This window comes from Pseudomonas sp. GD03858 (assembly GCF_029840925.1).
In the GTDB taxonomy this organism is placed as follows: domain Bacteria; phylum Pseudomonadota; class Gammaproteobacteria; order Pseudomonadales; family Pseudomonadaceae; genus Aquipseudomonas.
The window spans coordinates 1-43,039 of sequence record NZ_JAOCDM010000038.1 but is presented as its reverse complement, the minus strand read 5'-3'; the positions used below and the strand labels follow the sequence as shown (position 1 = coordinate 43,039).

At 66.7% G+C, this 43,039-nt stretch carries 40 protein-coding genes and 1 pseudogene; 20 read left to right on the top strand and 21 right to left on the bottom strand.

The features are described 5' to 3' along the window. A partial coding sequence (locus N5D48_RS12555) for a hypothetical protein (RefSeq protein ID WP_110992927.1) occupies positions 1 to 292 on the bottom strand: 292 nt, incomplete at its 3' end. 68 nt (positions 293 to 360) lie between these two features. Between N5D48_RS12555 and pbpC the strand changes: the two genes are divergently transcribed. From pbpC to N5D48_RS12540, 3 genes are all read left to right on the top strand, one after another. Beyond that, positions 361 to 2,709: a peptidoglycan glycosyltransferase PbpC gene (gene pbpC / locus N5D48_RS12550; protein WP_279884582.1), complete on the top strand. Its 2,349-nt coding sequence runs from the start codon at positions 361 to 363 to the stop codon at positions 2,707 to 2,709. 824 nt (positions 2,710 to 3,533) lie between these two features. Then, positions 3,534 to 5,081: a collagen-like triple helix repeat-containing protein gene (locus N5D48_RS12545; protein WP_279884581.1), complete on the top strand. Its 1,548-nt coding sequence runs from the start codon at positions 3,534 to 3,536 to the stop codon at positions 5,079 to 5,081. 91 nt (positions 5,082 to 5,172) lie between these two features. Continuing rightward, complete coding sequence (locus tag N5D48_RS12540) at positions 5,173 to 6,843, top strand: POTRA domain-containing protein (protein ID WP_279884579.1); 1,671 nt, start codon at positions 5,173 to 5,175, stop codon at positions 6,841 to 6,843. A 192-nt stretch (positions 6,844 to 7,035) separates the two neighbouring features. On the opposite strand, the gene N5D48_RS12535 is transcribed toward N5D48_RS12540, so the two are convergent. Together N5D48_RS12535 and N5D48_RS12530 are read right to left on the bottom strand one after the other, a co-directional pair. After that, positions 7,036 to 7,443 (bottom strand): response regulator, encoded by a 408-nt coding sequence (locus N5D48_RS12535; RefSeq protein ID WP_279884577.1) that lies wholly within the window; start codon positions 7,441 to 7,443, stop codon positions 7,036 to 7,038. A 47-nt stretch (positions 7,444 to 7,490) separates the two neighbouring features. After that, a complete protein-coding gene (locus tag N5D48_RS12530; RefSeq protein ID WP_279884575.1) occupies positions 7,491 to 7,673 on the bottom strand; it encodes a Flp family type IVb pilin in 183 nt (60 codons plus the stop codon). 288 nt (positions 7,674 to 7,961) lie between these two features. Between N5D48_RS12530 and cpaB the strand changes: the two genes are divergently transcribed. Genes cpaB through N5D48_RS12490 form a run of 8 tightly spaced genes read left to right on the top strand, consistent with a single transcriptional unit; the run spans position 7,962 to position 15,460 of the window. Further along, positions 7,962 to 8,909: a Flp pilus assembly protein CpaB gene (gene cpaB, locus N5D48_RS12525; protein WP_279884573.1), complete on the top strand. Its 948-nt coding sequence runs from the start codon at positions 7,962 to 7,964 to the stop codon at positions 8,907 to 8,909. Positions 8,910 to 8,919: 10 nt separating this feature from the next. Next, entirely contained in the window at positions 8,920 to 10,218 is a 1,299-nt protein-coding gene (locus tag N5D48_RS12520) for a type II and III secretion system protein family protein (RefSeq protein WP_279884571.1), read from the top strand. Next, complete coding sequence (locus tag N5D48_RS12515; protein WP_279884569.1) at positions 10,215 to 11,405, top strand: pilus assembly protein; 1,191 nt, start codon at positions 10,215 to 10,217, stop codon at positions 11,403 to 11,405. Before N5D48_RS12520 ends, N5D48_RS12515 begins: the two co-directional genes overlap by 4 nt. Beyond that, on the top strand, positions 11,402 to 12,658 hold the full coding sequence (locus tag N5D48_RS12510) for a CpaF family protein (RefSeq protein ID WP_279884567.1): 1,257 nt from the start codon (positions 11,402 to 11,404) through the stop codon (positions 12,656 to 12,658). Before N5D48_RS12515 ends, N5D48_RS12510 begins: the two co-directional genes overlap by 4 nt. Then, on the top strand, positions 12,655 to 13,536 hold the full coding sequence (locus N5D48_RS12505) for a type II secretion system F family protein (protein ID WP_279884565.1): 882 nt from the start codon (positions 12,655 to 12,657) through the stop codon (positions 13,534 to 13,536). Before N5D48_RS12510 ends, N5D48_RS12505 begins: the two co-directional genes overlap by 4 nt. 2 nt (positions 13,537 to 13,538) lie before the next feature. Next, positions 13,539 to 14,426 carry a type II secretion system F family protein gene (locus N5D48_RS12500; RefSeq protein ID WP_279884563.1) on the top strand — a complete coding sequence of 296 codons (888 nt, stop codon included), beginning with the start codon at positions 13,539 to 13,541 and terminating at the stop codon, positions 14,424 to 14,426. A gap of 59 nt (positions 14,427 to 14,485) precedes the next feature. Continuing rightward, complete coding sequence (locus N5D48_RS12495) at positions 14,486 to 15,187, top strand: tetratricopeptide repeat protein (protein ID WP_279884561.1); 702 nt, start codon at positions 14,486 to 14,488, stop codon at positions 15,185 to 15,187. Positions 15,188 to 15,199: 12 nt separating this feature from the next. Next, positions 15,200 to 15,460 carry a DUF3613 domain-containing protein gene (locus tag N5D48_RS12490; RefSeq protein ID WP_279884559.1) on the top strand — a complete coding sequence of 87 codons (261 nt, stop codon included), beginning with the start codon at positions 15,200 to 15,202 and terminating at the stop codon, positions 15,458 to 15,460. A gap of 172 nt (positions 15,461 to 15,632) precedes the next feature. Here N5D48_RS12490 and N5D48_RS12485 read toward each other — a convergent pair whose 3' ends face one another. Together N5D48_RS12485 and N5D48_RS12480 are read right to left on the bottom strand one after the other, a co-directional pair. Further along, positions 15,633 to 16,409 carry a response regulator transcription factor gene (locus tag N5D48_RS12485; protein ID WP_279884557.1) on the bottom strand — a complete coding sequence of 259 codons (777 nt, stop codon included), beginning with the start codon at positions 16,407 to 16,409 and terminating at the stop codon, positions 15,633 to 15,635. A gap of 119 nt (positions 16,410 to 16,528) precedes the next feature. Next, entirely contained in the window at positions 16,529 to 16,999 is a 471-nt protein-coding gene (locus tag N5D48_RS12480; protein ID WP_279884554.1) for an A24 family peptidase, read from the bottom strand. A 75-nt stretch (positions 17,000 to 17,074) separates the two neighbouring features. On the opposite strand from N5D48_RS12480, the gene N5D48_RS12475 reads away from it, so the two are divergent. Further along, complete coding sequence (locus tag N5D48_RS12475) at positions 17,075 to 17,518, top strand: TadE/TadG family type IV pilus assembly protein (protein ID WP_279884552.1); 444 nt, start codon at positions 17,075 to 17,077, stop codon at positions 17,516 to 17,518. Beyond that, positions 17,515 to 20,145 (top strand): PAS domain-containing sensor histidine kinase, encoded by a 2,631-nt coding sequence (locus N5D48_RS12470; RefSeq protein ID WP_279884549.1) that lies wholly within the window; start codon positions 17,515 to 17,517, stop codon positions 20,143 to 20,145. Before N5D48_RS12475 ends, N5D48_RS12470 begins: the two co-directional genes overlap by 4 nt. Here the strand turns inward: N5D48_RS12470 and N5D48_RS12465 are convergent. The 7 genes from N5D48_RS12465 to N5D48_RS12435 form a co-directional block, all read right to left on the bottom strand. Next, complete coding sequence (locus N5D48_RS12465; protein WP_279884547.1) at positions 20,130 to 22,079, bottom strand: pilus assembly protein TadG-related protein; 1,950 nt, start codon at positions 22,077 to 22,079, stop codon at positions 20,130 to 20,132. The two genes, N5D48_RS12470 and N5D48_RS12465, sit on opposite strands and share 16 nt — an antisense overlap. 269 nt (positions 22,080 to 22,348) lie before the next feature. Then, positions 22,349 to 22,909: a DUF4136 domain-containing protein gene (locus N5D48_RS12460; protein WP_279884545.1), complete on the bottom strand. Its 561-nt coding sequence runs from the start codon at positions 22,907 to 22,909 to the stop codon at positions 22,349 to 22,351. A 19-nt stretch (positions 22,910 to 22,928) separates the two neighbouring features. After that, positions 22,929 to 23,561, bottom strand: coding sequence for a DUF4136 domain-containing protein (locus tag N5D48_RS12455; RefSeq protein ID WP_279884543.1), 633 nt, complete (start codon positions 23,559 to 23,561; stop codon positions 22,929 to 22,931). 20 nt (positions 23,562 to 23,581) lie between these two features. Then, positions 23,582 to 24,331, bottom strand: coding sequence for a methyltransferase domain-containing protein (locus N5D48_RS12450; protein ID WP_279884541.1), 750 nt, complete (start codon positions 24,329 to 24,331; stop codon positions 23,582 to 23,584). Then, the gene (locus N5D48_RS12445) at positions 24,328 to 24,633 is read right to left on the bottom strand and encodes a MazG-like family protein (protein ID WP_279884540.1); all 306 of its coding nucleotides are present in this window, start codon (positions 24,631 to 24,633) and stop codon (positions 24,328 to 24,330) included. Before N5D48_RS12445 ends, N5D48_RS12450 begins: the two co-directional genes overlap by 4 nt. Positions 24,634 to 24,696: 63 nt before the next feature. Beyond that, positions 24,697 to 25,548, bottom strand: coding sequence for a MaoC/PaaZ C-terminal domain-containing protein (locus N5D48_RS12440; RefSeq protein WP_279884538.1), 852 nt, complete (start codon positions 25,546 to 25,548; stop codon positions 24,697 to 24,699). A 2-nt stretch (positions 25,549 to 25,550) separates the two neighbouring features. Beyond that, positions 25,551 to 26,903 (bottom strand): 3-oxoacyl-ACP reductase, encoded by a 1,353-nt coding sequence (locus N5D48_RS12435; RefSeq protein ID WP_279884536.1) that lies wholly within the window; start codon positions 26,901 to 26,903, stop codon positions 25,551 to 25,553. Between the two features lie 115 nt (positions 26,904 to 27,018). Here N5D48_RS12435 and N5D48_RS12430 point away from each other — a divergent pair, with 115 nt between their 5' ends. Together N5D48_RS12430 and N5D48_RS12425 are read left to right on the top strand one after the other, a co-directional pair. Next, a complete protein-coding gene (locus N5D48_RS12430; RefSeq protein WP_279884534.1) occupies positions 27,019 to 28,296 on the top strand; it encodes an acetyl-CoA C-acetyltransferase in 1,278 nt (425 codons plus the stop codon). Positions 28,297 to 28,427: 131 nt separating this feature from the next. After that, positions 28,428 to 29,204 carry a helix-turn-helix transcriptional regulator gene (locus N5D48_RS12425; protein WP_279884531.1) on the top strand — a complete coding sequence of 259 codons (777 nt, stop codon included), beginning with the start codon at positions 28,428 to 28,430 and terminating at the stop codon, positions 29,202 to 29,204. A 15-nt stretch (positions 29,205 to 29,219) separates the two neighbouring features. On the opposite strand, the gene cueR is transcribed toward N5D48_RS12425, so the two are convergent. The 3 genes from cueR to N5D48_RS12410 are packed head-to-tail and all read right to left on the bottom strand — an operon-like array spanning position 29,220 to position 32,452. Then, a complete protein-coding gene (gene cueR / locus N5D48_RS12420; protein ID WP_279884528.1) occupies positions 29,220 to 29,624 on the bottom strand; it encodes a Cu(I)-responsive transcriptional regulator in 405 nt (134 codons plus the stop codon). Further along, positions 29,621 to 32,020 (bottom strand): heavy metal translocating P-type ATPase, encoded by a 2,400-nt coding sequence (locus N5D48_RS12415; RefSeq protein ID WP_279884526.1) that lies wholly within the window; start codon positions 32,018 to 32,020, stop codon positions 29,621 to 29,623. The genes cueR and N5D48_RS12415 overlap by 4 nt, the downstream gene beginning before the upstream one ends. A gap of 54 nt (positions 32,021 to 32,074) precedes the next feature. Then, positions 32,075 to 32,452 carry a hypothetical protein gene (locus N5D48_RS12410; RefSeq protein ID WP_279884524.1) on the bottom strand — a complete coding sequence of 126 codons (378 nt, stop codon included), beginning with the start codon at positions 32,450 to 32,452 and terminating at the stop codon, positions 32,075 to 32,077. A gap of 146 nt (positions 32,453 to 32,598) precedes the next feature. On the opposite strand from N5D48_RS12410, the gene N5D48_RS12405 reads away from it, so the two are divergent. Both N5D48_RS12405 and N5D48_RS12400 read left to right on the top strand, forming a co-directional pair. Further along, positions 32,599 to 32,796 carry a cation transporter gene (locus tag N5D48_RS12405; protein WP_279884522.1) on the top strand — a complete coding sequence of 66 codons (198 nt, stop codon included), beginning with the start codon at positions 32,599 to 32,601 and terminating at the stop codon, positions 32,794 to 32,796. 215 nt (positions 32,797 to 33,011) lie between these two features. Continuing rightward, on the top strand, positions 33,012 to 34,193 hold the full coding sequence (locus N5D48_RS12400; RefSeq protein WP_279884520.1) for a multidrug effflux MFS transporter: 1,182 nt from the start codon (positions 33,012 to 33,014) through the stop codon (positions 34,191 to 34,193). Here the strand turns inward: N5D48_RS12400 and N5D48_RS12395 are convergent. Next, the gene (locus N5D48_RS12395; protein WP_279884518.1) at positions 34,144 to 34,341 is read right to left on the bottom strand and encodes a hypothetical protein; all 198 of its coding nucleotides are present in this window, start codon (positions 34,339 to 34,341) and stop codon (positions 34,144 to 34,146) included. The two genes, N5D48_RS12400 and N5D48_RS12395, sit on opposite strands and share 50 nt — an antisense overlap. Before the next feature lie 395 nt (positions 34,342 to 34,736). Here N5D48_RS12395 and N5D48_RS12390 point away from each other — a divergent pair, with 395 nt between their 5' ends. Then, entirely contained in the window at positions 34,737 to 35,447 is a 711-nt protein-coding gene (locus N5D48_RS12390; protein WP_279884515.1) for a helix-turn-helix transcriptional regulator, read from the top strand. On the opposite strand, the gene N5D48_RS12385 is transcribed toward N5D48_RS12390, so the two are convergent. The 5 genes and pseudogenes from N5D48_RS12385 to N5D48_RS12365 all read right to left on the bottom strand — a co-directional run bounded on the left by N5D48_RS12385 (position 35,444) and on the right by N5D48_RS12365 (position 39,874). Next, the gene (locus tag N5D48_RS12385) at positions 35,444 to 36,394 is read right to left on the bottom strand and encodes an adenosine deaminase (RefSeq protein ID WP_279884512.1); all 951 of its coding nucleotides are present in this window, start codon (positions 36,392 to 36,394) and stop codon (positions 35,444 to 35,446) included. The two genes, N5D48_RS12390 and N5D48_RS12385, sit on opposite strands and share 4 nt — an antisense overlap. A gap of 86 nt (positions 36,395 to 36,480) precedes the next feature. Next, positions 36,481 to 37,167, bottom strand: a pseudogene (locus tag N5D48_RS12380) (SDR family oxidoreductase). A gap of 447 nt (positions 37,168 to 37,614) precedes the next feature. After that, positions 37,615 to 38,199: an IMPACT family protein gene (locus N5D48_RS12375; RefSeq protein WP_279884508.1), complete on the bottom strand. Its 585-nt coding sequence runs from the start codon at positions 38,197 to 38,199 to the stop codon at positions 37,615 to 37,617. Between the two features lie 9 nt (positions 38,200 to 38,208). Then, the gene (locus N5D48_RS12370) at positions 38,209 to 38,871 is read right to left on the bottom strand and encodes a TetR/AcrR family transcriptional regulator (RefSeq protein WP_279884505.1); all 663 of its coding nucleotides are present in this window, start codon (positions 38,869 to 38,871) and stop codon (positions 38,209 to 38,211) included. A gap of 85 nt (positions 38,872 to 38,956) precedes the next feature. Further along, positions 38,957 to 39,874 carry a LysR family transcriptional regulator gene (locus tag N5D48_RS12365; protein WP_279884503.1) on the bottom strand — a complete coding sequence of 306 codons (918 nt, stop codon included), beginning with the start codon at positions 39,872 to 39,874 and terminating at the stop codon, positions 38,957 to 38,959. Positions 39,875 to 39,993: 119 nt separating this feature from the next. Here N5D48_RS12365 and N5D48_RS12360 point away from each other — a divergent pair, with 119 nt between their 5' ends. Together N5D48_RS12360 and N5D48_RS12355 are read left to right on the top strand one after the other, a co-directional pair. Beyond that, positions 39,994 to 41,340 carry an aspartate aminotransferase family protein gene (locus N5D48_RS12360; RefSeq protein ID WP_279884501.1) on the top strand — a complete coding sequence of 449 codons (1,347 nt, stop codon included), beginning with the start codon at positions 39,994 to 39,996 and terminating at the stop codon, positions 41,338 to 41,340. Positions 41,341 to 41,410: 70 nt separating this feature from the next. Further along, positions 41,411 to 42,904, top strand: coding sequence for a CoA-acylating methylmalonate-semialdehyde dehydrogenase (locus tag N5D48_RS12355; RefSeq protein ID WP_279884499.1), 1,494 nt, complete (start codon positions 41,411 to 41,413; stop codon positions 42,902 to 42,904). Positions 42,905 to 43,039 lie beyond the last annotated feature (135 nt).

The window sequence follows — 43,039 nt, the reverse complement described above, 5'->3', positions numbered from 1 at the left end:
AGTGCACCACCCAACTCAACACCCACAACCCCAGCAACGCCCAGATGATCCCGAGGATGATCGACGCCCGCATGAACGCGCGCACCGCCGAGTACAGCAACATCAGGCCAACGATCAGCGCCAGGATGCTGACCAGCGAGGTATCCATGCCCAGCGTGCGCGCCAGGCCATCGATGAAATTGCCACCGGCGTTGGCCAGCAGGTTGAACAACCCGCCCAGGCCGTCGACGATGAAACGGATCACCGAACCCAGTACCTGGCCCAGCCACTCGAAAAAACCTTCTACATGCATAGTCGCTTCCTGATCAACGAATCGGCGATTCCCAGCCTTTGGCCATGCTCCGGCCCGGTCGGTTCCCGATGCCAAGCTTAGCGCGCCCGCGTCTGTTCAAGCTGCTGCGGCGTACCGCCATCACCATGACGGCGATCCTGGCCCTGCTGTGGCTGGCCGACCGGATCTGGCCATTGCCCATGCCGGGCGACGATCTGGCGCGGGTGGTGCTAGCCGAGGACGGCACGCCGCTGTGGCGCTTCGCCGACGCCGACGGCGTGTGGCGCTACCCGGTCAGTCCGGACGAGGTTTCGCCGCTCTACCTCGAAGCCTTGCTCGCCTACGAGGACCGCTGGTTCTATCAGCATCCGGGCGTGAACCCCATGGCCCTGGTCCGGGCAGCGTGGCTCAACCTGCGCGGGGGACGGGTGGTGTCTGGCGGCAGTACCCTGTCGATGCAGGTGGCGCGACTGCTCGACCCGCACGACCGTACCCTGGCCGGCAAGCTGCGCCAGCTGTGGCGTACGGCGCAGCTGGAGTGGCACCTGTCCAAGGCCGAGATCCTGCAGCTGTATCTCAACCGGGCGCCGTTCGGCGGCACCTTGCAGGGCGTGGCCGCGGCCAGTTGGGCCTACCTGGGCAAGTCGCCGAAGCACCTGACCCCCGCCGAGGCCGCGCTGCTCGCCGTGCTGCCCCAGGCGCCGAGCCGCCTGCGCCCGGACCGTCATCCCGAGCGTGCCCAGCGGGCTCGGGACAAGGTCCTGCAGCGCCTGGCCGAGTACCAGGTGTGGCCGGCCCAGCGCATTGACGAGGCCCGCGAAGAGCCGCTGCTGCTGGCGCCACGCCAGGAGCCGGCGCTGGCGCCCTTGCTGGCGCGGCGGCTGAACACGCCAGGCAGCCCACCGCTGATCCGCACCACCCTAGACGCCGCCCTGCAACGGCGCCTCGAAGACCTGCTGATGGGCTGGCGTGCCCGCCTGCCCGAACGCACCTCAGCGGCGCTGCTGGTGGTGGAGACCCAGAGCATGGCGGTGCGCGCCTATCTCGGCTCCATCGACCTGGGCGACGAGCGCCGCTTCGGCCACGTGGACATGATCCACGCCCTGCGCTCGCCCGGCTCTACCCTCAAGCCGTTCCTCTACGCCATGGCCATGGACGACGGCCTGATCCACTCCGAATCGCTGCTGCAGGATGTGCCCCGGCGCTATGGCGACTACCGCCCCGGCAACTTCTCCATGGGCTTCAGCGGCCCGGTGTCGGCCAGCTCGGCGCTGGCGCTGTCGCTCAACCTGCCGGCGGTGCAATTGCTCGAGGCCTATGGCCCGAAACGCTTCGCCGCGCAGATGCGCATGGGTGGCATGCCGCTGGTGCTGCCGCCGCTGGCCGAGCCGAACCTGTCGTTGATCCTCGGCGGCGCGGGCAGCCGGCTGGAGGACCTGGTCGGTGGTTATGCGGCGTTCGGTCGTGGCGGCAACAGCGCGAAGATTCGCCTGCAGCCCCAGGACCCGCTGGTGGAGCGCCGCCTGCTGTCGCCGGGCTCGGCGTGGATCACCCGGCGCATTCTCAGCGGCCTGGCCCGCCCGGACCGCGACCCCCACGCTGAACTGGTGCAGCGCCCGCAGCTGGCGTGGAAGACCGGTACCAGCTACGGCTTTCGCGATGCCTGGTCGGTGGGGGTTGGCCCGCGCTACCTGATCGGCGTGTGGATCGGCCGCCCCGATGGCACCCCGGTGCCGGGCCAGTTCGGCCTGGCCTCGGCGGCGCCGCTGATGCTGCAGGTGCACGACCTGTTGAGCAATCGCGACAGCCAGCGCGGCATCGAGGTGCCGGTCGAGCCGGTACCGGCGTCGGTGGGTGTGGCGGCGATCTGTTGGCCGTTGGGCCAGCCGATGAACCGCCAGGACGCCAACTGCCGCCGCCAGCGTTTCGCCTGGACCCTGGACGGCACCACCCCGCCGACCTTGCTGGCGGCCGACCAGCCTCTAGGGCTGGGTTTGCGCGAGACGGCGTGGCTCAACGACCAGGGGCTGCGTGTCGATGCCGGGTGCCCCGGGGCCAAGGCCCACGATGTCGCCTTGTGGCCGGCCCCGCTGGAACCCTGGCTGCCACGGGCCGAGCGCCGTGCTGCGCGGCTGCCCGCGGTGGATCCGGCCTGCCCGCCACAGCTGGTGGCCAGCGCGCCGCCGCTGTCGATCGTCGGCGTGCGCGCCGGCGACAACCTGCGCCGCCCGGCCACCAGCCACGAGCCTTTGCAGCTGCGGGTGTCGGCCCTGGGCGGCGCGGGGCGACGCTGGTGGTTCCTCAATGGCCAGCCGCTGGGCGAAACCCAGGGCCAGGACAGTCTGCCGGTACGTTTCGAACAGGCCGGCAGCATCGAGTTGAGCGCGCTGGATGAAAGCGGCGAGACAGCACGGGTGGCGTTTCAGGTCAGCGAGTGAGTCGAGCTCGCACGCTCTCGAACGCCGAGGCGCCTGCTTCGCGGGTAAACCCGCTCCCACAGGTTCACCTATGCCTCGAGGCCTGCGCCATACCTGTGGGAGCGGGTTTACCCGCGAAAGGGCCCGAGCTGGCATCTGCGAGGGAGTGAGGGTTGTGGGGTGGATCGGGGATAATCTTCAGCATGATGAATCCTCAATTTGAGATGGAACCATCACCGTTCGCTGTCAAACAAAGGGTGGCAGCTGTACGTGGGTTGACAGACCGGTCAAAAAGAGGAAACCCGGCGCACCCGAAGATGCCCCACGCACAGCCGCCATTGCGGAATAGCCATGCGTGCGTATTTGAGTCGGCCTGTCAAAGCCGGTCGCTGATTGCAGCGACTGCCCGAGACTAGAGGCCAACCCAGAGCACCGCAATGGCTTGAAAGGGCTTGGGAGTATGTTTGGGAGATGGACTACATGGAATGGGAAAAGTCATATAAATCGGCGATCTGTTCGAGGTTGCTGGGGCTGCTTTGCAGCCCTTTCGCGACACAAGGCCGCTCCTACAGACGATCGCGTTCCCCTGTAGGAGCGGCCTTGTGTCGCGAAAGGGGCGCGCAGCGGCCCCAGCATTCTGTCAGCCACCCGTACTAATAATTTATGAATATTCCTTTCGGAACTTCACGTTATCGATTAAGCAAAATCATCATAAACTCATGGACTTATCATCGGTCACAGCCCTCTCCCACAGGTACTAACACCAAGTTGTAATCTACCCGTCTCGCCCCCCTCGGCTTTCACTTCTGGTTGCAAGCACAATAACCAGCAGCGGGAGTCTTTCCATGAACACTCAAGCGTGGGTCAAGACAGCAACGGCGCTGACGATGATCATGTCCCTGGGCCTTGCCGGTTGCAGCAGCGGCGGTGGCGGACATCACAGCGAGGTCGACGGCTCCTCGGCCGGTGGTAGTGCCGGCGCGGGTGCCGGAGGCTCGGACGGAACCGGAGGCACAGGTGGCACTGGCGGTACGGGCGGTGGCTCCACGCCGGGCGATGGCAGTGCGGGTACCGGTGGCGGCACTGGCGGTGGAGGTACAGGCGGCGGCACCACGCCCGGTGGCGGCGATGGCGGCACGGGTGGCGGCACGACGCCCAGCACCCTGGTCACTGGCCAAGTGGTCGATCAGTTGGGTAACACGGTATCCGGCGTCGGTGGCGGGGTGAGCAATCTCGGCCAGGCGATCGGCTCGCTGCCCATCGCCGGCGATACATCGCTCACCGGCGGCGTGGGCGCGCTGGTGTCCTCCACCGGTGACGCGGTGAACACTGTCGGCAGCGGCCTGAGCGATGGGCTGGGGCAGCTTGGCACCGGCAACAATGCGCTGGGCACCACCGTCGGCGTGGTCGGCGCGGCCACCGCCGACCTGGGCACCGGTGTCTCCGGCCTGGGCCAGGGCGTGACCGGGCTGGCCAGCAATGGCCCGGTCGAACAGGTGCCGGTGGTCAACCAGCTGGTCGCCGGGGCCGGGCAGGGCGTCGATCGGGTCGGCCAGGCCGTGACCATGCTCGGCAACACGCTCTCGCCGATCGGCACCAGCGGCCCGCTGGCCGGGGCGACCCAAGGCGCGAGCGATGCCTTGGTGCCGGTGGTCTCGCTGGTGGAAAACACCACGGCCAACGTCTCTCGGCAGACCGGGCTCGCCAGCCCGCTCAACCAGACGCTGAACCAGACCGGCAGTGCCTTGAACCAGGCCGGTCAGCAACTGGCCGGCACGGGCAATCCATTGGGGTCCACGCTCGGGCAGACGGTCGCCAATGCCGGCTCCGCCGTGAGCACCGCCAGCGGGCTGGCGCCTGTCACCGGTGGGCCACGCAGCGGCTTGCTGGAAACCGCGGGCGGCGTGGTCGCCGGTGTCGGCGGCGGCCTGGCCTCGAGCAGCGGCAGCCCGACCGTGAGTGGTATCGGCGCCAGCGCGGTGCAGGCGGGCAACACTGTTGCCAGCCTGGGTCCGGTGCTTGGCGGCAACGGGGTGACCAACACGGCGGCAGGCACGCCTGTCGCGGCGCTGACCCAGCAGGTGGGCAGCGGGCTCAACCCGGTGGTCGCCGGTGTGTCCAGCGTGACCCAGCAGGTCGGCGCCAGCACGGGCGCGGGGGCGCCGGTGGCCGGGTTGTTGAACCAGGTCGGTGGCGCGGTGGCCACGGCCGGCGCGCAACTGGGCGGCGCCACGGCCAACCCGGTGGTCAGCCAGCTTGGCGCCACGGTCAACGCGGTCGGCGGGACGGTCAGCCAGGCCGGCTCCCTGGTCAATGCCAGTGGCGCGCAGGGCGCCGGCCTCGGCGGCGCGCTGAGTGGCGTGACGGGTGCCCTGGCAGGCGGGCAGCGCTGAGGCGACGGGCTACGCTCAAGGTGAGCGAGACCGACTGGCGCGCCGTGCGCCGGTCGGTCACCCAGCCACCCGTGGATCATGGAGTGTCCAAATGCGCCGATTGCTGGTGACGCTGCTGGCGCTGTCCGGCGCCTGCCTGGTTCGGGCCGAGCCCCTGCCGAGTTTCCTCAACAGCAACGAGACCGAGCGCCGTCTGCCCACGCCGAACCTGCCAGTGGACGCCTATCGCCCAGGTCCGCCGGGCCTGCGGGTGCCCACCGTGGACGCCACGCGCCAACCACCGTTGCTGATGAGCACCCGGGTGGCGGTGCGCAAGGTGCGCTTCGAGGGCGGCACCGTCTACCCCCTGGCTGACTTGCGCGAGCACTTCCAGCCGGTGATCGGGCGCGAGGTGACGCTGGCCGAGCTGATCGAGGTCACCCGCCGCCTCACCCAGCGCTACCAGCAAGACGGCTACCTGCTCTCGTACGCCTACCTGCCGCCTCAGGACTTCGCCGATGGCCGGGTGCGGGTGGTGCTGGTGGAGGGCTATATCCACGACTACCGGATCGAGGGCGATATCGGTTCGGCGCGGGCCTACCTGGAGCGCCTGATGGACCGGCTCAAGGCCGAGCGCCCGCTGACCCGCGAGCGCTTCGAGCGCTACACCAGCCTGGCCGGGCGCATCCCCGGGGTGACCTTCCAGGCCCAGGTGCCGCCGCCGGGCACCACCGACGGCGCGACGCGGCTGATTGCCCAAGTCTCGCGCAAGCCCTTCACCACGACCCTGAGCCTGAACGATGGCAGCCGCGATGATCTGCAGGCATTGCTGGGCGCCAGCAGCAATGCCCAGACCCGTTTCGCCGAGCAACTGAGCGCCAGCGTGCTGGTGCCGCCCGGCGAGGACGAGGAGCACTACTACCGCCTCGACTACAGCCAGTTCCTCGACGCCGAGGGCTCGCAGTTGCTGTTGTCAGCCTCGCGCTACCGCAGCGACCCCAAGGCGCGCATCCGCCTGGACAACGGTATCGACCTGACCCAGCACCGTGAGAACGAACGCTACTCGGTGGGCATCAGCCAGTCGCTGATCGCCTCGCCCAGCGAATGGCTGGAGGTGGTCGGGCGTTTCTACGTGGTCAACGATCGCATCGACTACCAGGTGGTCGGCTATCCACTGCGACTGGACAGCCGTACCGACATTCGCGCGCTGTCCTTCGAGGGGGACTGGCGCAAGGCCGAGGCGCGGCGCCTGCGCATCCTCAGCGCGGGTGTCTACCAGGGCCTCGACCGCCTGGGGGCGAACACCAATGCCGACTACGACCTGGACTTTCTGCGCCTGCGGGTTTCGGGCGTGCAGAGCGACAACTTCACCGACAACTGGCAGGGCGTGGCCTCGGCGGCGGCCTACTGGAGTAACGACAGCCTGCCCGACAGCGAGCGTGCGGTGTTCGGCGGGCAGAATTTCGGGCGCGGCTATCCCAGCGACCAGGGTTCGGGGGACAAGGGCTGGGGGCTGGCGTACGAGCTCAACTACAGCTTCCGGCGCGACGACGGCTGGCTCAAGGTTGTGCAGCCTTATGTGGCGCTCGACACGGCGCGGGCGTGGTTCAACGAGCTGGACGTGAGGGACAGCAAGATGTCATCGGCGGCGCTGGGGCTGCGGTTTGGCGATATGCGCTACTACAACATCGCGGTCGATGTCGCCAAGCCGATGTCGGACATCGCCCTGGACAGCTTCAACCGCAGGCCGCGGCTGAACCTGAGTTTCAGTTATCAGTTGTAGGGAGACGCACCTCGTTGTAGGAGCGGCCTTGCCGAGGCGTCGGACCGGTCGGAAAGGGCTGCGCAGCAGCCCCAGCTATTGTCGCGGCGCTGCTGAAATCGAGGGGCCGCTTTGCGGCCCTTTCCGACCGGTCCGACGCCTCGGCAAGGTCGCTCCTACAGGGGGGGCGCAAGGCTTGAGGTTATTGCGTCGCTATTTCACTGCCTGCATCAACGGCTTGGGAAACAGGTTCTCCAGCGTCTCGAGCAGGCGGGCGTGGTAGATCGGCTTGCGGAACAGATCGAGCACCTGCAAGCGCAGCAGGTCGCTGACATCGTCCATGTCGGCGTGCCCGGACATGACGATCACCGGCAGGTGCTGGCGCGCGGTGTGCTCGCGCAGGCGCCGGACCAGACCCAGCCCGCTCTCCTCGGGCATGCGCAGGTCGGTGATCACCAGGGCGACGTCGGGGTAGCGGGTCAACAACTGCAGGGCCGCCCGCACCGAAGTGGCGGTGTGGCAACAGAACCCTTCGTTCTCCAGCAACTCCGCCAGTTCCAGCAGGGCCTCTTCCTCGTCGTCCACCAGCAGAATCTGTTGACGCAAGGAAGAGGTCGGCATGGTCGGCTCCTGGTTGTGGGACTACACGTCATGCAGGCATGGAGGGATCACTGGGTAATCGCGGTCTTGATCTTGTTCATGATGTCGGTCACCTCAGTCGAGATCGGCGTGACGAAGCCGGCCAGCACCACCGCCACCATGGCCGCGATCACCGCGTACTCGATGCCGGAGGCGCCATCCTTGCGCAGGAAGAAGGTTTTCACGTGGAAAATGATCTGTTGCAGCGACATGGCACTTCTCCTTGCGCTCGTAGGGCGCCGGTAGACGGGGCTTGATAAGTGATACCCCTTTGCCATCAGAGCATCGTCAAGCCATGGCGGCCTGCAAATGTAAGAAGGTATTAATCCTAAAGTGTTGATTTTGATTAGCACTTGTAAGCTTTTGTTTTAACGAAGCGTCAATTTCATGGCTCAAAAAAAACAGCGCAGTTAATGGCGAAAGAACCCGTCTCAACTACCGTCCAATAGCGAAATAGTTACTTTTTGCCATCATCGGTCCAAGGCACGGGGAGGGCGCAAATGAGCAGTCGCTTGACCATGATCCTTGCCGCTCTGTTTCTGCTGGCGGCGTTGTTGGCCGGTTACTGGGGCCTGCGCCTGAGCCGCCCGGCGGAGTTGCCAGCGCCGCCTCCAACTGCCCCCGCCGAGGCCGTGGTGCCCACCGCGCCCGTGCCGGTGGCGCCCCCGGAACCCGCGCGTTTCCCCATCGTGGTGCTGCGCCGGGCGGTACCTGCCAATACCCCGTTGAGTGAAGACGATGTGCTCGTGGAGCGCCTGCAGGTCGTGCCTGCCGGGGCGTTCCAGCAGCTCGACCAGGTGCTTGGGCGCAGCAGTGCGCGGCCCCTGGCGGCGGGAAGCTGGCTGGACGAGTCGAGCTTCCAGGCCGGTGGCCCGCTGGCTCGCATGATCCGCCGCCACGAGCGGGCCGTGGCGGTGGCGGTCGACGATGTGATCGGCGCGGGCGGGCAACTGCGGCCAGGTGACTACGTCGATGTGCTGCTGTTCCTGCGTGAGGAGAACAACAATCCGCAGTCTTCGGCCCAGGTGGTGCTGCCGGCGTTGCGCGTGCTCAGCGTCGACCAGCAGACCGGCCTTGGCAACGATGGTCGTCCGGCGCAGACCGCCGAGGAGCAGAAGGCACGCCGCGATCAGCAGGCCCTCAACAGCAATGTCACCCGTACCGTCGGCCTGGCCGTGCCCGAGACCCTGGCCAGCCGGTTGATGCTGGCGGCCCAGGCCGGGACCTTGCGCCTGGCGGTGCGCAGTGCCGACGAGCAATTGCTGGCGGCCTACTGGTCCGGCAAGGACGCCAGTGCGCAGCTGGACTCGGCCAACCGCAGCCTCTATCGCTTCAGCCAGCTGTCGCAGGTGCCGCTGGCCAGCCAGACGGCGGCGGCCGCCGCAGGCGCGCCAGCCATGCAGATCATTCGTGGCGCCCAGAACAGCGACACCAACAAGACCCCCTGACCCGGCAAGGATGCAATCCATGCGTCGTTCTTTGCATGCTTCTCTACGTGGTGCGCTGCTGGCCTCGTGTCTGCTGGGGCTGGTCGTGCCTTGGCCGTCACAGGCCGCGGCCAAGGGCTGCGCGGCGTTCGCCCAGCTGCCGTCGGTGATCGAGATGGACCAGGGCCTGCAGCAGGAACTGCGCCTGCCGGTGACCATCACCCGGGCGGCGGTAGGCGAACCCAAGGTGGCCGATGTGCAGCCCAGTGGCGAGCGCGCGGTGCTGCTGACGGCGGTGGCGCAGGGCAACACCAGCCTGATGCTGTGGACCGACTGCGCCGCGCAGCCGCACCGGGCCATGCTCTTCGTCAAGGGCCGCGCCAGCGCCGACATGGCCGAGACGGCGCAGCTGCCGTCGGCGCAGGAAGACCTGCCGGTGCAGGTGCAGGCCGACATTCGCTTCGTCGAGGTGCGCCGCCTCAAGTACAAGGAGGCCGGGGCGCGCCTGTTCTTCAAGGGCTCGAACAACACCCTGATCGGCTCGCCCAACACCGTGCCCAACACGGTGGTGCGCCCAGGCCATGTGCCCAGCGTGGCCGACAGCGCGAACCCAGGCAACTACATCAATGTGAAGCCTGGCATCCCGCTCGACAACGATGTCTTCAACATCGTCTGGGGTGGTGGCAGCAGCCGTTTCCTGGCGATGATCAATGCCCTGGAGAACAGCGGTTTCGCCTACACCCTGGCGCGTCCCAGCCTCACGGTGCTGAGCGGCCTGACCGCGAGCTTCCTGGCCGGCGGCGAGATTCCCATCCCGGTACCCAGCAGCGGCAGCGACAACGTGTCGATCGAGTACAAGGAGTTCGGTGTGCGCCTGGCCCTGACCCCCACCGTGGTCAGCCGCAACCGCATCACGTTGAAGGTGGCCCCGGAAGTCAGCGAGCTCGACTACAACAACGCGGTGACCATCGCCGGTACCCAGGTGCCCGGCCTGAGCGTGAGGCGCACCGACACCAGTATTTCCCTGGCCGACGGCGAAAGCTTCATCATCAGCGGCCTGATCAGCAGCAATGTGCGCTCGAGCGTGGACAAGATGCCGGGCCTGGGCAACCTGCCGATCATCGGCGCGTTCTTCCGTCAGTCGGCGCTCAATCGCGAGGAGACCGAACTGCTGATGATCGTCACTCCGCACCTGGTCCAGCCGCTGGCCGCCAACGCGCGCCTGCCGGAGCTGCCGGGCGAGGGGCTGCGTACCTACGACCCTAGCTGGGGCCGCCTGTTCTTCATGGAAAACGGCAACTTCGATGGCCGTGGCGGGTTATCCCAATGAGTGAAAGCCTGAACCAGACCTACCTGGCCCTGACCCGCAACGAAGAGGACCTGCACTGGCTGCAAGGCGCCCTGGCACCGCTGGGACAGGTGATCGGCGCCGGCAGCGCGGGCCTCGACGAGTTGCTGGCGCTGGTCGACATGACTTTCAGCAACCTGGTGTTCATCGGCCTGGACCGTGAGCAGCTGATCAGCCAGTGCGCGCTGATCGAGGGCTTGCTGGAGGCCAAGCCGATGCTGGCCATCGTCGCCCTGGGCGATGGCATGGACAACCAGCTGGTGCTGCACGCCATGCGCGCCGGCGCCCGCGACTTCGTCGCCTATGGCTCGCGGGCCAGCGAGGTGGCCGGCCTGGTGCGGCGCCTGGGCAAGCGCTTGCCGACGGTCGCCGGCAGCCCCAGCCTGGGAGGCCTCACCGTGCTCTTCGGGGTCCAGCGCGGCGCCGATGGCGCGTTGCTCACCACCCACCTGGCGCGGGTGGTGCAGGACAGCGGCCAGCAGACGCTGTTGCTCGATCTCGGCCTGCCGCGTGGCGACAGCCTGACCTTGCTGGGGCTGGAGGCCTCGTTCCATTTCGGCGATGCCCTGCGCCACCTGCGCCGCCTCGACGCGACCCTGATCGACAGCGCCTTCACCCGTGACAAGGGTGGCTTGCGCATTCTCGCCTACGCCGACAACGATGAGGCCCTTGAGCAGACCAGCGCCGCCGAGCTGTACATGCTGCTCGGCGCCTTGCGCCAGCACTTCCAGCACATCGTCGTGAACCTCACCGGGCAGGCCGACAGCGAGGCGTTGCGCACCATCGTCAGCCACTGCGACAAGCTGATCGTCTACACCGACCAGAACATCCTCGACTGCCGCCGCAACCTGGACGTGCTCGAGCAATGGCGCGACCGCGGCATCAAGCTCGAACACGCCAGCCTTTTGGTGGACCGCTACCTGCGTCATGTGGCGCCGGATGCCGATGCCCTGGCCAAGCGCTATGGGCTGGCGCTGCTCAACGTCATGCCGTACAGCCCGGAGTTGCGCCTGAACGCCAAGAACCAGGGCCTGAGCCTGTTCGAGCTGGCCCCGCGCGAGAGCCTGACCCAGGCCCTGCGCGGCCTCGGCGAGCGCCTGGCGCGTCGCTCGGAAAACCTCGCGCCGCCGGCCCATGCCTGGCTGCGCCGGCTGTGGGGCAATCGATGAGCAACGAAGAACCCTTTGGCGGGCCGCGCCATGCGGCGAACGATCCGCAGGTGCTCAAGCGCGCCTTGCACCGGCATGTCATCGACGCCATCGAGGACAGTGGTCGCAACCTGCTCGAAGGCGCGCGCCCGGCGCTGGCGCAGTTCGTCCTGGAGCAGGTCGGCGACTATGTCGCGCGCCTGCGCCTGGCGCTGTCGCGCTACGAGATGGAGCGCCTGGGCGAGGAGATCGTCGACGAACTGACCGGCTATGGGCCGCTGGAGGTGCTGCTGCGCGACCCCAGCGTCACCGAGATCCTGGTCAATGGTCCGTACCGGGTGTTCGTCGAGCGTGGCGGCTTGCTGCAACAGACCGACCTGCGTTTCATCGATGCCCACCACGTCGAGCGGGTGATGCAGCGCATCCTCGCGCCCCTGGGGCGGCGCCTGGACGAGTCGTCGCCGATGGTCGATGCGCGCATGCCCGACGGCAGCCGGGTCAATGCGATCATCCCGCCCGTGGCCCTGGACGGGCCGTGCCTGTCGATTCGCAAGTTCCGCCAGGACATGCTCAAGAGCGCCGACCTGCTGGCCACCCGCGCCATCGACCAGGCCATCTACGACTTTCTCGAACGGGCCGTGGGCCGGCGCTGCAATATCCTCGTCAGCGGCGGCACCGGTACCGGCAAGACCACGCTGCTGAACATCCTCAGCCAGATGATCGCCCCCCAGGAGCGCCTGGTGACCATCGAGGATGTCGCCGAGCTGCAACTGCACCACCCGCATGTGGTGCGCCTGGAGACCCGTCCGCCGAACGCCGAGGGCCATGGCGAGATCAAGGCCAGCGAGCTGATCCGCAATGCCCTGCGCATGCGCCCGGATCGCATCATCCTCGGCGAGATCCGCGGCGCCGAGGTGCTCGACGTGATGACCGCGATGAACACCGGCCACGACGGTTCGATGAGCACGGTGCACGCCAACACCGCCCAGGACGCCCTACTGCGCCTGGAGACCCTGGTCGGCCTGACCGGGCGCCAGGTCGCCGAGAAGACCCTGCGGCAGATGATCTGCGCGGCGCTGGACGTGGTGATCCAACTGACTCGCCTGGCCGATGGCCGGCGTTGCGTCAGCGAAGTGCTGGAGGTGGTCGGGGTACGCGACGACGTGTATGTCACCAACACCTTGTTCCGCCTCGATCGACGCAATGGCGATGCCTTCCTGCGCGAGGCGCCGAACCCTGCGGGCAGCAAGCTGCGTCACGAGGGGGTGCTGTGATGGGACCGCTGCTGCTGGCGCTGTCGCCGTTGTGCCTGGGCATGGCGCTGTTGCTGTGGCGCCTGGGCCTGTACAAGCGTGGCGAGGAGCGCGTCTTGCAGCGTCTGGGGCGTGCCTTTCATATGTTGCGTATGGGCAGTGCCCGGCGCGATTGGCTTGACCCGCTGTTGCAGCGCGCGGGCCTGGCCCATGCCGAGTTTGCCCCCAGGCCCTGGCTCGCGGCCTGGCTGGCACTGACGCTGGCGGCCGGGCTGCTGGGGGGCTGGGTGGCGGCGCTGATGGCGTGTCTGGGGTTGCCCCTGCTCGGGCACTTCTACCTGAGCTGGCGCAGCCGGCGCCGGCTGCGCCAGATCATCCAGCAATTGCCTGGCCTGCTCGACTACGGCGTGCGCAGCCTCAAGGCCGGGCGCACGCTCAACGAGGCGGTGCTCGGTGGTATCGACAGCACCCGTGAACCGCTGCGTTCGGCCATGCTGCGGGTGCGTCGCAACGTGCAGTTGGGCGTGCCGCTGGAGGACGCGGTCAGCGAGTTCGCCGAGCTGTATCGCCAGGACGAGCTGCGCATGTTCGCCCTGGGCCTGCGCATCAACCAGCGTCATGGTGGCAACGCCAGCGAGTTGCTGGAGAACCTGATCAAGCTGATTCGCGAGCACGAGCAGGGCGACCGCCAGTTGCGCGCCATGACGGGCGAAACGCGCATCACGGCGCTGATCCTCGGCGCGCTGCCGTTGGCCATGGTCGGTTACTTCCTGCTCGCCAACCCGGGTTACCTGCTGGCCATGTGGCGCGACAGCCATGGGCAGATGCTGCTGTTGTTCGCCTTCGCCCTGCAGGTCGTCGGGTGCCTGGTGCTGTGGCGCATGATGAGGAGTTTGTGAGCATGGCCCTGTTGCTCAGTGCTTTTTGCCTGTTCGCCGCCTTTGCCTTGCTGGCCCTGCAGGCCGCGCGCCAGTTGCGTGCTCGGCAGCGGGTGGCGCGGCGCCTGCAGGGGCGTCTGGCCCGGGACGAGCGGCTGGGCGATTGGCTGCAATGGTTGGGCAGCAGTGCCCTGGGCCGGCGCCTGCAACGCCTGGACGGTGAAACACAGGCGCTGCTCGACAGACTGGGCTGGCGACGCAGCCGGCAACGGGCGCTGTTCGCCGCGATGCAGCTGGGCTTGCCGGTATTGGCGGTGCTGGCGGCGTTGCTGCTGACCCATGGCCTGCCGGCCGAAAACCGTGGGCACTGGAGCGTGCTGGTGCTGTGCGCGCTGGGCGCGGGCTATCTGCTGCCCAAGCGTCTGCTGGCGGCGGCGGCGGCACGGCGCCAGCGCAAGATCGCCCAGGAAGTGAGCCTGCTGATTCCGTTGCTGCGCATCCTCTTCGAAACCGGGCTGGCGGTGGAGCAGGCCTTGCGCGTGCTGGCCCATGAGGGCCGCAGCCTGGTGCCGAACATCAGTGACGAACTGCGCCTGGTGCTGCAGCGTGTCGATTCGGGCCTTGCCCTGGGGCCGGAGCTGGAGAAAACCGCGCGGCTGCTGGCGGTGGACGAGTTCATCGACACCTGCGTGATCCTTCAGCAGCTGCTGGCGCAGGGCAGTGGTTCGATGAAGTCGCTGCTGGCGCTCAAGGAACTGCTCGATGACCGACGTCTGACCGGCCTGCAGGAGCGGGTGTCGAAGATGTCGGCGAAGATGTCGGCGGTGATGATGGTGTTCCTGTTCCCGGCCTTGCTCATCGTGCTGGCCGGGCCTGGCTTTTCCGCGTTGGCGCGGGCCCTGGGGTCATGAACATGGAGCGCAGGTACTGCAGGAGCGGCACGAGGGTGCATTGGAGGGGGAGAAATACAATGAAAACGATCTTGCTGCTTAGCGGTCTGTTGCTGCTCACCGGCTGTGCCGGCCAGCCTCCTGAGGGCCTGGCCCGCCTGCTCGGCGGCAGCAGCTGCGGCAAGCCCGATGCCGACCAGCAACTGAGCCTGGACATGGCCGACCAGATGATCAGCGAAGGCCGTCCGCATGCCGGGCTGGCGCACCTGGAGCAGTTACCCGAGACCCTCGACCAGGTACGCCTGCGCAAGGCCAAGGTGTTGCGCCAGCTCGGGCGTGGCGAGGCCGAGCCGCTCTATCGCAGCCTGCTCGGCGGCTGCCTGGCCGCCGAGGGTGAGCACGGCCTGGGGCAACTGGCCTCGGCCCGTGGCGACGACGCGCAGGCGCTGCGCAACTTGCAACGGGCGGTGCGCCTGGCGCCCACCGACGAAAAGGTGCGCAACGACCTGGGGGTGGTGCAGATGAACCTGGGACATTTCGAGCAGGCGCGCTTCGAGTTCCTGACCGCCATCGAGCTCAAGGACGACAACCCCTTGCCGGCGGTCAACCTGGTGACCTTGTCGCTGGTGCAGGACAACTGGACCCAGGCCGAGGATCTGCTGAATCGCCTGCGTCTGAAGCCGGAGCAGTTCGCCGAGGCCCAGGCCCGGGCACAGCGCATCAGGGCCAGTGGACGGGGGCCGCTGGCGGCGACCGAAAGCTCGGCCGCGGCCATCAACTGATCGGAGGTGATCATGTTCAAGCACTGGATGGTCCTGGCCTGCGTGATTGCACCGTTGCTGGCCCAGGCCGAGGAACCGCCACGCAAGCCGCGTCCGGAGACGGCCACCGAAGCCCTGCTGCAGGTGCAGGCAAGCAATCGCGAGGCCTCCCGCGTGCGTCAGGTGCAGACCGACAAGGAGCGTGACCAGGCCATGCAGCGCTGGCTGGACAGCTACAAGTACGCGATTCCGGATTTCTATCGCTGGACGAAGGTCAACTCATCGAACAACTGAGACGCCAGCGCGGTGTTCGCGCGTGGCTAAAACCGCCCACAACGACCGAGCTTGTCGCAAACCATGCACGATCCTGTGGGAGCGGGTTCACCCGCGAAGCAGGCCGCACGGTGCGTGGCACCGACTACGCCGGTATTCGCGGCTGAAGTTGCTCCCACGGCGATCGGGCATTTCAATGGGTGGTGAAGCGCTGATGCACCGGCGAAGAGCGTGGGGTCAATGCCAGCGCCAGTTGCGTGCGGTTGTGCATGTGGGTCAGGCGTAGCACCTGGGACACATACAGCTTCACGGTGTTCTCGGTGATGCCCAGTTCGCAGGCGATCTGGTAGTTGGTCTTGCCCTTGCTCACCAGCTTGGCGACCTCCAACTGCCGAGGTGACAGCTTTTCGAACGCGGCTGGCAGCTCCGGCTCGCCTTCCTCGGTATCGGTGGCGCGGCGATGGGTCCCCTGGCCACGGGCCTTTTCCAGGTCCTGGTACAGGTCGTCTATGGACTCGGCCAGTTCCTGCAGGCGCTGGTTGAGGCTGCCCAGCTCGCGAAAGTTGCGGCGCCGTTCCTGCAGCGCCTGTTCCTGGCGACGCACGCCTTCGAGCAGCTCGCCCAGGTCCATGGGCTTCTGGTAGTAGTCGGCGAAGCCCTCGCGCAGGGCGCGGATCACGTCTTGTTTGTCGGCGCGACCGGTCAGCATGATCGCCTCGAACATGCGCTGCGGTCCGGCCATCTGCTTGAGCGTGCGCACCAGTTCGATGCCATCGCGCTCGGGCATGTGCAGGTCGCACAGCACCAGGCCGATTGCTTCGTCGGCCTTGTAGCAGTCGATGGCCTGCCCGGTGGAGTGGGCGGGCACGCAACGGTAGCCCTCGCTTTCGAGGAATTCGCACAGCTCTTCGACGATCACTGGCTGGTCGTCGACCACCAGCACTTTCACCTCACTGACAGACTTGTTCACGATCAACTCCCTGTTGTATCGGCTCTGCTCCCGGGCCAGACGCTCTGGCTGCTAGAAAAGTAGTCGCACTTTGCAATTATGTACATCGGTCCAGCTCCAGTATTCGACCATTCGGTCGGTTATTGGATCCATACGGCTGTCAGCAGGAAGCCGGCCAGCACGTAAGGGGCGAAGGGCTGCTTGTCGCCGACCTGTTCGGCCAGCGCTTGCAGGCGTTTCTTCACCTTGGGATTGAGCAGCGTCCACAACCGGCGGCGGCCGAGCAGCCAGGCGAGCACGGTGACCCCAGCGCCGATGAAGGTGCCCAGCACATACTGCGGGCTGGTGGCCAGGGCCAGGGCGCCCATCAGCTTGACGTCGCCGGCGCCGAAGCGACCGAGCATGTAGCCGGGCAGGGTGAGCAGCATGACGATGGCCAGCGCCCAGCCGGCGTCGCTGGCGTCGGCGCCGATCCAGCTGCGCCCGGTGGCGAACAGCCAGGCCAAGGCACAGGCGGCGGCACCCAGGGTGAGGGTGTTGGATATCTGCCGTTCACGGACATCTTGTTCGGTGCACAAGGCAAGCCACATCAGGAGAACAATGCTTTGCATTGGCAAATTGCCATCCCTATTCGTTGAACGGTTCTATGCTTTCAGACAGGTCTCACAGTCAGGGTAGACGCGATCATGAAAGCAGGCCCGGCGGGACAGCAAAAAGGCGCGGTGGCCATCGAGTTCGTCGTGGTGTTCATGGTGTTTTTCTCGGTGTTCTATGGGCTGGTCAGCTATGCCTTGCCCATGCTCATGCTGCAGTCGTTCAACCAGGCCAGCAGTGAAGCGGTGCGGCGCTGCGTGGCGGTTGACCCGGCCAGCAAGACCTACGAGCTGGACGTCCAGGGGCTGGCTCGGCAGGTGATCGGCCAGCAGCTGTCGTGGATGCCCGATGCGCTGGGCTTCAACGTGATCACCGACACCAAGGTCACTGTCGGCAGCGACAAAGTGCTGACGGTGCTCATCGACTACCCGCGCAGCCGACTGACGAGCGTGTTGCCAACCCTGGTGCTGCCGGTGATCGGTGATGTGCCGAAGCTGCCCGAGCGCCTGCAGGCGCAGGCGAGCCTGCAACTGTGACGGGCGGCCTGTTCGATCGCTGGCGTTCGGCGCCGGTTGCCGCGCCCGAGACACTGCCCGCCGTGGGGCTGCAACTGTGGCTCGATGACCAGGCCCGGGTGCTGCGTCTGGCCGGTCCGCTGCGCACCTTGCTGGCATTGCCCAGCCGCCCTGAGGCCCGCGTGCACGACTACGTGCAGCGGCATAGCTGGCTGGTGCTCGAAGGCGAGCCGGCCGACTGGCAGGGGCAGCCGCTGGACCTGGACTTCCACACGGTCATGGGCCATGCGCTGCATACCCGTGGCTGGCTGCAGCGCCAGGCGTCTGGCTGGATGCTGCAACTGTTCGATATCGGCGACCTGTTGCGCGAGCAACGCTGGGACCGCCAGCGGCCGTTGCTCGGGGAAATCGGTCACGCCTTGCGTGAATGCGGTAGCGAGCGTCTGGCACAGACCGCCGCTGAGCAGCTGCAAACCCTTGCCGAGCATTGGCAAGCCAGCTCGCTGCGCCTGATGCTGCGTGAGGCCGGCGGCTGGCGGCATTACGCATGCAGCGAGGAGGCATGGCCCTGGCCAGACGACCAGCGCCTGCAAGGCTGGCTGGACGCGCTGCCGGCCCACACGTTGATCGAGGTCCGCGACGACCCCGAGCTGCTGGTCTTGTGCGGCGGTGTGTCGTTGTTCCTCGTGCCTTACCGCCTGGGCCTGGATGCCGAGGCCTGGATACTGTGCGCCGGGGCGCGGCAGGCCCCGCCGGAGGACATCGCGATGGCGTTGGCGCGCACCTTGGCCGAACCCCTGTTGGTCCGTCATCGGCGCCAGCAGTTGCAGCGTCAGGCCCATCACCTTGATGACCTGCAGCGTCAGCTCGGCGCCGGCTGGTGGGAGTGGTCGGCGCATGGCGACCTGCACCTGGAGCCGGCCTTGGCCCGCGCACTTGGCCTGCCGTGCCAGGCAAGCCTGGGGCAATGGCTGGCACGCCTGCACCCGGCCGACCGCGAGGCGGCGCAACTGGCCTTGAGCCAGGCCCGCGAAGGGGATGCGTTAAGCCTGAGCATACGTTTGCCGGATGCTGACCCGCAGGGCGCCGTGCGCTGGTTCCACTGGGTCGGCCAGGGGCGGGCGGGCGTGCTGCGTGGCTTCCTGCTGGACATCAGTGCGCTCAAGGCACAGGAGCAGCAGGCCGGCGCCGCGCGGGCCCGCCTGGAGAACCTGATCGCCAGCTCGCCGGCGGTGATCTATGTGCAGCGCTATGTCGACGGGGCGCTGCACAGCGACTTCTTCAGCGCCAGCCTGGGGCCGTTGCTTGGCTGGGCCAGCGACGGCGAGCAGGCGCGCCAGCCGGGGCTGGCGGTGCACCCGGACGATCGCCCGTTGTGGCTGGAACGCACGCGCAACCTGCTGCGCGAGGGCCAGGTACGCTGTCGCTATCGCCTGCGCGATCACCTCGGCGGCTACCACTGGATGCACGATGAAGCGCGCCTGTTGCGTGACGACCTGGGGCAGCCGCTGGAGGTGGTCGGCCTGTGGCTGGATGTCAGCGAGGCGACCGAGGCGGCCGAGCGCATGCGCCAGAGCGAGGAGCGCTATCGCGTGCTGGTGGAGGACTCGCCGGCGATGATCTGTCGCTATCGCCCGGACTTGACGTTGCTCTTCGCCAACCGGCCACTGGCCGATTACCTGGGGCGCCCGCCCGAGCAGTTGCAGGGCGCCGACCTGGGCCAGTGGCTGTCGGACAGCCAGCGCGAGGCATTCGTCCAGCGCCTGCGGGCGCTGACTCCGGAGCGGCCGCTAGGCAGCGCGGAGATCTGCCTGCAACTGCCCGGTCGCGAGCATGCCTGGTGGGTGTGGGCCGATCGCGGACTGTTCGACGCCGACGGCCGGCTGCTGGAGGTCCAGGCGGTGGGGCGTGACAACACCGACCTGCGGCGCAGCCAGCAGCAATTGCTGCAGGGCGCCAAGATGGCCACCCTCGGCGAGCTGGCCACGGGGTTGGTGCATGAGATCAGCCAGCCGCTCAACGTCATGCAGATGGCGGTGGGCAACACCCTCAAGCGCCTGGAGAACGGCAGCGCCGATCCGGCCTATCTGCAGGAGAAGCTGCGCCGTATCGATGGCCAGATCGTCCGGGCGGCCCGACTGGTGGATCATATGCGCGCGTATGGCCGGCGCTCGCCGCTCGAGCGCGAGGGCTTCGCTGCCTGGGCCGCGGTGGAGGGCGCCCGGGCGCTGCTGGAGGAAGGCCTGCGCGGCAAGGGCGTCGAACTGTGTCTGGAGCGGCCCGAGGTGCAGCCACAGGTGCTGGGGCATCAGGATCAGGTGGAGCAGGTGTTGATCAACCTGATGGTCAACGCCCGCGACGCCTTGCTCGAGAAAGGATGCAAACAGCCTTGGATCAGGGTCCGCCAGCTGTTGCAGGAAGAGCGCCTGTGCCTGCTGGTGGAGGACAACGCTGGGGGGATCGACCCACTGTTGCACGAACGCATCTTCGAGCCGTTCTTCACCACCAAGCCAGCCGGTGTCGGCACCGGGCTGGGGCTGTCGGTCAGCCATGGCATCGTCAGCCGTATGGGCGGCAGGCTGAGCGTGGCCAACAGCGATGTGGGCGCCTGTTTCAGGATCGAGCTGCCGCTTTACAGCATCAGTTGAGCACTGCCGCTGGTGCAGCTCAGGTTGGCGCCGACTTCGGCACTCGCCAGGTCGATGCCCAGCACCTTGAGCAGGCCATTGACCAAGGGATCGACCAGGGGGCTCAGCAGGTTCTTGATCAGCGGCTCGAGAATATTCCTCACCCCGTCCAGCAACCCGGCGGTGAGCACCAGCACTTGACCGAGGCCACTGTTGCCGATCGGTTGGTAGGCCTCCAGGTGAATCCCGCCCAGCGTATCGGAGAGGCTGCCCACCACCTGCGCCTGGTCGCTGTCCATCGGCTTGAAGTACGGATCCTTCTTGATGTCCGGAAGCTCGTTCTCGCCGTTGAACAGCAGATTCTTTTCCAGCGGCCCGCTGCCCAGTATCCGCGTGTCGATCCGCAGGCCGATCCCGCCGCCGGCAAACGGCACGCGGGTTCCACAGGAGGGCGGCAGGATCAGCAGGCGGCTGCAGACATTGGTGCCTATGTCGATCAGCGGCAACGCCTTGACGTTAGTGGTGCCGTCCTTGAGAAATGCCTGTGGCGAGTCGAACATGCCGACCGCGATCTTGGCCGCCGAGCGCTGAGTGAGCGTGCTCAGGCCTTTGGGCGCGCAACTGTAGTTCTGCGCAGGAGGCGGTTGCAGACGGCTGGTGGCCTCGGCCACTTCCACGCCGATGTCGATATGCACCTTGCTGTCGAGCAGCTTGATGTCGCTGACCTTGCACGGAATGCCCAGTGCGCAGGTCAGCGATTGCACGGTGCCCAGCAGGTTCAGGCTGAGCAGGTTGTTGAGCACGTTGGTCAGCGGTGCCGCCAGGTCGAGCACGGCGTTGAGCAGCCCGGCGATGCCCGAGAGCAAGGGTAGGTCGAGCGACACCAGCACGCGCGTCTGGGCAGTGTGGATGCGCAGTTGGTCGGTGCGTGGATCGCCCACCGAGGAGAACTGCTGTGGCTCGACCACCCGCAGATACACCCGCCCGTTGACCAGGCCAAGCAGCGAGATCGGCAGTTCGGCATCCACCCCACGCTCGCCGGTGGCGACCTGGAGCATGGTCTGTATCAGCTGCAGGAGTTGAACGTTGGCGTCCAGTCCGGCCCGCGTGGTTCCGGTCTGGAGGTTGAGCAGCTCGCCCACGGTCATCTGGTCAGGCAGGTCGAGCGCGATATTGAGCAGGTTGCTGGTCACTTCGACGGCGGCGCCGCTTTGCTGCAATACCTTGGCCGCCACCTTCAGCAACTGGGTCGCCGAGGTGTTCAGGTTCAGCAGTTGCTGGAAGTCTCCCACATCCAGTTTCAGGTCGACGGCAAGCGCATCGAGGAAACTGAGCAGGTTGAGCTGGGTGTCGGCCAGACCTTGCCAGCCCAGGACGCTGAGCTGGGTACTGCCCCCCAGGGCCTTGAGCAGCGCGTTGAGGAGGTTGGCCTGCATCGAGGAAATCTTCAGCAGCGTGCTGCGAATGGCCAGCCTCGCCTGGGCCGGTCCGGGGCTCGCGGCCACCGCGCTGGCGCGCAAGGTGGTGGTGCGGGCGATCGCGCCGCCCTGGACCAAGGCGTATACCCCGCCGGCAACGCTGGTGGTCACCACATTGCTGACTTCGACCTTGATCGCCTCGCTGCGCGCGGTGTCGACGATGAAGGTGCGCAAGTTGTCGCTGCCGGTGCGCAGGTAGCCGCAGCTGGCGCTCAGGGGGTTGAGCGGGGCGTGGCCGTTACGGGTTGCGGCCGTGCGCGCCAGGCTGGCGGCCTGGGGACCGTTGCCGGTGCAGGAGCCGCCGTGTTGCGCGGCTTCCAGCGCCGCCATGTCGGCGATGCGCTGGAGCTTGCGTTGTTCGAGGTAGAGGCGACCGCTGTCGACCGCCAGGAGCATGAACACCAGGGCCAAGCCCATGGTCAGCGCGGCCATCAGGCCGATCGCGCCGCGTTGGCGCACAGCGGAACGGGAAACCACGGGCACTCCTTTGCCGGCCAGGGCCCGGCAGCGTGGCGGCGGTGCAAGGAGTGTAGTCAAGATGATGGCAAGTTGCCTTGTCTGCTTTTCCGCCCTTATGGAGCAAACCGTAATTCTTTGATTCGGCTGGAACAGCGTGGGAGCGGGCTTGCCCCGCGATCACCGGCAAAGCCGGTGCCATACATCTCATCGCGGGGCAAGCCCGCTCCCACGCTGTCCGAGTTAAAGCAAAGAATTACATGTTAATTCATGAGGGTGTTTCGCAGGCCTCAATGCGGCGGGTAGTTACCCAGCACCTGGGCCACGGTCTTCTGGATCGCTGCGTTGCGTTCCTGGGGGCTGGGTGGGTAGTTGTTCATGATCTGCTCGGCGCTACCGCGCCACACCAGCTTGCCGTCCCGCCCATCGAACAGGTCGATCTGGATGGTCGCCACCTTGTAGTCGACGCTGCGGGTCTCGTTGTACATCGGCCCGCCCCAGTAGCCTCCCCAATAGCCACCCCAGGCACCGCCGTAATTGGTGGTGATCTGTTGCTGGCGGTCCTCGACGATCAGGTAGGCGCGCACCTTCACATCGGGCCGGGCATTGCCCTGGGCCGGGCGCAGGCCGCGCTGGTCGAGCTGGCCGGCCACCGCCTGGCGGATGCGTTGCTCGGTCAGGTCGCTCTTGATCCGCGGATCGTCCGGACGATAGTGCAGCCCCGGTTCTTGCCAGGCCCAGCTGCGGTAGGCGGCGAAGTCGCGGCTGGCGTCGAAATCCTGCTGCACGTTGTTGCTCGAACAGGCAGTCAGCAGCAGGGCCAGGGACAGTAGAACGAGACGGCGCAACATGATGGTTCTCCGTTGAACGTTAGCTGGGAGGATAGCCGCTCATCGCCTTGCTCACCGATTCGCGCAGCGCGCTTTCGCGCTCGCGCGGCGAGTCCTTGTCGCTGCCGCTTTCGGCGCTGGCGCTCCATACCGGCTGGCCGTTGCGGGCATCGAACAGGTCGATGCGCACCACCATCACCTCGACTTCGTAGGTGCGCACGATCGGCACGCTGCCATAGGCGCCATAGCCATTGCGGTAGCCACCATAGCCGACGCCACCGTAAGGGTAGGGGCCGTAGTAGGGGTCATAGTCGTAATCGCGTACCTGGCGCAGGCGTCGCTCCAGGCGCACATCGGCACTGACCAGCAGGTCGGCCTGGGTATTGCGCGCCGGGCGCAGGCCGTGCTGGTCGAGGGCGCTGCTCACCGCGTCGGCCAACTGGCCCGGGGTCGCGCTGGCCGGGCCTGCGGGTGTCTGGCCATTGCGCCAGCTCCAGCTGCGATAGCGACCATAGTCACGCGTTGGCGCGGGGTAGGCACTGGCGTCGAAGGTGTTGGCGGCCTGGGGTGGGGCCGGCGGCAGTGGCTTGCCGCTGGCCACGTAGGGATTGGTCCCCTGGCAGCCGGCCAGAACCAGAGACGACAGGGCCAGACAGAGCAGACGATACGGCATGCATCCTCCCGGCAAGCGGGTCAGTGGGGGCGGCAGATCCAGTGCAGGTAGCGGCCCAGGCCGGCGAAGCTGGGGTGACGCCGGTAGGCCAGCTCCATTTCCAGCAGGTCCAGCAGCTCGGCCTTGGCCTGGAACTCCTTGGGCATGTAGTCGTGGAATACCCGTACACCGCTCTCGCTTTCGACCTGCCACAGGCCTTCAAGTTGCGCCTTGAGTTCACGTGGATCAAGTGGTTTTTGCGGGGTCAGGCTCTGCTTTTCGCCGGCCAGGCTGTTGCTGCGCATCTTGCGGAAATGGCCCTTGAGCAGGTTGCGGTAGAGCAGTGCGTCGCGGTTGTAGAAGGCCAGCGACAGCCAGCCACCCGGGGCCGTCAGCTGGTGCAGCACGGGCAGGATGCTTTCTGGCTCGGCCAGCCATTCCAGTACCGCGTGGCACAGCACCAGGTCGTAGGGTTCGGTGAGCTGGCCGAGCAGGTCCTGCCAGGGGGCCTGGATGAACGTTGCCGGTTGGCCTGCCTCGGCGAAGCGGGCGCGGGCGCCGTCGAGCATGGGCGCGGCGGGTTCGGCGAGGGTCAGGTGATGGCCGCGCTGGGCCAGCCACAGGGCCATGTGGCCCAGGCCGGCGCCGATGTCGAGCACTCGCAGCGGGCGCTCGGGCAGCGTTTCGGCCAGGTCGGCCTGAAGCACCGCGAGACGGATGGCGCCCTTGGCGCCGCCGTAGATCTTTTCGGCGAAGCGGCTGGCCAGCTCATCGAAGTGACGGTCGTTCATTTGGCGAAACGCCTCTCGCTGTCGGCCAGCTTGGCTCGAACCACTTCGTTCATGTCCAGCCCCAGTTCGCTGCACAGCAGCAGCAGGTAGAGCACGATATCGCCCACCTCCTGGCCGGCGTGGGCGAGCTTGTCGGCGGGCAACTGGCGGGACTCGTCCTCGGTCAGCCACTGGAAGATCTCCACCAGCTCGGCCATCTCGACGCTGGCGGCCATGGCCAGGTTCTTCGGGCTGTGGAAGCCGCGCCAATCGTTGGTGTCGCGGATGCGGTGCAGGCGTTCGGTCAGTTCTTGCAGGTTCATCGGGGTCTCCTCGTGGCGCATAGCTTCCGGCGAGGCTACTTGCAAAGCAAGTGCGCCAGGCGCTCAAAGCGAGCGCCAGCTCCCGACCATGTGCACCAGTGCGCCATGTCCATCCAGCCGCAAGGCGCCCTCCGGCCCCGCCTCGCTGGCGCTCAGCACCACCTCCGATGGCAGGCGCACCGGTTTTTGGAAGTCCACCGTGAACACGTACCCCGCTTTTGGCAGGTGCCCTTGTAGCGCCGCCAGGGCCATGGCCGTGCTCCACATGCCGTGGGCGATGGCCCTGGGGAAGCCGAACAGGCGCGCGCTGAGGCGGCTCAGGTGAATCGGGTTGTAGTCGCCGCAGACCCTGGCGTAGCGCCGACCGATGTCGCTGTCGGCATACCAGCGGGTGGCCTCCGGCAACACCAGGGGCTGCGGTGCTGGCGCGTCGCTACCCTGCGCGTCGAGCTTCAGGCCGCGCACCAGCATGCGGCTGGTTTCGCGCCAGAGCAGGCCAAGCCCGTCCTCGGCCTCGGTCACCAGGTCGAAGGTGCCGCCTTTTTCATGCGGCTGCAGGTTGTCGGCGTATACCGCGAAGCGCAGGCCGTCGATAGCGCCCAAGGGGCGCAGCACCTGCAGGCTGTTGTGCAGGTGTACCAGCCCCAGCAATGGGAAGGGGAAGTCGTCGGCGGTGAGCAGCTGCAGTTGCAGGCTGAAGGCCATGACATGCGGGTAGGTGCCCGGCAACCGGCCATCGTCGGCGAAGTGGCAGAGCCGACGGTAGGCCGCCAGGTTGCCGGCATCGACGCGCAGGAAGCAGCGCAGCCCCTGTTCCGGCAGCTGGCTGCCACGGATCTTGCGCTTGCCGAGGGCGCGCAGGTAAAGGCTCAGGCGCGAGTCGGGGTGGCGCAGGTCGTGCCAGGGTCGGCTCATGGTCAGGCTCCCATCAGGGCCTGGCCGCAGACGCGCAGGGCCTGGCCGTTGATCGCCCCGGAGCCTGGCTGGCTGAGCCAGGCGATGGCTTCGGCCACATCCTGTGGCAGGCCGCCCTGGCCCAGCGAGCTCAGGCGCCGGCCGGCCTCGCGCAGGCCCATGGGCATGGCCGCGGTCATGTGCGTTTCGATGAAGCCCGGTGCCACGGCATTGATGCTGGCGCCCTGGGTGGCCAGCCGTGGCGCCCAGGCCTGGGCGAAGCCGATCAGCCCGGCCTTGCTGGCGGCGTAGTTGGATTGCCCACGGTTGCCGGCGATTCCGCTGACCGAGGCGAGCAGGGTGACACGGGCGTCGTCGTGCAGCTTGCCGGCGTCGAACAGTGCCTGGGTCAGCACCTGGGGGGCCTTGAGGTTGACGGCCAGCACGGCGTCCCAGTACTCCGGGGTCATGTTGGCCAGGGTCTTGTCGCGGGTGATGCCGGCGTTGTGCACGACGATATCGAGGCCTTCGGGCAGCGCCTCGACCAACTGCGCGGCGGCATCGGCGGCGCAGATGTCCAGGGCCAGGGCGCGACCGCCCAGGCGTGCGGCGAGGGCGTCGAGGTCGCGTTGCGCCTGGGGCACGTCGAGCAAGGTCACTTCGGCGCCATCGCGGGCCAGGGTTTCGGCGATGGCCGCGCCGATGCCGCGCGCGGCACCGGTGACCAGGGCGCGGCGCCCGGCCAGCGGGCGGGTCCAGTCGGCGACCTGGGCGGCGCAGGGCGACAAGCGCAGGACCTGGCCGGAAACGAACGCGCTTTTGGGCGACAGCAGGAAGCGCAGCGCGCCTTCGAGCTGGTCCTCGGCGCCGGCGCCGACATACAGCAGGTTGGCCGTTGCGCCGTTGCGCAGCTCCTTGGCCAGCGAGCGGCTGAACCCCTCCAGGGCGCGCTGGGCAACGCTGGCCTGTGGGTCGTCGAGGCTTTCCGGGGCGCGACCGAGAATCACCACATGGGCACAGTAGGCCAGGCTACGCAGCAGCGGTTGGAAGAATTCGCGCAGCTGTCTGAGCGCGTCGCTGTCGCACAGGTGGCTGGCATCGAACACCACCGCCTTGAGCTTCGGTCCCAGCCCCGCGACCCAGGCGGGCAGCCCGAGCGCGTCGCTGTCGAAGCCGTAGCAGTCCGCGGTCAGGCGCGGGGCGATCATCGCCACCTGGCCTGCGAGCGGCCCACCGCCGAGCACCAGCGCGCCCTCGATGGGCCGCAGGCGTCCGGGCTGCCAGCGCTCCAGCGGCACCGGGCGCGGCAGGCCGAGGGCGTCGACCAGCTTGCGGCCGAGGGTGGAGTTGGCAAAGCCCAGATAGCGATCGCTCATGTACGGTTCTCCCTGAAGGCAAGCATGCAAGTGTGGACCAAGTTTGTGTCTGGGGCGTTCGAATGCGTCAAAAGAACCTAGTCTTAGGGATCAAATTGTTTCAGGAGGAACAGGCATGCATTCAACAAGTCGGGTCGCGATCCTGGGTGGCAACCGGATTCCCTTCGCCCGCTCCAACGGTGCCTATGCCAAGGCCAGCAACCAGGCAATGCTCACCGCGGCCCTCGAAGGGCTGGTGGAGCGCTACCGCCTGCACGGGCTGCGCCTGGGGGAAGTGGTCGCGGGCGCGGTGCTCAAGCATTCGCGCGACATGAACCTGACCCGCGAATGCGTGCTCGGCTCGCGACTGTCGCCGCAGACGCCGGCCTACGACATCCAGCAGGCCTGCGGCACCGGGCTGGAGGCGGCGTTGCTGGTGGCCAACAAGATCGCCCTGGGGCAGATCGACAGCGGCATCGCCGGGGGCGTCGATACCACCTCGGACGCACCCATCGCGGTCAGCGAGGGGCTGCGGCAGATCCTGCTGCAGGCCAATCGCGGCAAGAGCCTGGGCGAGCGCCTGAAGCCGTTCCTCAAGCTGCGCCCTGGCCTGCTCAAGCCCGAGCTGCCGCGCAATGGCGAACCGCGCACCGGGCTGTCCATGGGCGAGCACTGCGAGCGCATGGCGCAGACCTGGCAGATCGAACGTGCCGACCAGGACGAGTTGGCGTTGCTCAGCCACCAGCATCTGGCGGCGTCCTATCGCGAGGGCTGGCAGGATGACCTGCTGACGCCCTACCTGGGGCTGACCCGTGACAACAACCTGCGCCCGGACCTGACCCTCGAGCAGCTGGCCAAGCTCACGCCGGTATTCGACCGCAGTGGCCTGGGCACGCTTACCCCGGGCAACTCCACGCCTTTGACCGACGGCGCTTCGCTGGTGCTGCTGGGCAACGACGCCTGGGCCGCGGAGCATGACTTGCCGGTGCTGGCCTATCTGGTCGATGGCGAAACGGCGGCGGTCGACTTCGTTCATGGACAGGAGGGCCTGCTGATGGCGCCGGTGTACGCGGTACCGCGGTTGCTGGCGCGCAACGGCCTGACCCTGCAGGACTTCGACTACTACGAGATCCACGAAGCCTTCGCCGCCCAGGTGCTGTGCACGCTGAAGGCCTGGGAGGACGCGGACTACTGCCGCACGCGCCTGGGACTCGACGCGCCGCTGGGGGCGATCGATCGCGGCAAGCTGAACGTGAAGGGCAGCTCGCTGGCCGCGGGGCATCCGTTCGCGGCGACCGGGGGGCGGATATTGGCGAACATGGCCAAGTTGCTGAGCGAACGGGGCAAGGGGCGCGGGCTGATCTCGATCTGCGCGGCGGGCGGGCAGGGGGTGGCGGCGATCGTCGAGCGTTGAGGCAGCGGGGCCTCGGGACGCCGAATTGCCACGAGCACCGGCGAAGCCCGTGCCTGTGCTGCGCTGCCTGCTTCCACCCGTAGCAGGCGATGGCTGGTACCCTTGTCCGACTCGAGACAGCAGGCATCAACATGTCGATCACCGGACCGCGTCCCATCCCTGCCCTGGATTACCTGCCCAGGCCGCTCTACGCCCGTGCCGAAAGTCTTGGCGCAGGCTCCTGGACCACCCGCCACCGGCATGACTGGGTACAGTTCTCCTACGCCATCAGCGGTGTGCTGGGTGTCTATACCAGCGAGGGCAGCTACTTCGCGCCGCCGCAGTGGGGGGTATGGATTCCGGCCGGCACCGAGCACGACGTGGTGACCTCGATGCAGGCCGAGATGCGCAGCCTGTATGTGCGGAGCGACGCTTGCCCCTGGGCACAGGCCGAATGCCGAGTGCTGGAGGTCACGCCGCTGGCGCGGGAGCTGATCAAGCAGTTCTGCACGTTCGCGGTGGCCTACCCGGAGGGCGACAGCGCCGAGGCGCGGTTGGTCGCGGTGTTGCTGGATCAGCTGCGGACCCTGCCGCAAGTGGGGTTCTCGCTGCCGCTACCGCGCCACCCAGGGCTGCTGGCCCTGTGCAATGAGCTGATCGCCGAGCCCGACCAGCCACAGACCCTGCGGCAGTGGGCGCTGTCGCTGGACGTGTCGGAGAAGACCTTGATGCGCCTGTTCCAGCGCGAGACGGGGCTGAGCTTTCGCAACTGGCGCCAGCGCATGCGCCTGCTGTCGTCGCTGGCGCTGCTGGAGGCGGGGGAAAGTGTCACCCAGGCGGCGCTGGGCTGTGGCTATGACTCGACCTCGGCGTATATCGCGGCGTTCAAGCAGCTGTTCGGGGCGACGCCCGGGGAGCTTAGGCTGTAATCGCTGGCTGCCACTTCAGTGGCAGCACCCTCCGCCATTGGCCAGGTCCTTGAGGATCGGGCAGTCGGGCCGGTCATCGCCCTGGCAGTGGGCCACCAGCTCACTCAGGGTATCGCGCAGGCTGACCAGCTCCTCGATGCGCCGGTTCAGTTCGTCGATATGCTGCATGGCCAGCGCCTTCACATCGGCGCTGGCACGCTGGCGATCCTGCCAGAGCGTCAGCAGCCTCGCCACTTCCTCGAGGGAAAACCCCAGGTCGCGGGAGCGCTTGATGAACGCCAGGCTGTGTAGGTCTTCCTGCCGATACAGACGATAGCCGCTGTCGCTGCGTTGGGCCGGGCGCAGCAGCCCGATGGATTCGTAGTAGCGGATCATCTTGGCGCTGAGCCCGCTGCGGCGGGCGGCCTGGCCGATGTTCATGGGGCCTCCTGGTCACGGCTGGTGGGTTTCCAGGTCTTCAGCCACAGGGCGTTGCTCACCACGCTGACGCTGGACAGGGCCATCGCGGCGCCGGCCAGTACCGGGTTGAGATAGCCGAGGGCGGCGAGCGGTATGCCGACCAGGTTGTAGATGAAGGCCCAGAACAGGTTCTGGCGAATCTTGGCGTAGGTCTTGCGGCTGATCTCCAGCGCCGCGGGGACCAGGCGTGGGTCGCCGCGCATCAGGGTGATGCCGGCGGCCTGCATGGCCACGTCGGTGCCGCCGCCCATGGCGATGCCGATGTCAGCGGCGGCCAGGGCCGGGGCGTCGTTGATGCCGTCGCCGACCATGGCCACCACGCCACCGCGCTTGAGCGCCGCGACCGTCGCGGCCTTGTCCGCGGGGAGTACCTCGGCGTGCACATCATCGATGCCGAGAGCCTCGGCCACCACCTTGGCGCTGCCACGGTTGTCGCCGGTCAGCAGATGGCTGCTGATCCCACGGGCGTGCAAGGCGGCGATGGCCTGGTCGGCGCCGGGCTTGAGGCTGTCGCCAAAGGCGAACAAACCCAGCACGCGGGGCTGCTTGCCGCGCTCGATCAGCCAGGACAGGGTGCGGCCTTCGGCCTCCCAGGCCTGGGCGCTGCTGGCCAGGTCGCCTGGCGCCAGGTGGTTTTCGTCGAGCAGACGACGGTTGCCCAAGGCCAGTTCGCGTCCCTCGACCTGGCCGGCGATGCCACGGCCGGTAAGGGATTGGCTGTCGGTCACCGGCGGTACGTCCAGGCCCTGTTCGGCACAGGCATCGAGCACCGCCCTGGCCAGCGGATGCTCGCTGCCCCGCTGCAGGGCGCCGGCCATGCGCAGCAGCGCCTGGAGGTCGCCGTCGCAGGCCTGGCTGTGGACGATACGTGGGCTGCCGGAGGTCAGGGTGCCGGTCTTGTCGAACACCACGCTGTTGACCGCATGGGCGCGTTCCAGCGCTTCGGCGTCCTTGATCAGGATGCCGTGGCGGGCGGCGACGCCGGTGCCGGCCATGATCGCGGCGGGCGTGGCAAGGCCCAGGGCGCAGGGGCAGGCGATCACCAGCACGGCGACGGCGTTGATCAGCGCTGTTTCCAGCGGCGCGCCGGCCAGCCACCAACCGACCAGGGTGAGCAGCGCCACGACCAGCACGGCCGGGACGAAGACTTGGCTGACCCGGTCGACCAGTTTCTGGATCGGCGCCTTGGCCGCCTGGGCATCCTCGACCAGGCGGATGATGCGGGCGAGCACGGTTTCGGTGCCCAGTGCCAGGGTTTTCACCAGCAGTCGGCCTTCGCCGTTGATGGCGCCGCCGGTCACCGCGTCGCCAGGCTGCTTGGGCACTGGCAGGCTTTCGCCGCTGATCAGGGCTTCATCGGCGTGGCTGCTGCCTTCGAGCACCTCGCCATCGACCGGGAAACGCTCGCCGGGCTTGACCAGCACCTGGTCGCCCAGGCGCAGTTGGCTGATGGCGACCTCTTCCTCGTGGCCGTCGACCAGCCGCACGGCGCGTTCGGGGCGTAGCGCCTCCAGGGCCCGGATGGCGCTGGCGGTCTGGCGTTTGGCGCGGCTTTCCAGGTACTTGCCCAGCAGCACCAGGGCGATCACCACCGCCGAGGCCTCGAAATACAGGTGGGGCTCCATGCCTGCCGGCGCTTGGGCCCACTGGTACAGGCTCAGGCCGTAGCCTGCGCTGGTGCCCAGGGCGACCAGCAGGTCCATGTTGCCCGCGCCGGCGCGCACGGCTTTCCAGGCGGCGACATAGAAGCGCGCGCCGAGGATGAATTGCACCGGCGTGGCGAGGGCGAACTGTGCCCAGGCCGGCAGCATCCAGTGCAGGCCGAACGGCTGCACCAGCATCGGCAGGACCAGAGGCAGGGCCAGCAGCAGCGCCGCCGCGACGGCCAGCCGTTCGTTGCGCAGTCGCCGCTGGGCCTGGCGCTGGTCGTCATGGGCGGTGCGCGGCAGGGCGGCGCTGTAGCCGGCCTGTTCGACCGCGGCGATCAGCACGCCGTCATCGACGGCTTCGAGCACTTCGAGGTGGGCGCGCTCGCTGGCCAGGTTGACGCTGACCTGCTCGACCCCCGCCAGCTTGCCGAGGGCGCGTTCGATACGCCCGGCGCAGCTGGCGCAGGTCATGCCGCCGATCTGCAGTTCCAGGGTTCGGGTGGGGACGCTGTAGCCGGCCCCGCGCACGGCATCGACCAGTGCCGGCAGGCTGTCGGCCGGGGCCTGGACCCGAGCCTGCTCGGTGGCTAGGTTGACGCTGACGTGTTCGGTACCGGTGACCTTGCGCAGGGCGCGCTCGACCCGACCTGCGCAACTGGCGCAGGTCATGCCGGCGATCGGCAGGTCGAAGGTGGTGGATGCGGGCATGGCTCTCTCCTCCGTGGACAGGCCTTCAGCATCAACCTTGCCATGCGGGCAAGGTCAATAGCCCAGGCCGGCTCTCTTGAGCACCAGGCCATTCTGTCCCATGGCAATACGGTATTTATTGATCTGGCCCGCCTGCAATGCCAGGCGCGTGCTGCGCTGATCCTCGATACCGGGCGCGCAACCGGGAACCTGTCCGGGCAACAGGCGCAGGCGCACATCGACCGGGCCCGGCGGCAGGTTGAACGAAGTCGACTGTTCCTGGAACAGCCGCCCGGACAACTGATCGTTGAGGTAGATGCCGATTTCGCAGCTGGTGGCCACCTCCAGGCGTTCCCGGGAAATGATCAGCACGCTGTAGTCCGAATTGCCCTCGGCGCTGGCCGGAGGCACCACGGCCAGCAATCCTGCGAGGCCCAATACTGCCCTGATCATGAAAAATCTCCTGCTTGCCAGAATCGTCAAAGGCGCAGCTTGGCCGAGGTGCGCGGGGATTTCCAGCCCGGCCGATCCGGGCGGAACTTGACCTTGCCCCGATGGCAAGGCTGAGACTGCGCGAAACCCACAAGGAGGCAACCTCGATGCAAGTGTTCAATGTACAAGGCATGACCTGCGGCCACTGTGTGAAGGGCGTGACCCGGGCCGTGCAGGAGCAGGATGCGGCGGCGCGGGTGGAGGTCGATCTGGCGGCGCGGCAGGTGAGGGTGGAAAGCGCTCTGGCGGCGGAGCAGATCCTGGCGGCGATCCGTGAAGAGGGCTATCAGGCCGAGGTGGCCTGAATCCCTTTTGCCCCGGTGCTTCAATCCTGTGGGAGCGGGTTTACCCGCGAAGCAACCTCTGCGGTGACTGGCGGCGGTTCGGCGCCCCGACAAGCCCGCTCCCACTGGGTGATTTTCTGCAGCACACGCAGGATCAATTATTGCAAAGGTTTTCAACGCCCGGCGATCCAGTGCAGGTAGACTAGCGTACTTGCTTAGCCTGCTATGGATTCTCCATGAACTTGCGAACCTTGCTGATTCTCGGCGCCCTGAGTGCGTTCGGGCCCTTGGCGATCGACTTCTATCTGCCCGCTTTCCCGGCCATGGCCCAGGCCTTCGCCACTGATGAAAAGCACGTGCAGACCACGTTGGCCGCCTACTTCCTCGGCCTGTCCCTGGGCCAACTCGCCTACGGGCCGGTAGCCGACCGCTTCGGCCGGCGTATTCCACTGCTGTTCGGTGTCGCACTGTTCACCCTGGCTTCGCTGGCTTGCGCCTATGCACCGAATCTCGACAGCTTGATCCTGGCGCGCTTCGTCCAGGCCCTCGGGGGGTGCGCCGGCATGGTGCTGGCACGGGCCATCGTCAGCGACAAGTGTGACGCGGTGGCTTCGGCCAAGGTGTTTTCGCAATTGATGCTGGTGATGGGGCTGGCGCCAATTCTTGCGCCGATGCTCGGTGGCGTGCTGGTGAACGTGGCCGGTTGGCAGTCGATTTTCCTGGCTCTGAGTCTGTTCAGCGCGGCCTGTCTGTTGGCGGTCGGCCTCGGCTTGCCGGAAAGCCTGCCGCCGCACGTCCCGCGTCAGCCGCTTTCTGGTGCGTTGCGCCAGTACCTGCGCCTGTTCGGTGATCGGGTGTTCGTCGGCCATGCGCTTACCGGAGGCCTCGCCATCGCCGGCATGTTTGCCTATATCGCTGGTTCACCGTTCGTCTTCATCAAGTTGTACGGCGTGCCTGCCGAGCACTATGGCTGGCTGTTCGGCACCAATGCGGCCGGGTTCATCCTGATGGCCCAGGTCAATGCGCGGCTGCTGGCCAAACGTGGTCCGGCCTGGCTGTTGGCGCGAGCGGTGTGGTTGTACCTGGCGGCGGCGCTGGCGCTGCTGCTGGTCGCGGCGTTGCGCCCGGCGCCATTGTGGCCGCTGCTGGTGCCGCTGTTCGTGTGCATCGCCAGCCTTGGCTGCATCGTCCCCAACGCCGCGGCTTGCGCCATGAGCGGGCAGGGCGCCCGCGCCGGCAGCGCATCGGCCTTGATGGGTTGCCTGCAGTTCAGCGTCGCTGCGGGCGCGGCGGCGCTGGTCGGGGTGCTGCATGACGGCAGCGCGGTGCCCATGGCCTTGGTGATCAGCCTGTGCGGCGCGCTGGTGGTCAGTGTCGCAGTGCTGACCCGGCGCTTGCAGGCCAAGCGGCCTGAGTGAGCGGATGAGGCGCGTTGAGGCGTGTTTCCAGCAGGGCGACGAACGCCCGCGCCTCGGCTTCGTTGCGAAAGCTCACGACATGCTGGTCAAGTTGGACCTGCCAGGGACAGGCGGGATTGCGGTTCGACGCACTGACGACAATCTTCATCGTGATCCACCTCCAGTGAGTGGGAGCCGGTAAAGTCTAGCGCTGCTCTCGATGCTCGCCATGATCGGGATCAGCCTCCTGACTGACGGTCATGGCGGTTACGGCATGGGAAGCTTTCTGTTTTGCATGGCGTAGTTTTTGACCCGGACTGTCGGTCTTGTCAGTTCGCCAGGCGATTCGAGCCTCGCCGACCGCGATCTAGCCGCTGTAGTTCGGGAGGCGGTGCCCTTGGATGGCGATCTGGCCGCTGCTCATGGCAGTGCTGCAACGGCGTCCTACACGGTTCGCTGCCTACGCAGCCAGCGACGTCGAGCGGCTTATACTCCCAGCGCATCCAATGCCAGCGAGCAACGTTTCCCGCTGGCAGTCGCGAGTCATCAGGGAGCTTCAGTTTCATGAGTGCAGTCCGTAGCATCAGTCAGGTCGCCGGCCTGATGGCCGATCCCAAGCGCAGCGCCATGTTGTGGGCATTGATCGATGGTACTCCGCGTGCGGCGGACGAATTGGCGAGGATGACCGGCCTCAGCACCTCTTCGGCTTGCGCGCATCTGTCGTTGTTGTCGACAGCGGGGCTGCTCAAGCTCGAGACGCGTGCGCGCAAACGCTATTACCGTCTGGCCACGCCGCAGGTGAGCGCGGCGGTGGAGGCGCTTGCCAGCGTCCAGGTCGAACACCGCCCAGCCGCCCAGCGGGCCACGCCGATACAGATCCCGTCTTCGATGCGCAGGGCGCGTCTGTGCGGTGATCACCTGGGTGGGGAAATCGCCACGGCGCTGTTCCAGCGGCTGCTGGTCGCCGGCTGGTTGGTGGGGAGCGAGCAGCAGATGTCTGTGAGCCAGGAGGGCAAGGCCCGGTTGGAGGCGCTGGGGGTCTACATCGATGCGCTGGCGCCGGTCGCCAGGCCAGGTTGCCTGACGTGCCGCTGCAGTGAGTGGAGCGACCAGGGGGCGCACCTTGGCGGCCCCCTGGGGCAAGCGCTGCTCAGGTTGTTCCTGCAGTCGGGCTGGATCCGCGAACAGGAAGGCAATCGAGCGATACAGCTCACGTCGCTCGGTGTCCAGCAGATCAACGGCATCGCCCGGGTGCCGGCCCGGCAGGCCGGTTAGCGCGTCAGGCGCGCGTCCAGGCTGTTCTGTGCCAGGCGACGCGCCTGATCCTGGGTCATGCCCAGGTGTTCGTGCAGCGCGTGGAAGTTTTCGGTGACGTAGCCCCCGAAGTAGGCCGGATCATCGGAGTTGACCGTGACTTTCACGCCGCGCTCGAGCATGTCGAGGATGTTGTGCTGGTTCATGTGGTCGAACACGCACAGCTTGGTATTGGACAGCGGGCAGACGGTCAGTGGGATCTGCTCGTCGATGATGCGCTGCATCAGGCGTTCGTCCTCGATGGCGCGCACGCCGTGGTCGATGCGCTGGATCTTCAGCAGGTCGAGGGCCTCCCAGATGTACTCGGGCGGGCCTTCCTCGCCGGCATGGGCCACGGTCAGGAAGCCTTCGCTGCGGGCGCGGTCGAAGACGCGTTGGAACTTGCTCGGCGGATGGCCTTTCTCCGAGCTGTCCAGGCCGACAGCGACGAAGGCATCGCGGAACGGCAGGGCCTGGTCCAGGGTTTTCTGCGCTTCGTCTTCACTCAGGTGGCGCAGGAAGCTGAGGATCAGGCCGCTGCTGATGCCAAGCTGCTCGCGGCCATCCTGCAAGGCCCGGTTGATGCCCTCGAGCACCACCTCGAACGGGATGCCTCGATCGGTGTGGGTCTGCGGGTCGAAGAACGGCTCGGTGTGGATGACGTTCTGTGCCTTGCAGCGTTGCAGGTAGGCCCAGGTCAGGTCGTAGAAGTCCTGCTCGGTGCGCAGGACATCGGCGCCCTGGTAATAGAGGTCGAGGAACTCCTGCAGGTTGTTGAAGGCATAGGCCCTGCGCAGGGTCTCGACGTCCGCCCAGGGCAGGGCGATCTTGTTGCGTTCGGCCAGGGCGAACAGCAGTTCGGGCTCCAGCGAGCCCTCCAGGTGCATGTGCAGTTCCGCCTTGGGCAAGGCGTTCAGCCATTCATACATGTGTGCAATCTCGATCAGGTACGGTTGGCCGTCATTCTACAGGGCCTGGCCGGGCAATGCGCCCATCCAGGTCCGTATCGCCTGGGTTACCAGATGAGCGCCTCGCCCTTGTAGTTGATGAAGCGCAGGCCGCCGTTGCCGCTCTGGGCCTTGACCTGCTCGAGCATGCCGCGGGTGCTGGTGAGCACGTCGATCTCGGCGTTCTCGCCGCCCATGTCGGTCTTTACCCAGCCCGGGTGCATGGCCAGCACGGCCAGGTCGGGGCGCTGCAGGTCGACCACGAAGCTGTTGATCATCGAGTTGAGCGCGGCCTTGCTGGCCTTGTACAGGCAGACTTCGCCCCCGTCGGGGATGGTCACGCTGCCCAGGATCGAGCTCATGAACGCCAGCACGCCACTGCCTTCGCGCACCTGGCCGGCCAGGCGTCGGGCCACACGGATCGGCGCCACGGCGTTGGTCATGAACAGGTCGCCGATCTGCTGCACCTGCACGCTTTCCAGGTCCTGCGGCAGCGGGCCCATCACCCCGGCGTTGACGAACACCAGGTCGAACACTTCACCTTGCAGGCGTTGCTTCAGCCCATCGAGTTGGGCGGTGTCGTTCATCTCCAGGCGCTCGATACGCACCCCGGACACATCGCCCAGGGCGCCGGGCTGCTGCGGGTCACGCACGGTGGCGACGACGTTTCAGCCATCTTCGCGCAGGCGTTGTACCAGGCCCAGGCCAAGGCCTCGGGAGGCGCCGATGATCAGGGCGGTCTTGTTGGCGGTCATAGCGATACTCCATATCAAGGGCGAGGCGAGCAGTGTTGTGCACAGGTTTCGCTCGTCGCGCGACAACGTGGCGGTTGCCCTCCATGACGGAAGGCCTGGGTGACGAGCATAAACCAGGTACCGACTGGTTGCCCTTTCGCTGCTGCTCAAAAAATGATCGATGGCCTTAAAGGCCGATGGGTTCGGCGCCTGGCGGAGTGGTTCACGGGTTATCCACAGGCTGCTCCACAGTAATTGTGTGCAAGCGCGGTGGTCTGAAAATGCCTGTTCCAGGGAGCGTAGGCACTGATGCTTGGGGATAACTCATAAGCTTTCAGTGACTTGGGTCTGTGTCACACAAATGTGATCAAAATATGCTCAACACGCTGAAGGCCTTGCCATACAAGGCCTGTGTCAGAATGCCCAGAGCTTATCCACAGGCAGGCCCACAGTACTTGTGGGCAACGCTCAGGCCCGTTCCAGCAAGATGCGCCCGCGGCTCAGGTCGGCGAGCTGCTGCTGCAGCACTTCGAGATGGCTATCACCCAGGGCGATGCGTAGATCGACGCCGTTGGCGGTGAACTGCTCGTCCAGCACCAGGCCGTCGACTTCGCCCAGGCGCAGCTTGACCAGCGCCAGTTCGCTGAAGGTGCAGCTGCAGGCGAACTCACTGCGCTGCACCAGCAAGCGCTTGGGTGCCTGCTGCAGGCATTTGTTGGCGCCGCCGCCATAGGCCCGTGCCAGGCCACCGGTGCCCAACTGGATGCCGCCGTACCAGCGGATCACCAGGACCACCACCTGGTCGCAGTCCTGGGCCTCGATGGCGGCAAGGATAGGGCGCCCGGCCGTGCCGCCGGGCTCGCCGTCGTCGCTGCTGCGATACTGGCCGCCGAGCTTCCAGGCCCAGCAGTTGTGGGTGGCCGCCAGGTCGCTGTGGCGTTCGATGAAGGCCATGGCCTCGGCCGGGCTGCTGATCGGGCCGGCGAGGGTGATGAAGCGGCTCTTGCGGATTTCCTCGCGGAACTCGCAGAGCTCGAGCAGGGTAGAAGGCATAGGTCCGGGTCAGGCGGGCGTGCTGATGCCGCAGCCTTTGAGAATGATGTGGATAAGGTTGTTGCTGGCGTCTTCCATGTCCTGCTTGGTCAGCCGGCTGCGGCCGGTCACCTGGCAGATCTGGGTGGCGAAGTCGGCGTAGTGCTGGGTGCTGCCCCAGAGCAGGAAGATCAGGTGCACAGGGTCCACCCGGTCCATCTTGCCGGCGTCGATCCAGGCCTGGAACACTGCGGCGCGGCCGCGGAACCATTCGCGGTAGTCGGCGCTGAAGTACTCGCTCAGGCACTCACCGCCGCTGATCACTTCCATGGCGAAGATTCGCGAGGCCTGCGGGTTGCGCCGGGAGAACTCCATCTTGGTGCGGATGTACTGGCTGAGCGCCTCGGCTGGGTCGTCCTCCACGCTCAGGGCGTTGAAGGTGCTGTCCCACAGCTCGATGATGTTGCTCAGCACGGCGATGTACAGGCCCAGCTTGTTGGTGAAGTAGTAGTGCAGGTTGGCCTTGGGCAGCCCAGCCTTGAGCGCGATGGTGTTCATGCTCGTGCCCTTGTAGCCGTGGCGGGCGAATTCGTCTTCGGCGGCCTGGATGATGGCCTGCTCGTTCTTCTGGCGGATGCGGCCGGCGGGCTTGCCCGAGGCGGGGGAGCGATGCGCAGGGACTTCTAGGGTCATGGACGATTCCGGGCGGGTCGTTACGAATGTCCGACAGATTACCTGCCTGCGCCGAAGTGACAAGCATTTGCGTCAGAGATACGTATCAGCGTGTCGCAGCCAGACTCTCGAGGAAGCTTTCCAGCACCAGGTTTGGCCGGCGGCCCTTGCGCGTTACCCAGCTCAGGCCCAGGTCGTAGAAACGTTGCGCGGGTTTGAGGGCGCGCAGCCGGCCCTGCTGCACCCAGAAGCTCGCATAGTGGTCAGGCAGGTAGCCGATGTAGCGCCCGGTCAGGATGAGGAAGGCCATGCCCTCGCGGTCCGAGGCGCTGGCGGTGCAATGCAGCGCCTGATAGTGGGCCTGGATGTCGGCGGGCAGGCGGAAGGTCGGGGCGATGGCATCCTGGCTGTTCAGGCGTGTTTCGTCGATCTGTTGGTCGTCGGCGTAGAACAAGGGGTGGCCGACGGCGCAATAGAGCAGCGAGCGCTCGCTGTACAGCGGCTGGTAATCGAGCCCGGACAGCGGACTGGTCTGGGGAACCACGCCGACATGCAGGCTGCCGTCGAGCACACCCTGCTCGACCTGGCTCGGGGCAATCATGCGGATCTGGATGCGCACGTCCGGGCCGCGGTCCTTGAGTTCGGCCAGGGCATGGGTAATGCGCATGTGCGGCAGGGTCACCAGGTTGTCGGTGAGGCCGATGTTCAGTTCGCCGCGCAAGTGCTGGTGCAGGCCGTTGACCTCGGTGCGGAAGGTCTCCAGGGCACTGAGCAGCTGCAGTGCCGAGTGATAGACCTCGCGCCCTTCCTCGGTCAGCGAGAAGCCGGCGCGACCACGCTGGCACAGACGCAGGCCCAGGCGTTGCTCGAGGTCGTTCATCTGCTGGCTGATCGCCGAGCGGCCGATCCCCAGCACATTCTCCGCCGCCGAGAAACCGCCGCACTCCACGACGCTGCGGTAGATCTTCAACAGGCGGATGTCGAAATCGCTGACCTGGGCGAGGGGATCGGGGCGTCGGCTCATTAGTTTAGTTATCCGCTGACTGAAGATTAGAAATGCTGGGTTTTTCGAACTTTATCGCCGTGACAACTTAGCTGCAACAACACCCATCGTTGCCTAATCGTCTTCCGAGGAATCGCCCGATGAACATGCCCGAAACCGCCCAGGCCGGTCTGGCCAGCCAGCTCAAGCTGGACGCCCACTGGATGCCATACACCGCCAATCGCAACTTCCAGCGCGATCCACGGCTGATCGTGGCGGCCGCAGGCAACTACCTGGTCGACGACAAGGGCCGCAAGGTGTTCGACGCGCTGTCGGGCCTGTGGACCTGCGGTGCCGGGCATACCCGCAAGGAAATCAGCGAAGCGGTGGCCCGCCAGGTCGCCACGCTCGACTATTCGCCTGCCTTCCAGTTCGGCCACCCGCTGTCGTTCCAGCTGGCCGAGAAGATCGTCGACCTGGTGCCTGGCGACCTGAACCACGTGTTCTTCACCAACTCCGGCTCCGAGTGCGCCGATACCGCGCTGAAGATGGTCCGTGCCTACTGGCGCCTGAAGGGCCAGGCCACCAAGACCAAGATCATCGGCCGGGCCCGTGGCTACCACGGCGTGAACATCGCCGGCACCAGCCTCGGCGGGGTCAACGGCAACCGCAAGCTGTTCGGTCAATTGCTGGATGTCGACCACCTGCCTCATACCGTGCTGCCGGCCAACGTCTTCAGCAAGGGCATGCCGGAGGAGGGCGGTATTGCCTTGGCCGACGAAATGCTCAAGCTGATCGAACTGCATGATGCCTCGAACATCGCCGCGGTGATCGTCGAGCCACTGGCCGGCTCCGCGGGTGTGCTGCCGCCGCCGAAGGGCTACCTCAAGCGCCTGCGCGAGATCTGCAGCCAGCACAACATCCTGCTGATCTTCGACGAAGTGATCACCGGTTTCGGCCGCATGGGCGCGATGACCGGCGCCGAAGCCTTCGGCGTCACCCCGGATCTGATGTGCATCGCCAAGCAGGTCACCAACGGCGCCATCCCGATGGGCGCGGTGATCGCCACCAGCGAGATCTACCAGACCTTCATGAACCAGCCGACGCCCGAGTACGCGGTTGAGTTCCCCCACGGCTACACCTACTCGGCGCACCCGGTCGCCTGCGCCGCCGGTATCGCCGCGCTGGACCTGCTGCAGAAGGAAAGCCTGGTGCAGTCCGCCGCCGAGCTGGCGCCGCACTTCGAGAAGCTGCTGCACGGCACCAAGGGCACCAGGAACGTGGTCGACATCCGTAACTACGGCCTGGCCGGTGCCATCCAGATCGCCGCGCGTGACGGTGACGCCATCGTCCGTCCGTACGAGGCGGCGATGAAGCTGTGGCAAGCCGGCTTCTATGTGCGCTTCGGTGGCGACACCCTGCAGTTCGGGCCGACCTTCAACACCCAGCCGCAGGAACTGGATCGCCTGTTCGACGCGGTGGGCGAAGCCCTGAACAAGGTCGACTGACTTTTCCGAATTCGACGTCGGGCGCGTGATTGCCACGCGCCTGCTTCCACCTTCTTTATCTGGAGTTCTCATGAGCATTGTTCAGCACCTGATCCACGGCGAGCTGGTCACCAAGGGCGAGCGCACCGCCGATGTCTTCAACCCGTCCACCGGCCAGGCCGTGCGCAAGGTCGAGCTGGCCAGCCGCGCTACCGTCCAGCAGGCCATCGACTCGGCCAAGGCCGCCTTCCCGGCCTGGCGCAACACCCCGCCGGCCAAGCGCGCCCAGGTGATGTTCCGCTTCAAGCAGCTGCTTGAGCAGAACGAGGCGAAGATCTCGCAGATGATCAGCGAGGAGCATGGCAAGACCGTGGAAGATGCCGCCGGCGAACTCAAGCGAGGTATCGAGAACGTCGAATTCGCCTGCGCCGCCCCTGAGCTGCTCAAGGGCGAGTACAGCCGCAACGTCGGCCCGAACATCGACGCCTGGTCCGATTTCCAGCCGCTGGGCATCGTCGCTGGCATCACCCCGTTCAACTTCCCGGCCATGGTGCCGCTGTGGATGTATCCGCTGGCCATTGCCTGTGGCAACGCGTTCATCCTCAAACCGTCCGAGCGCGACCCGAGCTCGACGTTGTACATCGCCCAGCTGCTGCTGGAAGCAGGGCTGCCGAAGGGCATCCTCAACGTCGTGCATGGCGACAAGGAAGCGGTCGATGCGCTGATCGAGGCGCCAGAGGTCAAGGCCCTGAGCTTCGTCGGTTCGACCCCGATCGCTGAGTACATCTATGCCGAGGGCACCAAGCGCGGCAAGCGTGTTCAGGCCCTGGGCGGCGCGAAGAACCACGCGGTGCTGATGCCTGACGCCGACCTGGACAATGCCGTCAGCGCGCTGATGGGCGCGGCCTACGGTTCCTGTGGCGAGCGCTGCATGGCCATCTCGGTGGCGGTGTGCGTCGGCGACCAGGTGGCCGATGCGCTGATCGCCAAGCTGGAACCGCAGATCAAGGCGCTGAAGATCGGTGCCGGCACTGCCTGTGGTCTGGACATGGGGCCGCTGGTGACCGCTGCCGCGCGTGACAAGGTGGTGGGCTACATCGATGACGGCGTTGCCGCTGGCGCCAAGCTGGTAGTCGATGGCCGCGGCTACCGTGTTGCGGGTAACGAGGATGGCTATTTCGTCGGCGGCACCCTGTTCGACAAGGTCACCCCCGAGATGCGCATCTATAAGGAAGAGATCTTCGGCCCGGTGCTGTGCGTGGTGCGGGTGAACAGCCTGGAACAGGCCATGCAGCTGATCAATGAGCACGAATACGGCAATGGTACCTGCATCTTCACCCGTGACGGTGAGGCGGCGCGGCTGTTCTGCGACGAGATCGAAGTAGGCATGGTCGGCGTCAACGTACCGCTGCCGGTGCCGGTGGCGTACCACAGCTTCGGTGGCTGGAAGCGTTCGCTGTTTGGTGATCTGCATGCCTATGGTCCGGACGGTGTGCGTTTCTATACCCGTCGCAAGGCGATCACCCAGCGCTGGCCGCAGCGGGCCAGCCATGAGGCTTCGCAGTTTGCGTTTCCTAGCTTGTAAGGGAATGGGGTGAGAGCGAGCGGGGCGGCCGACAGGTTGCCCCGTTTTGTTTTTTGGGGCTTCTTTATATAAGTGTTGGGGCTGGTGGGTGCCTGTCTTGGGATTGGGTTGTGTTCCAGAGGTGTTCGCCGAGGT

Excerpts from the sequence above, each read along its gene's own strand:
- N5D48_RS12410 (WP_279884524.1), bottom strand. The coding sequence starts at position 32,452 with ATGATCAGGGCAGTATTGGGCCTCGCAGGATTGCTGGCCGTGGTGCCT.
- N5D48_RS12455 (WP_279884543.1), bottom strand. The coding sequence starts at position 23,561 with ATGCCGTATCGTCTGCTCTGTCTGGCCCTGTCGTCTCTGGTTCTGGCC.
- N5D48_RS12360 (WP_279884501.1), top strand. The coding sequence starts at position 39,994 with ATGAACATGCCCGAAACCGCCCAGGCCGGTCTGGCCAGCCAGCTCAAG.
- N5D48_RS12355 (WP_279884499.1), top strand. The coding sequence starts at position 41,411 with ATGAGCATTGTTCAGCACCTGATCCACGGCGAGCTGGTCACCAAGGGC.
- N5D48_RS12395 (WP_279884518.1), bottom strand. The coding sequence starts at position 34,341 with ATGAAGATTGTCGTCAGTGCGTCGAACCGCAATCCCGCCTGTCCCTGG.
- pbpC (WP_279884582.1), top strand. The coding sequence starts at position 361 with ATGCCAAGCTTAGCGCGCCCGCGTCTGTTCAAGCTGCTGCGGCGTACC.
- N5D48_RS12405 (WP_279884522.1), top strand. The coding sequence starts at position 32,599 with ATGCAAGTGTTCAATGTACAAGGCATGACCTGCGGCCACTGTGTGAAG.
- N5D48_RS12440 (WP_279884538.1), bottom strand. The coding sequence starts at position 25,548 with ATGAGCCGACCCTGGCACGACCTGCGCCACCCCGACTCGCGCCTGAGC.
- N5D48_RS12540 (WP_279884579.1), top strand. The coding sequence starts at position 5,173 with ATGCGCCGATTGCTGGTGACGCTGCTGGCGCTGTCCGGCGCCTGCCTG.
- N5D48_RS12445 (WP_279884540.1), bottom strand. The coding sequence starts at position 24,633 with ATGAACCTGCAAGAACTGACCGAACGCCTGCACCGCATCCGCGACACC.
- N5D48_RS12390 (WP_279884515.1), top strand. The coding sequence starts at position 34,737 with ATGAGTGCAGTCCGTAGCATCAGTCAGGTCGCCGGCCTGATGGCCGAT.
- N5D48_RS12500 (WP_279884563.1), top strand. The coding sequence starts at position 13,539 with ATGGCCCTGTTGCTCAGTGCTTTTTGCCTGTTCGCCGCCTTTGCCTTG.
- N5D48_RS12425 (WP_279884531.1), top strand. The coding sequence starts at position 28,428 with ATGTCGATCACCGGACCGCGTCCCATCCCTGCCCTGGATTACCTGCCC.
- N5D48_RS12450 (WP_279884541.1), bottom strand. The coding sequence starts at position 24,331 with ATGAACGACCGTCACTTCGATGAGCTGGCCAGCCGCTTCGCCGAAAAG.
- cueR (WP_279884528.1), bottom strand. The coding sequence starts at position 29,624 with ATGAACATCGGCCAGGCCGCCCGCCGCAGCGGGCTCAGCGCCAAGATG.
- N5D48_RS12475 (WP_279884552.1), top strand. The coding sequence starts at position 17,075 with ATGAAAGCAGGCCCGGCGGGACAGCAAAAAGGCGCGGTGGCCATCGAG.
- N5D48_RS12535 (WP_279884577.1), bottom strand. The coding sequence starts at position 7,443 with ATGCCGACCTCTTCCTTGCGTCAACAGATTCTGCTGGTGGACGACGAG.
- N5D48_RS12490 (WP_279884559.1), top strand. The coding sequence starts at position 15,200 with ATGTTCAAGCACTGGATGGTCCTGGCCTGCGTGATTGCACCGTTGCTG.
- N5D48_RS12365 (WP_279884503.1), bottom strand. The coding sequence starts at position 39,874 with ATGAGCCGACGCCCCGATCCCCTCGCCCAGGTCAGCGATTTCGACATC.
- N5D48_RS12480 (WP_279884554.1), bottom strand. The coding sequence starts at position 16,999 with ATGCAAAGCATTGTTCTCCTGATGTGGCTTGCCTTGTGCACCGAACAA.
- N5D48_RS12520 (WP_279884571.1), top strand. The coding sequence starts at position 8,920 with ATGCAATCCATGCGTCGTTCTTTGCATGCTTCTCTACGTGGTGCGCTG.
- N5D48_RS12370 (WP_279884505.1), bottom strand. The coding sequence starts at position 38,871 with ATGACCCTAGAAGTCCCTGCGCATCGCTCCCCCGCCTCGGGCAAGCCC.
- N5D48_RS12385 (WP_279884512.1), bottom strand. The coding sequence starts at position 36,394 with ATGTATGAATGGCTGAACGCCTTGCCCAAGGCGGAACTGCACATGCAC.
- N5D48_RS12415 (WP_279884526.1), bottom strand. The coding sequence starts at position 32,020 with ATGCCCGCATCCACCACCTTCGACCTGCCGATCGCCGGCATGACCTGC.
- N5D48_RS12435 (WP_279884536.1), bottom strand. The coding sequence starts at position 26,903 with ATGAGCGATCGCTATCTGGGCTTTGCCAACTCCACCCTCGGCCGCAAG.
- N5D48_RS12375 (WP_279884508.1), bottom strand. The coding sequence starts at position 38,199 with ATGCCTTCTACCCTGCTCGAGCTCTGCGAGTTCCGCGAGGAAATCCGC.
- N5D48_RS12510 (WP_279884567.1), top strand. The coding sequence starts at position 11,402 with ATGAGCAACGAAGAACCCTTTGGCGGGCCGCGCCATGCGGCGAACGAT.
- N5D48_RS12530 (WP_279884575.1), bottom strand. The coding sequence starts at position 7,673 with ATGTCGCTGCAACAGATCATTTTCCACGTGAAAACCTTCTTCCTGCGC.
- N5D48_RS12495 (WP_279884561.1), top strand. The coding sequence starts at position 14,486 with ATGAAAACGATCTTGCTGCTTAGCGGTCTGTTGCTGCTCACCGGCTGT.
- N5D48_RS12460 (WP_279884545.1), bottom strand. The coding sequence starts at position 22,909 with ATGTTGCGCCGTCTCGTTCTACTGTCCCTGGCCCTGCTGCTGACTGCC.
- N5D48_RS12430 (WP_279884534.1), top strand. The coding sequence starts at position 27,019 with ATGCATTCAACAAGTCGGGTCGCGATCCTGGGTGGCAACCGGATTCCC.
- cpaB (WP_279884573.1), top strand. The coding sequence starts at position 7,962 with ATGAGCAGTCGCTTGACCATGATCCTTGCCGCTCTGTTTCTGCTGGCG.
- N5D48_RS12545 (WP_279884581.1), top strand. The coding sequence starts at position 3,534 with ATGAACACTCAAGCGTGGGTCAAGACAGCAACGGCGCTGACGATGATC.
- N5D48_RS12400 (WP_279884520.1), top strand. The coding sequence starts at position 33,012 with ATGAACTTGCGAACCTTGCTGATTCTCGGCGCCCTGAGTGCGTTCGGG.
- N5D48_RS12515 (WP_279884569.1), top strand. The coding sequence starts at position 10,215 with ATGAGTGAAAGCCTGAACCAGACCTACCTGGCCCTGACCCGCAACGAA.